Below are 55,680 nucleotides of genomic sequence, written 5' to 3'. Positions count from 1 at the left end.
CTGGAATGAATACGTAGGTGAGGTAATCAATCACCAGGTCGAGCACCGAACCGTCGAAGCTCGGCAAAACCGTGCTGACATTCACGCGTCGCGCCAGTGAACCGTCGACACCGTCCACCACCAACGCCAGGCCCAGCCACAACAGGCAGGCCTTGGGTGAGTTTTCCAGCAGCGCCAGGGTAGCCAGAAAGGCCAATACCACACCGGTGGCGGTAAAGCCGTGGGCGCCCCAGGCTTTGAGTCTGGCTACATGCAGGGTCGATATCACGGGCGGTTCTCCAAAAGGTGAAACGGGGCAGCCGACAACGTGACGCCGTCGAGTCTGGCCGGGGAATGCAGGTATCGACCGGGAAGGGGGTAAGAAGGTTCACCACCCCGGCGTATCACTTAGCGTAGCAAGCGTAGGACGTTTCGGCATCAGCCCTGGCGGAACACCAGCGCCTTTAAGCCACTTTGCACATCAATGTCAGGAAATTCCGGCGGGTTTTGTAGCCGTTCAACAAAACGCAGGCCCGGAGCCTCGCGGGTGACACCGTCGATCAGGAAGTCTTCACCAAAGGCCGGATCGTTCATGCAAGCCAATACAGTGCCTTGTGGTGTAAGCAGGTCCGGCAGGCGGCGCAGCACGCGCTGGTAGTCCTTGGTCAGCAGGAAACTGCCTTTCTGGAACGAGGGTGGGTCGATGATCACCAGGTCATAGGGGCCGCTATGGGTGACTTTGGCCCAGGACTTGAACAGGTCGTGGCCCAGGAAACTGACTCTGCTCAGGTCATGACCATTCAGGCGATGGTTGTCACGGCCACGGCTCAAGGCACCACGCGCCATGTCCAGGTTCACTACGTGGTCCGCGCCACCTTCGATGGCCGCCACGGAAAACCCGCAGGTATAGGCAAACAGGTTGAGCACGCGCTGGCCCCTGGCCTGCTCGCGCACCCAGTTGCGGCCGTAGCGCATGTCGAGGAACAGCCCGCTGTTCTGTTTTTTACCCAGGTCGATCAGGTAGCGCAGACCGCCTTCAGTAATGGTCAGCTCGTCGACAGGGTTGCCCGCCAGCCATTCGGTGGTGCTTTGCGGCAGGTAGCGGTGTTGCAGGGCGACGGTGTACGTACCGAACTCGGTTTGCAGCAGCTGTTTCAGGGCGTCCAGTTGTGCAGCGTCCGGCTCCTTGAACAACGCCACCAACAGCACGCCTTGCAACCAGTCCACCGTCAGTTGCTCCAGGCCCGGCCAGCAGCGGCCACGGCCGTGGAACAGGCGACGGGTTTCAGCCGGTGGGTGCGCCAGGGCGGTGAGCAGGTGAGTGTGCAGGGTGGCGAGTACGTCTGGGGTCATCTTTAAGCGTCGGTCGTTGAGCGGGCGGCATTTTAAACACAATTGCGGGCTTTCGTCCTGCTGGAGCATAACGTGCTGGTAAAACGAAGCCTGGCAGTGATTCATGCTCAAAATTCAACGGTGAACGCCTGATAACAGGCAAAAAATCCTCCAGCACCGACATAAACTGGAAAAAAACGCCGGAGGTGCCCATGAACGGTTTCACGAATGCGGTGATTGACCAGCAAGAGTTGGATGAGTGGCGCGACGCCCTGGCTTCCCTGGTCACCCACGCCGGCCCCGTGCGGGCGCGCCAGATCCTCGACGTGCTGGCTCAAGACGCCAGTGCTGCGCACATCGACTGGAAACCCCGCCACGGCACGCCCTATATCAATAGCATCAGCGTGGCGCAGCAACCGGCATTCCCCGGCGACCTTGCTACCGAAGAACGTTTGGCCTCGCTGGTACGCTGGAACGCCTTGGCCATGGTGGTGCGCGCCAACCAGGCCTATGGCGAACTGGGTGGCCATATCGCCAGCTACGCCAGTGCGGCGGACTTGTTCGAAGTGGGTTTCAACCACTTTTTCCGCGCGCGCAACGAAGGGTTTGGCGGCGACCTGGTGTTCTATCAGCCGCATTCCGCGCCGGGCATCTACGCGCGGGCGTTCCTTGAAGGGCGCTTGAGCGAGCACGACCTGGCCCACTATCGACAGGAAATAGGCGGGTCCGCGCATGGCGCACGCGGCCTGTCCAGCTACCCGCACCCGTGGTTGATGCCGGACTTCTGGCAGTTTCCCACCGGATCCATGGGCATCGGCCCCATCAGTTCGATCTTCCAGGCGCGTTTCATGCGCTACTTGCAGCATCGCAACTTGCAGGACACCCGCGACCGCCACGTTTGGGGCGTTTTCGGCGATGGCGAGATGGACGAGCCGGAAAGCATGTCGGCCCTGACCCTGGCCGCCCGCGAAGGCCTGGACAACTTGACCTGGGTGGTCAACTGCAACCTGCAACGCCTCGACGGCCCAGTGCGCGGCAATGGGCGAATCATCGATGAGCTGGAAGCCTTGTTCGCCGGCGCGGGCTGGAACGTGATCAAGCTGGTGTGGGGCTCGGACTGGGATGCGTTGCTGGCCAATGACGCTGACGGTTCGCTGGTCAACACCTTGTCCAACACCGTCGACGGTCAATTCCAGACCTTCGCCGCCAAGGACGGTGCCTACAACCGTGAACACTTCTTCGGCCAGAGCGAATCCCTGGCCCGGCTGGTCGAGGGCATGAGCGATGAGCAGATCGACCGTCTCAAGCGTGGCGGCCACGACATGGTCAAGATCCACGCGGCCTATCACGCCGCACGTCGGGTCAAAGGCAAACCCACGGTGATTCTGGCCCAGACCAAGAAAGGCTTCGGCATGGGCGAGGCCGGGCAGGGCAAGATGACCACTCACCAGCAGAAGAAGTTGGACCGTGATGCGTTGATCGCCTTCCGCAATCGCTTCCAGTTGCCGCTGACCGATGAACAGACCGAATCACTGAGCTTCTTCAAACCGGCCGAGGACAGCCTGGAGTTGCGCTATCTGCACCAGCGCCGCACTGCGTTGGGCGGCTACGTGCCCCGTCGCAGTCAGGGCGCCACCCCGGTCGGCGTGCCGGCGGTTTCGGCATACGCCGGCTTCGCGACGGCCGCCGACGGCAAGGAAATGTCCACCACCATGGCCTTCGTGCGCATGTTGACCAACCTGCTCAAGGATAAGGCCCTGGGCCCACGTATCGTGCCTATCGTGGCCGATGAAGCGCGGACATTCGGCATGGCCAACCTGTTCAAGCAGATCGGTATTTATTCAAGCGTCGGTCAACGCTACGAGCCTGAGGACATTGGCTCGATCCTCAGCTACCGCGAAGCCACCGACGGGCAGATCCTGGAGGAAGGTATCAGTGAGGCCAGCGCCATCAGTTCCTGGGTCGCGGCGGCGACCAGCTATTCGGTGCATGGCCTGCGCATGTTGCCGTTCTACATCTATTACTCGATGTTCGGCTTCCAGCGCGTTGGCGACCTGATCTGGGCGGCCGCCGACCAACGCGCCCGTGGCTTCCTGCTGGGTGCCACCGCCGGACGCACCACCCTGGGGGGCGAAGGCTTGCAGCACCAGGACGGCAGCAGCCACCTCACGGCTGCCACCGTGCCCAATTGCCGTGCCTACGACCCGGCGTTCGCCGGGGAATTCGCGGTGATCCTCGATCACGGCATGCGCCAGATGCTGGAGCAGGATGTGGACGAGTTCTACTACGTGACCCTGATGAACGAAAACTATCCGCAGCCGAGCCTGCCGGAAGGGGTTGAAGCGGCGATCATCAAGGGCATGTATCGCCTGCAAGGCGCGGCCGGTGCCCAGGTGCGCCTGCTCGGGGCGGGCACGCTGGTGCGCGAAGCCCAGGCAGCGGCACAGTTGCTGGCGGACGATTGGCAGGTGGCGAGCGAGGTGTTCAGCGTCACCAGTTTCAGCGAGCTGGCGCGGGATGCGCGGGAGGTGGAACGGTGGAACCGCTTGCATCCGCAGGCAGTGGCGCGGGTCAGCCATGTGAATGAATGCTTGCCCCACGGCGCGCCGGTGATTGCGGTGTCCGACTATGTGCGGGCAGTGCCGCAGATGATTGGCTCTTACTTGGGTTCCCGCTACACCGTACTGGGTACGGACGGCTTTGGACGCAGCGATACGCGGGCGGCGCTGCGGGATTTTTTTGAGGTGGATCGCCATCACCTGGTGCTGGCAGCGCTGACGGCGTTGGCGGAGCAGGGCAGCCTGGCGCCGCAAGTGTGTCAGCAGGCGATTGAGCGCTACGGCCTGCAGGCGGAACGCGACGTTTCCTGGAACGCCTGAACCCGTGAAAGCCCGGCTTGCTGGCGATGGCGTCCGTAAGGTCGCCATCGCCGGCAAGCCGGCTCCCACCGCGTTTTTCAGAGCGTGGCGATCAGGGCGGGGCCAAACGCTTCCTTCAGGAAACCTGGGGCGATGTACCGCTCGTAATGCGCCTCTGACAGCAGGAAAAACTCCCGGTCAATCGCATCCCGAAGATCCGCCAGGCTGCGTTCGCGAAACTCTGGCAGCAATGCCAGCCCATACGCATCCAGCTTGGAAATCACCCGCGCACCCCGTGCAATCAGCTGGTACGCCCAGCAATACGGTGACTGGTGCGGGACGAAACGGATCTTGCGGTTCTCCAGTTGCTGACGCAGCAGGTGCGCATCAAACACCTCCAGCTTGCTGGCCATCACCTGCACCAGCAATTGCTCCAGGCGCAGCCACACCGCCTGTTTCTCGTCGGCGTTGTAGCCGTTCCACTGGATCACTTCATGGTGATAACGCTTGCAGCCCCGGCAGACCAAGTCCCCGTAAACGGTGGAACACAAGCCGACGCAGGGCGTCTTGATGGTTTGATTGGGCATAAAAACTATTTAACGGGTATCAACACCAAACCTGTAGGAGCCGGCTTGCCGGCGATGGCGCCCGCATGATCGCCATCGCCGGCAAGCCAGCTCCTACACGTTAGTCCCAGCTCAGCGCGCCGCCGGTCTGGTACTCGATCACACGGGTTTCGAAGAAGTTTTTCTCTTTCTTCAAGTCCATGATCTCGCTCATCCACGGGAACGGGTTAGTGGTCCCTGGATACTCTTCTTTAAGACCGATCTGCGACAAGCGACGGTTCGCGATGAACTTGAGGTAATCCTCCATCATCGCCGCGTTCATGCCCAGTACACCGCGTGGCATGGTATCGCGCGCGTATTCAATCTCCAGCTGAGTCCCTTGCAGGATCATCTGGGTCGCTTCCTCTTTCATCTCGGCATCCCACAGGTGTGGGTTTTCGATTTTGATCTGGTTGATCACGTCGATACCGAAGTTCAAGTGCATCGACTCGTCGCGCAGGATGTACTGGAACTGCTCGGCCACGCCGGTCATTTTGTTGCGGCGGCCCATGGACAGGATCTGGGTGAAGCCGCAGTAGAAGAAGATGCCTTCCAGGACGCAGTAGTAGGCGACCAGGTTGCGCAGCAGTTCCTTGTCGGTCTCGACGGTGCCGGTTTCGAACTTCGGATCGGAGATCGAGCGGGTGTACTTGAGGCCCCAGGCGGCTTTTTTAGCCACCGATGGAATCTCGTGGTACATGTTGAAGATCTCGCCTTCATCCATGGCCAGCGATTCGATGCAGTACTGGTAGGCGTGGGTGTGGATCGCTTCTTCGAAGGCCTGGCGCAGGATGTACTGGCGGCACTCCGGGTTGGTGATCAGGCGGTACACGGCCAGGACCAGGTTGTTGGCGACCAGGGAGTCGGCGGTGGAGAAGAAGCCCAGGTTGCGCATGACGATGCGGCGTTCGTCGTCGGTCAGGCCTTCGGGGTTTTTCCACAGAGCGATGTCGGCGGTCATGTTGACCTCTTGCGGCATCCAGTGGTTGGCGCAGCCGTCGAGGTATTTCTGCCAGGCCCAGTCGTACTTGAACGGCACGAGTTGGTTGAGGTCGGCGCGGCAGTTGATCATGCGCTTTTCGTCAACGGCGACGCGGGCGGCGGAGCCTTCCAGCTCGGCGAGGCCTTCGGCGACGTCGAGTTTGTCCAGGGCGGCCTTGGCGCGGATGATCGCGGCGGAGTCGTTGGCGGTCACGTTACGGGCTTCCAGCGCGGCGGCGGCGCCGGCGCCGTCGAGACGGTCCATGTTGGCTTCGCTGGCGTGGCCGGCATTGGCGCCCTTGATCACCGCTGCACCGGTGTCTTCGTTGTCGACTTCATCCCAACTCAGCATTGAAATACTCCTTCCTGATCTGTTCTGACGGCGTGTGAACCCGTCCAAAAATATGCAATTTGCAGGCTACTAGGCATTGAAATACTGCGCATAATGTGGTCGGTAAATACCGATACTGCACACTATGTAGTGGTCTGTTCTGTTTGTGGGCACACTATATGGTGTGTGGTGACGATGGTCAACGACACAAGCGGGCATCGATCTTCACTGATCATCACCTGGGTCCTTGGACCATGCATGGACATTGCGGGCACCATCGCCGCCAAGCCGGGCTGTGACCGGTGTATCACCAGCCGCGCAGGCGTTCCCAGACCTGTAGGTCGCCATTCGCTAACACCGCGGTATAACTGCCGAATTGGGTTCCGGTGGCGCAGGCGTGGTTTGGCAGGATGCGCAGCCGAGTACCCAAGGGGAATTGGGCGACCACATCCACACCCTGGAAATGCGCCACGCCATGCTCCTGATTAGCGCTGCTCAACAGCAACCCCTCGATCGGCGTACCACGCTCATCACAGACCTGGCCGTAGCCAAAATCCTTTTTCTGCGATTGCGTGCCGCGATCCCGGCTCATGGCCATCCAGCCGGCATCCGTGATGATCCAGCCTTTTTCTGCCTGATGGCCGATCACTGTGGTCAGTACGCTCAAGGCCAGTTCATCGGTGCTGCATACGCCAATGTTGTGCATCACTAGGTCAAAGAACGCGTAGACCCCGGCGCGCAGTTCGGTCACACCCTCCAGGCTGACGGCCGAGAGTGCGGTCGGGGTAGAGCCGACGCTGACCTCGGCGCAGGGCAGGCCGGCGGCACGAATCCGCTCGGCCGCCTCGACGCAACGGGCGCGTTCCTGCTCTGCGATGGCTTGCAGGGCTTCAGGCGTATCCAGGCCGTAACTTTCGCCCGCGTGGGTCAGCACACCGGTGAGGGTGTCGCCGAGCAGTCGGGCGATGTCCAGCAGCAAAGGGTCGTGCGGCTTGACCCCGGAGCGGTGGCCGTCGCAATCGATCTCGATCATCACTGCAAAGGTTTCGTCGTGCTGGCGGCCAAAATCGATAATCGCCTGGGCACCGGCCAAGCTGTCGGTGATCAACGTCAAGCCGCAGCCCCGGCGACGCAGCGTCAGGGCCTGGGGCAGTTTGTGCGGGGCCATGGCCACCGCGTAGAGGATGTCATGGATACCCAGCGCGAAAAAATACTCGGCTTCTTTCAACGTCGACACCGTGATGCCGCTGGCGCCCGCTGCGATTTGTGCGGCCACCACTTCGGCGCACTTGTGGGTTTTGACATGGGGGCGCAACTGCACGCCCAGGGCGTCGGCGCGCTGCTGCATGCGCTGGATATTGCGCTGCATTTTCACGCTGTCGATCAAGGCGGCAGGGGTCTCCATGGTGCGGGCTCCACAATGAGGGGCAGGGTGTAAATTGACGCCCTGTCCAGGACTGGATATGTTGTCTTGCATGAAAAATACCTCTCCCAACGATACTCACCTGATCAGCCAGCTCGAACAGATCGCCGAAGGCTTGAGCAAGACCTTCAGCCCGTTCTGCGAAGTGGTGCTGCACGACTTGCGCGACCCGCAGCACTCGATTCTGGCGATCCATAACAACCTGTCCGGACGCGCGGCGGGCGACCCGACCACCGAGTTGGGCCTTGCGCGCATTGCCGACCCCGAGTACCCGCAAGTCATCGCCAATTACCAGAACCAGTTCAGCGACGGCCGCCAGGTCAAAAGCACGTCGATCGGCATCAAGGGCGCTGGCGGCGAGTACGTGGCGGCCTTATGCATGAACGTCGATCTCTCGTTGTTCCGTGGCTTGCAGGGCATGCTGGAGCAGTTTGGCTCGGTCAGCGGCGACAAACTCATCGAATCCTTGGACCCGTCCGGCGCCGATGTCATCCGTGCGCGTATCGACCAGTTCGCAGCGCGCCTGGCCACCACCCCGCGTGCGCTGAAGGCGGCGGACCGGCGTGTACTCATGCAGGAGTTGAAAGACTCCGGCTGCCTGGATATTCGCCGGGCCATGGAAACCGTGGCCTCGCACCTGGGCGTCTCGCGCGCGGCGGTCTACACCTACGCCAAGTAACGCGCTATCGCTTCAATCTCGACGAGATAGCCGTGATGCAATTCGGGCACCGGCACTACGGCGCGGGCAGGGCGGTGCTCACCCAGTGCGGCGGCGTAGACCCTGTCGAATGCGGGCCAGTGCTCAACGCCGGCGACATACACGGTGACCTTCACCAGATCCGCCGGCGTTCCACCGGCGGCGTTCAGGATTTCCAATAGATTGGTCAAGGCGATCCGCGCCTGCTCGGCAAATGTCGCCGACAGGTTATGCCGACCGTCCGGGCTGACCGGCAATTGCCCGGAGATGTACAACGTGTCGCCGTGGGCGATGGCCTGGGCGTAATGCCCGGCGGGCGGGGAAGCCGTCGAAGTGTGGATGCTGTTCATGAGGCCTCACTGAGCAGGGCCGCGTACTTTTCGATATCGACATTGCCGCCGGTGACGATAATGCCTACCCGTTGGCCCTTGAACCGGCCTGCTTCGTTGAGCAAGGCCGCCAGGCCCAGGCAGCCAGTAGGCTCGACCACCATTTTCATGCGCTGCATGAAGAACTTCATCGCCGCCACCAACTCGGCATCCGACACGGTGAGGATGTCGTTGACGTTGTCACGGATGATGGGGAAGGTGTAATTGCCCAGGTGCTGGGTCTGAGCGCCGTCGGCAATGGTCTTCGGCGTGTCGATATGCACGATGCTGCCGCTGCGAAACGAGCGCTGCCCGTCATTGCCGGCTTCCGGTTCCACGCCATACAGCAGGCAATCCGGCGACAAGGCACGAGTCGACAACGCTGTACCCGAGAGCATGCCACCGCCGCCGAGACCAACGAACAAGGCATCCAGCGGTCCGGTGGACTCCAGCAGTTCCTTGGCAGCCGTGCCTTGCCCGGCGAGGATGTGCGGATGGTCGTAGGGCGGGATCAGGGTCAGGCCCTGTTCAGTGGCCAGGTTGCGGCCGATCTGCTCGCGGTCTTCAGTGAAGCGGTCGTACAGTACTACGCTGGCGCCATATTCACGGGTGGCGGCAACCTTGGCGGCCGGTGCATCGGTGGGCATCACGATGGTCGCCGGGATGCCCAGCAACTGCGCCGCCAGCGCTATGCCCTGGGCGTGGTTGCCGGATGAAAATGCCACCACGCCGGCTTTGCGCTGCTGCGGGTTAAATTGCGACAGGGCGTTGAACGCGCCGCGAAACTTGAACGAGCCTGCACGTTGCAGGTGTTCACACTTGATGAACACCTGTGCACCGGTCAGCGCGTCGAGGGTGCGCGAGGTGAACACCGGCGTCGCGTGCGCAACGCCTTCCAGGCGTTGCGCGGCGTCGATGACGTCTTGGTAAGTGGGCGATGGCATGGGCGGACCTCGTTGTCTGATGCTGGATAAAATATCCACAAAAAGACAAATAGTAAAGAGTCGTATGTCCATGCTAGCGTTTCGAACTTCTCTGACCGTTAGAGGATTCGACGTTGATTCGACTCACCGACTACATCGCCCAGTTCTCCCGATCCGCCCTTGCGCCATGGGCTGACCTTACACCCTGGGCACTGGCAACCCAGGCGCCTGCGGTCGTTCGCCAGTTGTTGGCCAGACTCCCGGCCGACGAGTACATCATCCAGGATGAAATCGCCATCCACCGTACCGCCACCGTCGAGGCTGGCGCGTTGCTCAAGCCACCCCTGATCATCGGCGCCCACTGCTTTATCGCCAGTGGTTCACTGCTACGGGGCGGATGCTGGCTGGATGAGCATTGCATCATCGGTCCCGGTGCCGAGTTGAAGACCTCGTTCATGTTCAGCGGCAGCAAGCTGGCGCACTTCAATTTTGTCGGCGATTCGGTGTTGGGGCATGGGATCAACCTGGAGGCGGGGAGCATCGTTGCCAACTACCGCAACGAGCGCGATGACAAGGAAGTGCGGGTGCGGGTTGACGGGACCTTGCAGCGCACGGGGTGCGACAAGTTTGGCGCGTTGCTCGGCGACCAGTGTCGGATCGGCGCCAATGCAGTGTTGGCGCCGGGGGCGCTGCTAAAGGCTGGAAGTGTCGTGGGCCGGGGGCGGGTGTTTGATTGCGAGAGCAATGCAGACACATACACTTGAGGGCTGGAATTATCCTCCACGAGGGCCAGACGATTGACGGCGCTGGTGGTGGCTACATGAATCTAAGTCGGAGGCTGAATAGCTGCGGTTTTCTTGAATCTGTACCGACGATTACAGATTTTCCCATGTTGTAACAAGGAGGTTTTAATAAGTGAAGTATCCGCTCTCGCGATGGTTAACGGGCGAGAGATCGTTTAAAGCGGCAATGTTGAAAAGACCATGGTGTGTCGACGCGATATTAAATAGAATGAATCTCATTTGAGACTCACTCGCGCCGCGCAGGTCGCTCGCCATGAATGATGTTGTAGTTCCGACCCACGCCCCCGAACTGACCTTGTCGAGCCTGTACCGCGACCACCGCAGCTGGCTGGAAAGCTGGCTGCGCCGGCGTCTGGGCAATGCCTGGGATGCGGCCGACCTGAGCCAGGATACCTTCTTGCGTGTGCTGGCCAGCGCTCAGCCGATCGCGCAGATGCAGGAGCCGCGGGCCTATCTGGTGACGGTCGGCAAGCGCCTGCTGGTGAATTTCCATCAGCGGCGCAGTCTTGAACAGGCTTATCTGAATGCCTTGGCCAGCCTGCCGGAAGCCTGCGTGCCGTCGCCCGAACAGCGCTGGCTGCTGCTGGAAACCTTGCAAGCCCTGGATGAATTGCTCGATGGCTTGCCGGTGCTGGTCCGCCGTGCGTTCCTGTGGAGCCAACTGGAAGGCCTGGGCTATCGGGACATCGCCGAGCGCCTGGACGTGTCGGAGCGCACGGTAAAACGCTATATGGCCCAGGCTTACGAACATTGCCTGCTGGTGGACCTGTGAGCCGTGACGTTGCCCGCGCCGCGGCGCAGTGGTTGGCGCTGCTGGAATCCGGCGCCGCCACCGAGCGTGATCACGCCGCCTTGCAGCATTGGCGTGACAGCCATCCCCAGCACGAACAGACCTGGCAAAAAGCCCAGACCTTGCGCCAGCGTTTCAGCGACTTGCCCCAGGCCCTGGCGATGGCCAGCCTCGATCGCCCGCACCCTGGGCGCCGCGCCGTGCTCAAGCGCGCCCTGGGAATTGCAGCATTGGTGCCGACCGCCTGGCTGATCAGCCGTCAACTGCCCATCGAGGCTTGGCGTGCCGACCTGCACACCGCGACCGGCGAGCGCAAGCGCATCCCGTTGGCCGACGGCGGGAGCTTGCAGCTCAATACCGCGACGGCGGTGGACGTGGACCTGGCGCAGCGACGCATCACGTTGGTGGACGGAGAGTTGGCGTTGAACGTACCCGGCGCGGCGGCGGTGACCGTGCGGACGCGCTACGGCGAGTTGAGCGTCAGCCAGGCCGATGTGTGTGTAAGGCAGCAGGCCAGCGGTTGTCTGGTGTCGGTGCTCAAGGGCTCAGTCCAGGTGCGGGACCTGAACGGTCAAATGACGACACTGCAGGGCGGGCAGCAAGCGCCGCTGAAAGCCAGCGGCTTGGGGGCCTGGGTGCCGTTTGATGTAGTGCAGCTGGGTTGGCGCGACGGTGTGCTGACTGCGCAGAACCAGGCGCTGGGTGACTTCCTGCGGGAGCTCGAGCGTTATCGGCCAGGCGTGTTACGTTGGGAACCGAGCCTGGAAACGTTGCGGGTGACCGGCAGTTTTCGCCTGGACGACACCGACCGCATCCTCAACCTGCTGGCCTCGACGTTGGGGCTGGAGTTGCACGCACGCACGCGGTATTGGGTCACCCTCACACCGCGCAAATCCCTGGCCTGACACCCCCTTTCAATGGGGTGCGGCCAAGAAGGCGATATCAGATAACGTGGGCGCGTTGCAGCTCGGTCAAGGACAGTGCCTTGAATTGCGCCAGCATCGGGTCACGCCGGTCCCTGGGGTGCTGCAAGTCCACGGCGAGTTCCTGGCGAATGCTGCTCGGACGGTTATCCATCACCAGCACGCGGTCACTCAGGTACAGCGCCTCGTCCACATCATGGGTCACCAGCAGCAAGGCGATCGCGTGGTGTTTGGCCAGTTGCAACAGCAGGTCCTGCAGCTTCATGCGGGTGAAGGCATCCACCGCACTGAAGGGTTCGTCCAGCAGCAACACCTGCGGGCGTGAATACAGTCCGCGTGCAATCGCCACCCGTTGCGCCATGCCGCCGGACAATGCCTTGGGCAGCGCCTGGGCAAATCCCTTGAGGCCGACTTCCTCAATCAGTTGCATGACCCAGGCCTTGTCGTAGTGCTTGTCATCGCTGAAACCGATGTTCTGCTCCACCGTGAGCCAGGGCATCAGCCGAGGCTCCTGGAACACAAAGGCGACTTCGCCATCGGGGCTGCGCAGTTCGCCCTGAAAGTCTTTTTCCAGGCCGGCAACGATTCGCAGCAGGGTGCTTTTGCCACAGCCGCTGGGGCCCAGCAGGCTCACGGCCTCCCGAGGTTGCAGGGCCAGGCGCACGTCTTTCAGCACGGTGGTGTGGGCGAAGCTTTTACGCGCTACATGAATGTCCAACAGTGGCTGCACGCTCATTGTCCTGCTCCCTGGAACGTATCGCGCCAGGCCAGGCAGCGCTTTTCCAGCGTGGCGAGCAGGCCATCGCTGACTTTGCCCAGCGACGCCAACACGATGATTGCCGCCAACACGATATCCGGCCGCGAGGTCTCGCGCCCGTCGCTGAGCAAGTAACCCAGGCCTTTGGTGGCCGCGATCAGCTCGGCCGCCACCAGAAACATCCACGCCAGGCTCAAGCCACTGCGCAACCCGGTGAACAGGCCAGGCAGGGCGGCCGGCAACAGGATGCGACGCACCAGGCGCCACCGACTGAAGCCGTACATTTGCCCGACTTCCACCAGCTTGCGATCGATGTCGCGGATGGCGGCGACACCATTGAGGTACACCGGGAAGAACGCGCCGATGGCGATCAGCACGATCTTCGAGGTCTCGTCGATGCCCAGCCACAGCAGCAACAGCGGCACCCAGGCCAGGCTCGGAATCGAGCGCAGCCCGGCGAAAGTCGGTTCCAGGTAGGCTTCGGCCTCACGACTCAAGCCCACCCAGGCGGCAAACACCAGCGCCAGGCTGGCACCGATGGCAAAGCCCAGCAGCACCCGGCCCAGGCTGGCACTGATGTGTTTCCACAGTGAGCCTTCGGCGAGGTCCGTGAGGGTCACGGCGATCTCACTGGGCGCCGGCATCTGGTACGACGGCAACCAACCCACTCGAACCACCACCTCCAGCACCAGCAGGATCAGCACCGGCAACACCAGGCCCTTGAGCCGCCTCGGCCAGGCACTGCGATTGATCGCCACCGGCTCGACCAGGGGCAATGCTTGGGTTTTGCTGGTCATCACGCGCTCCTTAGTGGCCGAACGAGGTGTCGATCAACTGGTCGATCACCTGGTCCACGTTCACGCCTTTGCGCACCAGTTCTTCGGACACCAGGATCGGTGCGGCCGCCTTTGACGACACCACGTCCTTGCTGCTCAGGAAGGGTGTGCTCAGGTCGGTACGCGACAGTTGCAGCTTGGCCACTTCCAACGGCAGGCCGGATTCGTCGGCGAGCAGCTTGGCGAATTCATCCGGGTGCTTCACCGCCCAATCGCGGGCCTTTTCATACGCGCCGAGTACTTTGGTGATGGTCTGCGGATGCGCCTTGGCGAACTGCTCGGTGACGCTGACCACGCCGTAGCTGTTGAAGTCCTTGTTGCGGTACAGCAGGCGCGAACCGGCCTGGATTTCACTGGCGGCCATGTGCGGGTCGAGGCCGGCCCAGGCGTCCACGTCACCTTTTTCCAGGGCGGTACGACCGTCCGGATGTTGCAGGTGCACCAGTTCCACATCGTCCTTTTTCAGCCCGGCTTTTTGCAGGCTGCGCAGGGTGAACAGGTACGGGTCGGTGCCTTTGGTAGCGGCGATTTTCTTGCCTTTCAGGTCGGTGACGCTCTTGAGCGGCGAATCCTTGCGCACCACCAGAGCGGTCCATTCGGCGCGGCTATAGACGTACACCGACTTGATCGGGCTGCCATTGGCGCGACTGAGTACGGCAGACAGGCTGGCGGAAGAGGCGAAATCCACGCCGCCACTGTTGAGGTATTCCAGGGAACGGTTGCTGCCCTGGCTCAATACCCAGCCCACCTTGGAGTGCGGCAGGGCCTGTTCCAGCCAGCCGAAGTGCTTGAGCACCAGACTGACGGGCGAGTAATAGGCGTAGTCGAGATTGACTTCAGCGGGGTCGGTTTCAGCGGCATGGGCCAGTGGTTGCAGGCACAGGGCGAGGGCGCATGCGCCGAGTAAGCGTTGGGTGAAGGGTTTCATGGAACAGCTCCGGCAAGGCATTGAGAGAAGGCTTTCTTATATTCAGAAAAATTAAATGGCATGTTCCATCATGCTTTTCAGGAATATGCAGTCTCTGTGCCATCTAGCCTGTACGTGTGTTTCCGGGGCTTTAGGGAAATGTGGTTGTAGCGGGAGAAGGCAAACTGTTGATCCACTGTCGGTGGTGCAACAGTTCGCATATGTCCATAAAGAATAAATAAAGAGTTATATATTCCTTTTAATGTTCTGGTCGATGGCGCATTTTGAGGGCCTGGGCATTCGTGCGGATTGACCCAACAACCAAAAGGAAAGCCGACATGACCATTAAAGCGATCAACGTGCGCAACCAATTCAAGGGCGTGATCAAGGAAATTCTGCTGGGGGAAGTGGTGTCGGAAATCGACGTACAGACCGCGTCCGGCATTGTCACTTCGGTAATCACCACCCGCTCGGTGCGTGATCTGGAGTTGAAAGTAGGCAGTGAAGTGATTGCCTTCGTAAAATCGACAGAAGTGTCCATCGCCAAGTTGTGAGTACACCTTGATAGGTGCAAGCCTTGGACTTTTTCAGGCCTGAGTCCCCTGGTGGGTGAGGCTCGGGTGTGTGGCCGCCACCTCCAGGTTGAACATCGGCGTGCCTTGGAACCCCTGCTGTAGCCGGTTGCGGCGGCCGGCAAAAACAGTAACAGCAGGGGTGCGGCACTCGTTGCGAACAGTTGTGAGTCAGGCCTGACGGTTGCGCAGGGCGCGTTCCATGCGTTGCAGGCCTTCTTCCAGCATCGACCGTGGGCAGCCGAAGTTCAGGCGCACGAACTGCTGGCTGTCATCACCGAACTCGATACCGGCGCTCAACCCGACCTTGGCCTGTTCCAGGAAAAACTGCTGCGGATCGTCCAGCCCCAGGGCGCTGCAATCCAGCCAGGCCAGGTAAGTACCTTGCGGTGCGTGCATCACCACGCCAGGCAGGCGGGTTTGCACGGCGTCGAGCAGGTAGTCGCGGTTGGACTGCAAGTACTGCACCAGCGCGTCGAGCCAATCACTACACTGGCTGTAGGCCGCGCGGGTAGCTTCCAGGCCCAGAGGGCTGACGCTGTCGACCATGCCGCAACGGGCATTGTTGAAGCGTTCGCGGATCTCGGCGTTCTGGATCACCGCGAAGCACGTCTTGAGACCGGCGACGTTGTAGGCCTTGCTGGCCGACATCAGGGTGATGGTGCGCTGGGCGATCTCGGGACTGAGGCTGGCGGTGGGAATGTGGCGACGGCCGTCGAAGCACAGTTCGGCGTGGATTTCGTCGGAGATGATCAGCGCGCCGTTTTCCAGGCAGGCGTTGGCCACGGCCAGCAGTTCTTCACGGGGGAAGACTTTGCCCATGGGGTTGTGCGGGTTGCTCAGCAACAGCGCGCCGGCGCCGGTCAATGCCTGGCGCATCGCGGGCATCGGCGTGAGGTATTCGCCGTTGACCTGCTCGAAGGGCACTTCGATGCGCGGCAGGTTCCAGTGGCCTGGTGCCAGGCGGATCGGCCGGTAGTTGGGGGTTTGCAGCACCACCGGCTGGCCCGGCTGGACAAACGCGTGCAGCGCCATGTTGAAACCCGGCTCGACGCCAGGCAGGAACAGCAGTGCATCCGGCTGCACGCGCCAGGCGTACTTGGCCCACAGGTCGGCAATGATCGCTTCGCGTACATCCGGCCCGGCGACGCTGTAGCCGAGCACCTGCTGGTCGATGCGCGCGTGCAGGGCTTGCAGCACGGCGGGTGGGGCGGCGATGTCCATGTCGGCGATCCACATTGGCAGCACGTCTTGCGGGTAGCGGCTCCACTTGGTGCTGCCGGTGCCGAAGCGGGGGTGGATCGTGTCGAAATCAAAGCTCATGGGGGGCTCGTATCAAGGCGTCAGGTGCAGGAATGGCGCTGATTCTAGCGCCATTATTTTTATAGGCCAGAGCTGATTGCCACCGCAAGTTGCCGGTGTGCCTGTTCCAGGGCGCGATTGACGGCTTCTTCACCGCGCACCATGGCCGGCAAGTAGACGAAATCCACCGCGTGAATGCCCACTGTAGACAGGATGGTGCTCATGTACGGCGTCAGAAAATCCGGCTCATGACCCTTGCGGGCGTTACCCGAACTGACCAGCACAAAGGTGCGCCGGTCTTGCAGCAAGCCGACTTTGGCGAACTGTTCATTCACCGTAAAACTGCGCTGGATGCGCACCACATGGTCGATCCAGGTCTTGAGCGCCGCCGGCACGGTGAAATTATGCACGGGAGTGCACAGGATCAGCAGGTCGCAGGCCTCCAGTTCAACGATCAATTGTTCCGAGAGTGCCGTGGCGCTGCTGCCGAGTCCGCCGGGTGTGGTCAGCGCGTTGGCATATTCAAGGGTCAAGGGTGGCAGTGCTTGGCTGCCATAGTCGCGCTCGGTCACCTCGGCGTCGGGGACCAGGTCGCGCAACAGTGCACGGGCCAGTTTGAAGGTCTGCGCGGCCTTGCCGTGGGGGCTGAAACTGAGGAGCAGGGCCCGGGTCATTGGCTCAGGTCCTGGGAAAAGTGCATGCCCAGGGGCAGTAGGCCCTGGCGGAAATAGAAGCGCTGGGCCAGGGCCATATGCATGCCGGTGTCCAGTACCAGCCAGCGAAAGCCACGGGCGCGGGATTCCTCGCGCACCCGGTCCAGCAGTTGTTCACCCAGGCGCCGCCGTTGCAATGTGGCGTCTACCACCAGGTCATCCACGTAGATAAACCGGCCGTACAGGGTGTTTTCGGTCAACCGGTAGCCGGCCAGACCCATCACGTTGCCATTTTCGCGTGCGGCCAGCAGGCGGTAGCCGTTTTGCCGTTGGCGCTGGATTTGCTCGGCAAACGCCGTGGCGTCGGTGAGGTGAGGGCGCAGCTGTTGCATCACCGCGAAGCTGGCAATCAGATCGGCCTGGGTTTCCATCTGGGCAAATTCGACATGTTCATTCATGGTTTTTGGTTCTCCAGGTGTGCCTTGACCGCCGCCGGTACTTTGCGAAAGCTGATGGCGACGCGATTCAGGGCATTCATCAAGGCAATGGCCAGGGTCAGGTCGGCGATTTCCTTCTCACTGAACGCCGCCGCGACGTCTGCATAGTCCGCATCCGGCACCTGGGTTTGCGCCACCGGGGTGACCACCTCGGCCCAAGCCAGGGCGGCACGTTCACGTGGGGTGAACAGCGGCAGACCTTCGCGCCAGGCGGCCAACAGCATGATTTTTTCCAGGCTCACGCCGAGCTTGAGCAAGTCGCGGGAGTGACTGTCCAGGCAATAAGCGCAGCCATTGAGTTGCGAGACGCGCAGGTACACCAGGTCGATCAGTTCTTTTTCCAGCCCGCAGCCGTGGATGTAACTGTGCACCGAACCCAGGGCTTTGTAGCCGGCGGGCGCGGCCTGGGCGTAATCGAGTCGGTGGTTCATGGGCGATCCTTGTGACGGTGAAGGGATGCGCCATTTTCATGGTGGGTCGGCTGGGCGGACAGGGGCATGATTGGACAAGTGGGTTGGGACATGATCAGACTTCGTGCTGTCTTCCCGTCGAGCCAATCGAGATGTCGTCACTGCCCAAATACCAGGAAATCTACCGACGCTTTCGCCAGGCCATCGATCAGGGCCAGTTGCGCCCCGGCGAGCGCGTGCCCTCGGTGCGGGCGATGGCGCAGGAACTCAAGGTGGCGCGAGGCACGGTGGAGGCGGCGTATCAGTTGCTGGTCAGCGAGGGCTTTTTCGAGGCGCGCGGGCAGGCGGGGACGGTGATTGCCGAGGCGCTGCCGCAGGTGTCGGTGAAACCCATGCCGGCTGCGTTGCCAGTGACTTCGGGCCCTCTGCCGCTGCAAATGGGCCTGCCGGCCTTGGATGCTTTCCCTCGCAAGCTGTGGGCGCGGCTGGTGACCCAGCAAGTGCGCCGCACCGACGCGAACAGCCTGGCGATGGGCGATGAGCGCGGCACCCAGGCGCTGCGTGTGGCGATAGCCAGCTACCTGGCGTTGTACCGGGGCGTGGAGTGCACGCCGCAACAGGTGTTTGTGTGTGCCGGATACGCGGGGGGCCTGACGCTGGTGTGTGAAGCATTGGCGATGGCAGGGCAGCGGTGCTGGTTTGAAGACCCTGGGTATCTGCATGCGCGCCAGTTGTTGATTCATCAGGGTGTGGAGCTGGTGCCGGTACCGGTGGACCGTGATGGGCTGGATGTTGAGCAGGGTATTTCGCGCGGACGTGAGGCACGGTTGGCGGTTGTCACACCGGCGCACCAGAGCCCGCTGGGTGTTGCGCTGAGCCCGGCGCGGCGACGGGCGTTGCTGGCGTGGGCGCGGGAGCAGGGCAGTTGGGTGGTGGAAGATGACTACGACAGTGAGTTTCGCTATCGCGGGCAGCCATTGGCGGCACTCAAGCGTCAGGATGGTGATGATCGGGTGATCTATGCCGGGAGTTTCAGCAAGATGCTGTTTCCGGGGTTGCGGTTGGGGTATCTGGTGGTGCCCACGGCGCTGCTGGCTAGGTTTGAGCAGGGGGCTCGGGTGTTGCAACAGCGGAGTGCGCAGTTGTTGCAATTGACCGCAGCGGACTTTTTGGAGCAGGGGCATTTCACTCGGCATTTGAAGAAGATGCGGCAGTTGTATGCGCAGCGTCGGGGGTATCTGGTAGAGGCGTTGCGGCTGCATTGCGGAGCGTTCTTGCGGGTGGATGAGCAAGCGGGAGGGATTAATTTGCTGGCGCGGTTGGTGGTGGATGTGCCGGATTGGGCGGTGGCTGAGGCGGCTGAGCGGGCGGGGTTGGGGGTTAAGGCGTTGTCTGCCTGGACGTTGGAAGGTGGGCAGGGGCAGGGGGTGTTGATGGGGTTCACGAATGTGGCTTCTGCTTCGGACGCTGTGGTGGTTGCTCAGGTTTTGCGTGCGGTGATTGCTGAGTATCTATCCGTTCCTCTGGTAACAACGGCTACTGCAGGGGCGGGTTCGTCAGAAAGAATCGGTCGGCTCTAAGGCGGCCCCGCGCTGGCAGGTTGAGAGAACAGCGCTCCCATGCACGGTGGGAGCGCGCAACCGGTCAGTGCTTGACCGGTGTCGGCAGGGTCACGAGGTTGACGTAGCCATCCCAGAATTTCTTCTGGTCCACGCCGAACACTACCTTGGCCTTCTGCGTGCCGACGGGCGCGCCTTTCGGGTAGCCCAGTGCGCGACCGTAGTCCGCGCCAAACGTGGCGTCCACATCCACCCACAGCTCGCGGGATTCGGTGACGATCCCAGGGTTGACCAGGTACAGCGCCGGCAAGCTGTCCCAGGTGAAGCTGTGGTAGCTCGGGTCCTTGTCGAACAACGGCCCGAACTCATGCGTGTACAGGTCGGCAATCGCGCCTTTCTGTGCAATCACGCGCTGGTACACCGTTTTGTCGAAGGTGACTTTCTCGCACACATCATTGGGGAAAATCACGTGTTCGATCGGCGAGCGCAACACGATCTTCGCCGCCTCCGGGTCGAACCACCAGTTGAACTCCGCCGCCGGCGTGGTATTGCCCGGAATTTCCAGGGCGCCGCCCATGTACACGATGCGTTTGATCAGCGGCACGATATCCGGCGCCGAACGAATCGCCAGGGCGACGTTGGTCAGCGGGCCGACGGCGAGGATCGTCACCTGGTGCGGGTTGGCGCGCACGCTGTCGACAATGAACTGCGCGGCGGTCTCCTTGCGCAGTTTCGTGTGGGTGGCCAGGCCGTCCGGTGGTGCGACCAATTGTGAGGGTGATGTGGGGCGCGGGTTTTTGAACGCCCCCGGCCAGCCGGAGCCGAACAGCGCTTTTTCTGCCTCGTAGGTGGCGTAGTCGTGCAGCAGCGGGTAGGCGGCGCCGGAGTAGACGCCGACCTCTTTATCCACGCCCATGCGTTCCACGGCCTTCAGGGCGTCGACCTGCTCCTGATCGACCCAGGCGTTGCCGCTGACCAGGGTCATGCCCAGCAGCTCGATGCGTTTTTGCGCATGCAACTGGGCAAGCATGATGAAGGCCTGACCGTCATCGTTGAGCACGTTGAAATCGGTATCGAAGATGACCTTTTCCGCCGCCTGCGCGGTGCCGGCACACAGACCGACCGCAACAAGCAGCGCACAGCGTTTCAAGAAGCCTTGCATGGTGAGTCTTCCGAAAAAATTGTTGTTATCAACGGTTCACCAGTTTCGCCGGCAAGGCGATGACCAGGAAGCTGCTGAGGATCAGGCAGCCCGCGAAAAACCACAAGGCACCGGCGCTGCTGCCTGTGACGTCGATCGCAACGCCCATCAATGAGTTGCTGACCAGGCCGGCGATATTCGCCACCGAACAGGCCAGGGCAAAGCCGGTGGCCGCCGCGGTGCCTTTGAGAAAGGTCGCCGGCAGGCTGAAGAACACCGGCACGGCGCCGATGATCGCCGCCGAAGCAATCGCGAACAGCACCACCGTGGCCACCACGTTATGGGTGAAGAAGGTGCTCGTGGCCATGGCCGCCGCGCCGATGAAAAACGGCACGATGATGTGCCAGCGGCGTTCGCGGTGTTTGTCCGAGCTGGCGCCGATCAGCAGCATGCCGAGCAGGGCGGCGACGCTTGGCAAGGCGGTGAGCACGCCGATATGGAACGTGTCGGTGACCCCGGCGTTGCGGATGAAGGTCGGCATCCAGAAGCCCATGGCGTAGGCGCTGAGCAGGATCGAGAAGTCGATACCGCCGAGCATCCATACCTTGAGGTTGAAGAAGCCGTCGCGGAAGCTGTGCTTGCTGGCGGAGCCTTCGGCATCGTCCTTGCGCAGTTCGGTGTCCAGCAGGGCCTTTTCCTCATCCGACAGCCATTTGGCTTGCTGGTAGGTGTTGGGCAGGGCCCAGAAGGTCAGCACGCCAAGCAAGACGCTGGGCACCGCTTCGATCAGGAACAGCCACTGCCAGCCACGCAGGCCGCCCATGTGGTCGAAGTGGCCCATGATCCAGCCGGACAGTGGGCCACCGATCACGCTGGAGAGCGGCAGGCCGATCATGAACAGCGCAATGATGCGCCCGCGTCGGTGGGTGGGAAACCAAGTGGTCAGGTAATACAGGACACCCGGCAGAAAGCCCGCTTCGGCAGCGCCGAGCAGAAAACGCAGGATGTAGAACTGGGTGGTGGAGGTGACCAGCATGGTGCAGGCCGAGAGCAGGCCCCAGGTGATCATGATGCGCGCGATCCAGATCTTTGCGCCGACCCGTTCCAGCACCAGGTTGCTCGGTACTTCGAACAGGATATAACCGACAAAGAACAGCCCGGCACCGAGACCGAACGCGGTTTCGCTGAACTGTAATTGGTCAAGCATCTGCAGTTTGGCGAAGCCGATGTTGATGCGGTCCAGGTAGGCGGCCAGGTAGCAGAAGCACAGGAAGGGAATCAGCTTCCAGGTGATCTTGTGGTAAAGCGTGTTGACCGGGTCGGCGACGGTGGTCGCGGGCGCTGCATTCGCAATGGGCATTGGGTGTCTCCTGGCGGTGACTTATGGTTTTTATACAGCCGCTTTTGTTCCAGCACTTCGGAGTGCTGTAGAAGCGACTTCCAAAGGCAGTGTCAGAAGACTGAGGAGGGCCTGTTGGAGGCGATCCATAGGGAAACCGGGCTTAGGTGGGAGCTGGCTGGCCAGCGATGGCATCGGCGCGGTGTCACTGATACACCGCAGCGTCTGCATCGCGGGCCAGACCGGCTCCCACAGGGATCGGTTGCCACATTTGAATGCGTTCCAAGGCCGGGCCTCAGTTTTGTGCAAGACCGCGCTCTATGGCGCAGTTCTTAATAACGTCTTATTGCTCCCTGAACTTGCGCATCGCCTCCTGCTTGCTCACCACATCGCCATATTTGCTGTCGATATCGAACAGGTTGGCTTCATGGGGCGCGGGGTGTCGATCGCCGACGCATTCGCGCACGACGATGGTGCGAAACCCGTGTTGCACCGCATCCACCGCCGTGGCGCGGATGCAGCCGCTGGTGGAACAGCCTGCCAGCATCACGGTGTCGATGCCCTGTGCATGCAGCATCGGCGCCAGGCTGCTGCCGAAAAACGCACTGGCGTACTGTTTGGTAATGACGACTTCCTCGTCCAGTGGCAACACCTCGGCACAGAACGCGGCGAGTGGGTTGCCTTCGACCATGTCTTTCATCACCGGGGCTTTTTTCACCCAGATCCCGCCATCGACGAAATGGCCGGGATGGTAGCGGATATTGGTGTGCACCACTGCAATCCCGTGCAGGCGCGCGGTGGCCAGCAGTTCCACGCTTTCGGCCACGGCCGTGACTACACCCGGCGCGAACAGCGGCGCGCCTTCGGTGGTGTAGCCCTGCATGAAGTCGATCATCAGCAGCGCGGCTTTCTTGCCAAAGCCGATGCGGTTGCCCCACACGCCCTGGTAGTTGGCGTCGGCGGATTGTTCGCTCATTGTTTCACTCCCCTCAGTAGGCGCCGGAGAGCAGGGCGCCGGCACCGGGAACGATGGGTTCCAGGTCCAGGGCCTTGAGCATCGCGTAGGTGGTGGCAATGGCGGCGGTGAGTACCGGTTTGCCGGTTTGCGCCTCGACCTTGGCCACCACCGGCAGCGACTGCATCTGCACGCAGGCGGACAGCACAATCACATCGACGCCTTCCAGGTTCATCCCGGCGACGATGGCCGGCAGGTTGGCCGGGTCGTGGCGGGCCACTTCGAGGTTGTCGGGAATCTCCAGGGCGCGCCAATCCACCACCTCGAAGCCTTCTTCGCGGATGTAGTTCACCACCAACTCGGTCAGTGGTTTCATGTACGGCGCGACAATCGCGATACGCTTGGCGCCCATCACTTTCAGGCCTTCGATCAAGGCGCCGGCGCTGGTGATTACCGGGGCGTTGGCGTCGTTGTCGGCCGTGGCTTTGCGCAGGCGTTGTTCGGAGTTGCGGTGATAGCCCAGGCCCATGGCCATGATCGCTACCAGGCAGGCGTAGCCCAGCACATCGACCTTGGCGTCGGACAGCTCGACGGCACAGCGGTCGGACTCGCCGTCCATGGCCGCCAGTTCTTCCTTGCGTACTTGCTTCATGCGCATGCGGCTGGAGTGAAAGGTGAAGCGCTCGGGACGGATCGCCTGGCGCGCGGTGAGCATCGCCGGGATCTCGGTTTCCATGGTGGTGTTGGAACTCGGCACGATCTGGCCGATGCGGTAAGGCTTCTGCATGGTGCTCTCCATTGTTATTGTTCGAGGAAATCGCCGAGGGCGAGAAAGAAACCGTCGAGGTCATCCCACGGAATCATGTGTCCTGCGTTCGGCACGCGGGCGACCTGGATGCCGGGTTGCAGGTCCTGGATCTCGGCAATGTCTTCATCGAGGATCACGCCGCCGCGTCCGGCCACCATCAACAGGGCAGGGGCCTTGAGGTGGGGCAGGTCGTGGTGGAAGTCCACCGCGTGGAAGTCATTGAAGGCTCGCACGATGGCGGGTTCGTAGCAGGTGTGCAGCCATTCGGCGCGCAGTTGCAGTTGTGCCGGTGTCCACGTGGCGCAGAAGGCGCGCATCGCCTCCGCGTCCATGCCGACCAGGGATTGGCGGATGGAGTCGACGTACCACGGCAGCTTGCTCGGGTATTCGCGTCGGCCCGGACCGGAGACCGGAGGGTCAATCAACACCACACGCTTCACCCCTTCAGGGTGTTTCACGGCACTGCGCACGGCAAAGCGTGCCCCCATGGAGTGGCCCATCAGGTGGTAGCTGTCCAGGTTCAGCGCATCGGCGAAGGCACCAATGTCCTCGGCGCAGGTGTCCGCGCTGTAATCCAACTCGGGACCGGTCGAGGACAGGCCGCGACCGCGCACATCCAGCACGTAGGTGTCGAACTGCGCCCCCAGGCGCTCGGCGACAAAACCCCAGGTGATTGCCGGGCTGGTAATGCCGGGGATCAGGATCAGCGCCGGGCCCTTGCCGCCATAACGCAGGTAGTGCTGGCGAATACCGTTGGCCTGCACGTTGGCGCCGTAGAGAAAGGTACTCACGCGGCCACCCCCGATTTCAGTTCCTGGGCGTACAGGTCATAGCCATAGACCCAGGCCGGATCTTCCTGGGTGCGCAGCCAGGTATTGGCGTTGGACACGGCCTGCACGCGCGACGCGCGCTCCTTGCGGTTGGCCTCGTAGAGTTCAAAGGCTGTGCGGTAGTCGCTGATGCCGGTTTCCTGCAGGCAGCGGGTGAGCATGGCGGCGTCTTCAATGGCCATGCCGGCGCCCTGGGCCATGTGCGGCTTCATCGGGTGGCAGGCATCGCCGAGCAACACCAGGCGGCCACGGCTCCACAGTGGTAACGGATTGCGATTGCGCAACGGCCACTTGGTCACGCTTTCGGTGGATTCGATCAGGGCTTGGACGGTGGGGTGGTAGCCCTGGAAGGCGTCGAACATCTCTTCGCGGCTGCTGTCGACGAACGCGCCCTGAAAGTCCCATTCGGCATGGGGCACACCGGTCACGTAGTAGTACTCGTCGCGCTTGCCGGTGGTGTAGTAGACCATCATGTGGCGGTCTTCGGTCCACCACTTGATGCAGTCTTCGAACTTGAGGTCGTATTTGGCGAGCTGGTCGCCACGGATCAGCGCACGGTGCGCGACCCAGCCGCTGTACAGCGGCTTTTCCACGCCCAGCAGTACTTCGCGGATCTTGGAGTTGATGCCGTCGGCGCCGATCACGATGTCCGCGTAAGTCACCTGACCGTCGGCGAAGGTCAGGCGTACCTGGGTGTCGGTTTCCTCAAGGCTTTCCAAGCGTTTGTTGAAGTGCAGGGTGCCGGGCTTGAGGGTGGACATCTGCAGCGCATGCAGGTCGCCACGGTGCACGGTGATGTAGGACGCCCCGTAGCCGGTGAGGGGGATGCGTGACAGGTAGTCGCCGCTTTCTCCGCAGCGGCTGAACCAGTGCTCGGGGTGCGAGCCCATCAGGTCAAGCTGCTTTTCGATGCCCATGCGGCGGAAGATTTTCATGATGTTGGGGCCCATGTGGATCCCCGCGCCCAACCGGGAAAACTCCGGCGCTTGCTCATAGACATCAACGTCGAAGCCGGCTTGCTGTAGCAGGGTGGCAGCGGCGGCGCCGCCCAGGCCCGCGCCGACGATGGCGATTTTCTGAGTGCTTCCCATGGGGCGTGTTCCTCTCTCTTTTTGATTTTCGGCGGCGTCTGTCCGCAAGGTTTTTAAAGTGTATACGCTCATTTTTTAAAATGGGAAGCCCGCCTTCGCAAATTTATTTTTTGGCCATAAGTGTCCTGTGTAACGTTATTGTGTCTGTACATACTGGGTATGTTTCGATAGGTAACGTTTTTGCGCGCCGCTTGCAGTCTGACTGTAATTCGGGTCTTATCGTTATTAAATGGCGTATACGCTATAAAAAATGCACTAGAGTGAGGCGTGCTGCCTGAACTTGGTGCAGGCCCACAGGAGACAGGAAAATGCCGGTAAGCGATTGCGAACTGACCCAGATGTTTGAGCACGTGTTGAAGTTGTCCAAGGTCGACCCGACCCAGAGCGTCGCCGTGCTCAAGAGCCATTACTCAGACCCCCGCACCGTGCGAGCCGCGATGGACGCCGCGCAGCGCTTGGGAGCCAAGGTGTATGCGGTGGAGTTGCCGTCGTTCAACCACCCCAGGGCGATGGGCAACGACATGACCGCCTACTGCGGCGACACCGCGCTCACCGGCAATATCGCCGCCCAGCGTGCCCTGGAGGCCGCCGACTTGATCGTCGACACCATGATGCTGCTGCACTCGCCGGAGCAGGAACAGATTCTCAAGACCGGCACGCGCATTCTGCTGGCGGTGGAACCGCCGGAAGTACTCGCGCGCATGCTGCCCACCGAAGCGGACAAAGTGCGCGTGCTGGCGGCCGAGCAGTTGCTGAAAAAGGCGCGTTCGATTCACGTAAAGTCCCGCGCTGGCAGCGACTTCCGCGCCGCCTTGGGGCAATACCCGTCAGTGACGGAATATGGTTTTGCCGACGAGCCTGGACGCTGGGATCATTGGCCGAGTGGCTTCCTGTTCTCCTGGCCCAACGAAGAAACCGCCGAGGGCGTGCTGGTGCTGGACATCGGCGACATTTTGCTGCCGTTCAAGACCTACACCCGCGAGAAGATCACGCTGGAGATCGAGAAGGGCTTCATTACCAAGATCCACGGTGGTTTCGAGGCCGAATACCTGCGTGATTACATGAAGTACTTCAACGATCCCGAGGTGTACGGCATTTCCCATATCGGCTGGGGCCTGCAACCACGGGCACAGTGGACGGCCATGGGCTTGCATGACAAGAACGACGGCATGTGCATGGATGCGCGGGCGTTCTATGGCAATTTCCTGTTCTCCACCGGGCCGAACACCGAAGTGGGCGGGACGCGCAAGACGCCGTGCCATATGGATATTCCGCTGCGTCATTGCGATGTGTACCTGGATGATGAAGCGGTGGTGATTGCCGGGGATGTGGTTGCCCCCGTGGAATCCCTGGCTCGCTAAACATCCAGGTGGGAGCTGGCTTGCCTGCGAGGGCGCTCGCAGGCAAGCCAGCTCCCACATTTTGATAGGGTTTCTTCAGCGATTGCCTTGAGTCCGTTCAGCAAGCCCGCCATCATGCTTCCCCATCGCCAGCCACTCACCGAGCCCCGCCGTGCCTGATTCCTACGTCTTTTCTGAACAAGTTGGCCACCTGCTGCGCAAGGCCTACCAGCGCCACCTGGCGATCTTTCAGCAGAATGTCGGCGACTCGCAGCTCACCGCCGTGCAGTTCGTCACCTTGTGTGCACTGCGCGATCACGGTGCAAGCTCCCTGACGGAACTGGTCAAGGCCACTGCCGTGGATCAGGCGACCATTCGCGGTATCGTCGAGCGCCTCAAGGCCAAGGAATTGATTAGCCTGGAACCCGACCCGCAGGATAAACGCAAAGTGGTGGTCGACCTGTCCCCGGCAGGCGCCGAACTGGTCGCCCAGACCGCGCCGCGCGCCGCGCAGATCAGCGAATTGACCATGAGCAATCTCAACCCGGCCGAAAGGGTCGCGGTGCTGTTCCTGTTGCGCAAGATGATCGACGACCCGCAGGACTGACATGCCACACCCCCGCAGAAGGGGGTGAAACAGGAATATGGCACCGAATTTGCTCTGAGTTGATGTAGTAGCCACTTCATCAGTCAAGTGTGTCGTGAGACCTCAGGTCCGCGACGCTTTTTTTTGACTATTTCATGTAGTGCCTACTTCACCAACTGTTACGGGCGAAGCGAATGATCAGCCAGCACATCACGGTAACGCTTGAAGTCAACGGGCGAAAAAGCGACGTCAGCGCCATGGCGGACACACCGCTGTTGCTGGTGCTGCGCAATGACCTGGAACTCAATGGCCCCAAATACGGCTGCGGCCTGGGGGAGTGCGGTGCCTGCACCGTGATCATCGATGGGGTGGCGGCCCGTTCCTGCGTGTTTCCGCTGTCGGGGGCCGTAGGCCGCGAGATTGTCACCCTTGAAGGCCTGGGCACGCGCGACGCGCCGCACCCGGTACAACAAGCCTTTATCGACGAGCAGGCCGCGCAATGTGGCTACTGCCTCAACGGCATGATCATGACCACCAAGGCCTTGCTCGACCGCAACCCCAACCCCAGCGAAACGCAGGTGCGCAACGAGCTGTCGGGCAACCTCTGCCGTTGCGGCACCCATATCGAAATCCTGCGCGCGGTGTTGCGTGCGGCCCGCCTGATGACTGTGGATTGATGACCATGACCGACACTTCCCTTTCCCGTGACCAGTGGCTGGCCAAGACCGGCGTTTTGTTGATCATCGACGATGTCCTGCCGCCTTCGGGGCCGGTGGCCAAGGGCGGCACGCCTACGGTGAAGCCCAAGGAGCTGGGGCTGTTTATTGCGGTGAACGATGATGGTTTGGTGTACGCGTTCAATGGTCATGTGGACCTGGGCACCGGTATCCGCACTTCGCTGGCACAGATCGTCGCCGAAGAGCTGGACCTGACGATGGAGCAGGTAAAGATGGTGCTCGGCGATACCGAGCGCGTGCCCAACCAGGGGGCAACCATTGCCAGTGCGACCCTGCAGATATCAGCGGTGCCCTTGCGTAATGCGGCAGCCGAAGCGCGGCGTTTCCTGTTGGCGCGGGCGGCGGGGCGCCTGGGTGTCAGCACTGCCAGCCTCAAGGTCGACGCCGGCGTCATCCACGCTGCAGACGGGCGTACCACGACGTATGCTGAACTGGTCAGCGGCCAGCATGACCAATTGCGCATCAGCGGTGATGCGCCGCTGAAACCCATCGAGGACTATCGTCTGGTGGGCAAGGGCGCTGCTCGGGTGGATATCCCCGGCAAAGCCACTGGCGAGCTGACTTACGTGCACGATATGCGCGTGCCGGGCATGCTCCATGGCCGGGTCATTCGTCCACCGTACGCAGGGCTCGATTGCGGCGACTTTGTCGGCAACAGCCTGTTGAGTGTGGATGAATCGTCTATAGCCCATATCCCCGGCATCGTCGCGGTGGTGGTGATCCGGGATTTTGTCGGCGTGGTTGCACTGCGTGAAGAGCAGGCCGTCAAGGCCGCCAGTGAATTGCAGGTGCACTGGAAACCCTGGAACCACGGGTTACCGGACATGACGGATGTCGAACAGGCTATCCGCGACAATCCCCGCGTACGCCGCACCGTGCTGGATCAGGGCAATGTCGACGAAGCCCTGGCGGGCGCGAGCCAACGCATGCCGCGCAGTTATCTCTGGCCGTACCAGATGCACGGGTCGATCGGCCCCTCCTGCGGTGTGGCGGATTACTCGCCAGCCGGCAGCCGGGTGTGGTCGGGCAGCCAGAACCCGCACCTGTTACGGGCCGACTTGGCGTGGTTGTTGGCGTGTGATGAAGCGCTGATCGATGTGATTCGCATGGAGGCCGCCGGTTGTTACGGGCGCAATTGCGCCGACGATGTGTGTGCCGATGCCTTGCTGCTCTCCCGTGCCGTCGGCAAACCAGTGCGCGTGCAATTGACCCGCGAACAGGAACACCTGTGGGAGCCCAAGGGCACTGCACAATTGATGGATGTCGACGGTGGCCTCAACGCCGACGGCAGCATCGCCGCCTACGACTTTGAGACCAGCTATCCGTCCAATGGCGCACCGACTTTGGCATTGCTGCTGACGGGACGTGTGGAACCGGTGGCGGCGATGTTCGAAATGGGCGACCGCACCTCGATTCCGCCCTATGACATCGACACTATGCGCGTGACCATCAACGACATGGCGCCCATCGTGCGCGCCTCATGGATGCGTGGCGTATCGGCCTTGCCCAACACCTTTGCCCACGAGTCCTATATCGATGAACTGGCCTTCGCCGCTGGCGTCGATTCGGTGGAATACCGCCTGCGCTACCTCAAGGACGAGCGCGCCATAGACCTGGTGAAATCCACCGCCGAACGTGCCAACTGGACGCCGCGCACCGCACCGATGCAAACCGCCAGCGACGACCATCTGCTGCGTGGCCGTGGCTTTGCCTACGCGCGTTACATTCACAGCAAGTTCCCCGGTTTCGGCGCGGCCTGGGCGGCGTGGGTGGCGGATGTGGCGATCGACAAGCAGACCGGCGATGTGTCGGTGACCCGCGTCGTGATCGGGCATGACTCGGGAATGATGATCAACCCAGACGGGGTGCAGCATCAGATCCACGGCAATGTGATCCAGTCCACCAGCCGTGTGTTGAAGGAGCGGGTGACGTTTGAAGAGTCGACGGTGGCGAGTAAGGAGTGGGGCGGTTATCCGATCCTGACGTTCCCCGAAGTGCCAAAGATCGACGTGATGATGATGCCGCGCCAGGACCAGCCGCCCATGGGCGCCGGTGAGTCGGCCTCGGTACCCAGTGCGGCGGCGATTGCCAACGCGATCTATGACGCCACCGGCATCCGTTTTCGCGAGCTGCCGATCACCCCGGAACGCGTGCTGGCAGCATTGAATGCGGGCACCCTGGGCGAGCCAGCCAAGTCGCCTGAGAAACGCCGGAAGTGGTGGTTCGGCGCACTGTTTGCCACCTTGGGCGCGGTGCTGGCGACGGCCTGGCCGTTCCACGCTGAAATTCCACCGATAGCGCCACCCAGCGCCGGCACCTGGTCCAAGGCGACCCTGGAGCGCGGGCGGTTGCTGGCGGCGGTGGGCGATTGCGCGGTGTGCCATACGGCGCCTGGTGGCGCGACCAATGTCGGTGGGCTGGCGATGCAGACGCCGTTCGGCACGCTGTACAGCAGCAATATCACCCCGGATGTGAAGACCGGGATCGGCGCCTGGTCATACCCGGCGTTCGAGCGAGCGATGCGTGACGGCATTGGTCGAGACGGGCGCAACCTGTACCCGGCGTTTCCCTATACGGCGTTTCGCAATATCAATGAGGCGGACATGCAGGCGCTGTATGCCTACCTGATGTCCCAGGTGCCAGTGAGCCAGGCGCCGACGCCGAATGCCATGCGCTTTCCGTTCAATATCCGGCCGTTGATGGCAGGTTGGAATGCCCTGAACCTGCGGCGTGGCGAGATCTCGCCGCAGCCTGAGCGCAGCGAACAATGGAACCGCGGCAACTATCTGGTCAACGGCCTGGGCCACTGCGCCGCCTGCCATTCGCCGCGTAACCTGATGGGAGCGGAGAAGGGCGGCAAGTCGTTCCTCGCCGGTGGTACGGTTGATGGCTGGGAGGCTCCGGCCCTCAATGGCTTGTCCAAAGCGTCGACGCCGTGGACCGAGGACCAACTGTTTACCTATCTGAGCACCGGGTATTCCGATGCCCATGGCGTGGCAGCGGGCCCGATGGGGCCGGTGGTGAGTGAGTTGTCGAAACTGCCCAAGGCGGATATCCGTGCGATGGCGGTGTACCTGGCGTCGCTCAAGGGTGATGCGGCGGCCGAAGCCCCGTTGGTTGCGGCGGCCAATGTGCCGAATCCCGATGGCCGTCGGGTGTTCGAAGGTGCATGCAAGGCCTGCCATGCGGATGGCCTGGGACCGAAACTGTTTGGGGTGAGCCCGTCGTTGGCCACCAACACCAACGTGCACAGCGACCAGCCGGATAATTTGATCAAGGTGATTCTGCAAGGCATCAGCAAACCGGCGACCCAGGATCTGGGTTACATGCCGGGGTTCAAGGACAGTTTGTCCAATAGCCAGGTGGCGGATCTGGCGGCGTATCTGCGCGCGCAATTTGCGCCGAATGCGCCGCAGTGGAAGGGGCTGGAACAGAAGGTTGCCCACCTGCGCGCCAATCCCGGTACGCACTGATCGTTCAAGGCCTATGAGGAGCAGATGGGGGCGCTGGCTTGCTACAGCGGAATCGGTGTTACACCCCGCACCACCAAATCACTGATAAACCCCAGCCAATCCTGCTGCTGCGCCTTTTCCGCCAGGTCTTCGCCCAGGAACGAACTCAGCGTGTGGCGGTTGGAGTTATAGAAGTAGCACAGCGAGGCGATCATCAAATACACGTGCTTGAGGTCCACATCCCGGCGAAACACGCCTTGGGCCTGACCCGCCTCGATGATCGGCCGCAGCACGCCTACCGCTTCACCCGACAGCCGCCGCATCTCGCCGGACTGCCGGGCATGCTTGCCCTGGTGCAGGTTCTCGATACTGAGGATCGCCACGAATTCCGGGTGCTTGACGTAGTAATTCCAGATAAACGCCACCAGGTCACGCAACGCCTGCTCCGGTGCGTCGAGGTTCAGCTTGAGCTTGCTTTCAGCGTGGTTGAACTGCTCGTAGGTGTGCTCCAGCACACAGACGAACAGGTGTTCCTTGCTGCCGAAGTAGTAATAGAGCATGCGATCGTTGGACTCGGCTTCCTTGGAGATGCTGTCGACCCGCCCGCCGGAATAACCGTCGCGGGTGAACACCTTGACCGCCGCCTGGAGAATGCGCGCGCGGGTCTGGTCAGCCTGTTGGGCGCGGATACCGGTTTTCTTGATCGCCATATCAAAGCGCCTTGCACGACAGTCAGGGCGCGAAATATAGCATGGGGTTTTTCGCGTCCGTTCTATGACCGACAAGTTCTGTAATAAAAACGCCATTGCGCTGGGGATTAAATCCGCGGCGGGCTATTTTGGTGCGTCTCAATAACTAGAGTAGCCATGGATGAAATACCAACCCTTCAGCCGTACCTTGATTGCCACCGCTCTGGTGTTCACGGTCAGTGGTGTGCAAGCCGCGTCCCAGGCCCCGGTGGGCGGTGAAAATGGCATGGTGGTGACGGCCCAGCATTTGGCAACTCATGTGGGCGTGGATGTGCTCAAGGCCGGCGGCAACGCGGTCGATGCGGCGGTGGCCGTGGGCTACGCGCTGGCCGTGGTGTACCCGGCGGCGGGTAACCTGGGCGGCGGCGGCTTCATGACCGTGCAACTGGCGGACGGGCGCAAGACCTTCCTCGACTTCCGCGAAAAAGCCCCGCTGGCGGCCACCGCCAATATGTACCTGGACAAAGATGGCAATGTCATCGAAGGCCTCAGCGCCAAGGGCCATTTGGCCGTGGGCGTGCCCGGCACCGTCTCGGGCATGGAGCTGGCCCTGAGCAAATACGGCACTCTCAAGCGCGCCCAAGTCATCGCCCCGGCGATCAAACTGGCGGAAAACGGCTTCGAGCTGGAGCAGGGTGATATCGACCTGCTGCACACCGCTACCGGCGAGTTCGAGAAAGACCAGGACATGCGCGGGATCTTCCTGCACAACGGCCAGCCGATGCAGGTCGGCCAGAAACTGGTGCAGAAAGACCTGGCCAAGACCCTCAAGGAAATCTCGGCCAAGGGCAGCGACGGTTTCTATAAGGGGTGGGTCGCCAAGGCATTGGTGGATTCCAGCCAGGCCGGCAAGGGCATCATCACCCAGGCGGACCTCGACAAGTACAAGACCCGCGAACTGGCGCCTATCGAGTGCGACTACCGTGGTTACCATGTGGTCTCGGCGCCGCCTCCAAGCTCTGGCGGCGTGGTGATCTGTCAGATCATGAACATCCTCGAAGGCTACCCGATGGCTGACCTTGGCTATCACTCGGCCCAGGGCCTGCACTACCAGATCGAAGCCATGCGCCATGCCTACGTGGATCGCAACAGCTACCTTGGCGACCCGGATTTCGTGAAGAACCCGATCGAGCACCTGCTGGACAAAAACTACGCGGCGAAACTGCGCGACGCCATCGAACCGCAAAAAGCCGGTGACTCCCAGGCGATCAAGCCGGGCGTGTCGCCCCATGAAGGCAACAACACCACCCACTATTCCATCGTCGACAAGTGGGGCAACGCAGTGTCGGTCACCTATACCCTCAACGACTGGTTCGGTGCGGGCGTGATGGCGAGCAAGACCGGGGTGATCCTCAACGATGAAATGGACGACTTCACCGTCAAGGTCGGCGTGCCGAACATGTACGGCCTGGTCCAGGGTGAAGCCAACGCCATCGCTCCAGGCAAGGCGCCGCTGTCGTCGATGAGCCCGACCATCGTGACCAAGGACGGCAAGGCGGTGATGGTGGTCGGTACGCCTGGCGGTAGCCGCATCATTACCGCGACTTTGCTGACGATCCTGAATGTCATCGACTACAAGATGAACATCCAGGAAGCCGTGGACGCGCCGCGTTTCCACCAGCAATGGATGCCGGAAACCACCAACCTTGAAACCTTCGCGGTGAGCCCGGATACCCAGAAGATCCTCGAAAGCTGGGGCCACACGTTTGCCGGTCCGCAGGATGCCAACCACTTGGCGGCGATTTTGGTCGGTGCGCCGTCCCTGGGTGGCAAGCCGGTGGGTAACAACCGTTTCTACGGCGCAAATGACCCGCGTCGTAACACGGGCCTGTCGCTGGGCTACTAAACGCTGCTCATCGCTGTAGGGGCGTGCTCGCGAAACCTCACAAGCTCGCCCCTACAGCACTTTATCGACTGCGGCGAATGCCGCTTTCCGACGCGCTTCCCAGTCCCCTCGGATCACCACAACCGTCTCCTGATGCTGCTGCATCCACGCCAGGCTTTCCTGGAAAAATGCCTGGCGGTCCGCCAGTGCCGGCTGGCAGCGTTGGCCGTCGGCGGTCCATTCCACATCTTCCGGTGACAACAACAGGTGCAGGTCGTAGTGGCGGGCCAGCAGTTCGCTGTCGAGCCAGGCCGGGTAGGCGCCGAACAGGGTCTGGCTCCAGAGCTTGTTGGTCAGCAGGTGTGTATCGAGGATCAACAGTTCAGGCTGCTTGGCGCGGGCGTCGTCTTCCCAGGCCATCTGGCCACGGGCGATGGCCGGGATGTCCGCCAGGGTAGTGTCGCGTTGATGGTGATCGATGAAATAACGCACGTATTCACCCACCATCAACCCGCCGAAATGCGCCTGCAACTCCGCCGCCAACCAGCTTTTACCGCTGGATTCGGGACCCGCCAGTACCACCACTTTCATGCGTGCAACGCCGGGTCGGCGCGCCATTCGCGCCAGCCTTGCACGGCGATCACGGTGAACAGCGCGTAGAGCGCGGCGGTGAGGTACAGGCCTTTGTAGAGGAATAGCCCGACGAAGATGACATCCACGGCGATCCACAGTGGCCAGCACTGCACGCGTTTCTGCGCCATCCACATCTGCGCTACCAGGCTGAAGCCGGTAAGGGCGGCGTCGAGCCAGGGCTGGGCAGCATCCGTCCAGTGGGCCATGGCGGCACCGAGCAACAGGCTACCGACTGCGCCCACCGCCAGGCTGGCCATGATCGCCGGGACACCGAGGCTGGTGACCTGACGTCCTTGCTTGACCTCGCCGGCACGGGTCCACTGCCACCAGCCGTAGACTTGCAACGCGGCGTAAACCACTTGCAGCAGCATGTCGGAATAGAGTTTCACGTCGAAGAACACCCAGGTGTACAGCAACACCATCACCAGGCCGATGGGCCAGCACCAGGGATTTTGCTTGACGGTCAGCCACACAGCGATCACCCCGAGGGCGGCGGCGAACAGTTCAAGCCCGGACATGGTGGTTCCTTGGGAGAATGGGAGAGGGCGGTGATTGTAACGAAAGAAGATTGGCGTAGGAATTAACTGATGGGGTGAGCGGGGCTAGCCCGCTCACCCCCGGATCAGACCTTGAATTGACGCAGCAGGCCGTCGAGCTGTTCGCTCAGACCACGCAAATGCGCACTCGCCACACTCGACTGCTCCGCCGCCAATGCCGTGCTGTGGGACAAACCGGCCGCCTCGGTGACGTTCTGGTTGATGTCCTCCACCACATGCGCTTGTTGCAGGGTGGCGCTGGCAATCGAGGCGTTGAGGCCGTTGAGGTTGCGCAGTGACTCGCCGATGGCGGTCAGGCTGGCGCCGGCCTGGCCGGCTTGTTCGATGGTCAGCTGTGAGGCGCTGTGGCTGTCGCTGATCACCTTGACCGCCGCTTCCGAGTGGCCTTGCAAGCGCTCGATCATGCCCTGGATCTCGGCGGTGGATTTTTGCGTGCGCTGGGCCAGCAGTCGCACTTCATCGGCCACCACGGCGAAGCCACGCCCTTGCTCGCCAGCGCGTGCTGCTTCAATGGCCGCGTTAAGGGCCAGCAGGTTGGTCTGGTCGGCAATCGAGCGGATTACTTCGAGCACGCTGCCGATCTGGGTGCTTTCTGCCGATAGGGTGCGAATCACTTCCACCGCCTGACTGATGGTGCCGGAGAGCTGATCGATCTGCTGCAGGCTGCTGTCGATATTCACCTGCCCTTGTTGGGCCTGGGCCTGTGCGTCGCGCATTTCGCTGGCGGCGTGTTCGGCATTCTTGGCCACATCCTGCACGCCGTAGGTGACTTCGTTGATGGCGGTGGCCACCAGTTCCATCTGCTGGGACTGTTGCTGGCTACGGTCATGGGCCTGGGTCGCGTTGCTGCCCAGCTCCTGCGAGGATTGGCCCAAGGCGTTGGCGCACACCTGCAACTGGCCGACTACCTGGCGCAGCTTGGCGGTGAAACTGTTGAAGTGCCGGGACAGTTGGGTGACTTCGTCCTGCCCATGGGTGTCGAGGCTGCGGGTCAGGTCGCTTTCGCCGCTGGCGATGTTGCCCATGGCGTTCACTGCAGCTTGCAACGGCCGCACAATACTGCGGGCGATCAGTGAGACCAGCAGCGCCATCACCAGCGCGATAGCCAGGCCGATGAACGAGGCTTTCCAGACTTGGCTGCTGAACTCGGCCTGCACATCGTCTACGTACACGCCGGAGCCGATGATCCAGCCCCACGGTTCGAACAGTTGGATATACGAGGTCTTGGCCACCGGCGCTTCGGCGCCCGGTTTCGGCCAGCGATAGTTGACGATGCCGGCGCCCTTGGCCTTGGCCAGGATCACGAACTCGTTGAACACGGCAAACCCATCGGGGTCGCGGATGGCCGAGAGGTTCTGGCCGTCGAGCTTGGGGTTGGCGGGGTGCATGATCATCACGGGAGTGAGGTCATTGATCCAGAAATAGTCATCATGGTCGTAGCGCAAGCCACGCACCGCGCTCAACGCTTGCTTCTGGGCGGCTTCACGGGTCATCACGCCGGTGGTTTCGAGACCGTGATAAAACGTCAGGATCCCGCTGGCGGTCTGGACCACGTGTTGAGTCTGCTGGCGCTTGGCCTGGTACAGGTCGTCGTGGATCTGCTTGAGCATCAGCATACCCAGGGCCAACAGCATCAGCACGGCGACTATCAGGATCAGCCACAGGCGTCGGCTGATCGACATATTGCGCAAACTGTTCATGGTCCTGTCACTCCGTGCTTTTTATAATTGTGGGGCTGCATCGACTTTTCCGCCTTGTCTGATAGGCTTTCGGCCTGCATTCGGAAAACCTGAGTACTGTCTGATATTTCACAAGATTTTTGCAGCTCGGGGTTGAAACTCAACACCGCGTCTTGTCGTCAGTGAACCATTAAAAAGATCAACAAGGCTTGCCATAGAGCAAGACCTTTGGGGGAAGCATGGATTTTTGGACCGCCATACAGGCATTGATTCTTGGCGTTGTGGAGGGGCTTACCGAGTTCCTGCCGATTTCCAGCACCGGCCACCAGATCATCGTCGCCGACGTGCTCGACTTTACCGGCGACCGTTTCAATGCGTTCAACATCATCATCCAACTGGGCGCGATCCTGGCAGTGGTGTGGGAATTCCGTGGCAAGATTTTCGAAGTGGTCAGTGGCCTGCCGACCCAGCGCAAGGCCCAGCGGTTTACCGTCAACCTGCTGATCGCCTTCCTGCCGGCAGTGGTGCTGGGGGTGATTTTCGCCGACCTGATTCACCACTACCTGTTCAACCCGATCACCGTGGCGACGGCGCTGGTGGTGGGCGGCATCATCATGCTGTGGGCCGAGCGCCGCGAGCATGAAGTGCATGCCGAAACCGTGGATGACATCACCTGGAAAGACGCACTCAAGGTCGGTCTGGCCCAGTGCCTGGCGATGATCCCAGGGACTTCCCGCTCCGGCTCGACCATCATTGGCGGCTTGCTGTTTGGCCTGTCGCGCAAGACCGCTACCGAGTTTTCGTTCTTCCTGGCGATGCCGACCATGGTGGGTGCCGCTGTGTATTCGGGCTACAAGTACCGCGACCTGTTCCAGCCTGCGGACTTGCCGGTGTTTGCCATCGGCTTTGTGACCTCGTTCATCTTCGCGATGATTGCGGTGAAGGGCCTGCTCAAGTTCATCGCCAGCCACAGCTATGCCGTGTTTGCCTGGTACCGCATTGCATTCGGCCTACTGATCCTGGCGACCTGGCAGTTCGGCTGGATCGACTGGGCGGCCGCGAAGGCATGATGATCCAGCATCCACGCCTGAAGGCGGCGATCTTCCTGCTGCTGTGCGCAGCGCCGTTACTGGGTTCAATCTTGGTATGGCAGCGCGGCGAGACCGTGATCCCGCTGGCGGCCTATGGCGTGGTCAGCGTGATCGCGTTCTTCCTCTACTGGAGTGACAAGCGCAAGGCCCGTACCGACAGTTGGCGCACCCCGGAAAACATCCTGCACGCCGTGGAACTGGCGGGCGGCTGGCCGGGGGCGTTGATTGCCCAGCAAGTGTTCCGCCACAAGACGCGCAAGGTGTCTTACCAGGTGCTGTTCTGGGTGATCGTGCTGCTGCATCAAGTGTTCTGGCTGGACCAGATGTTTCTGGGGGGGACACTGGTTTCAGTGCTTTAGGCCCGGATATCCGCACTGGGCCAAGGATGGCTCAGTGCGGCGGCCCACGGATTCAAGCCGGAGTGAGGGCACGCCGAGCCTAGGCGAGGTGCCGAGTGGTAGGGCGAAGACCGTTTGCTTGCTTTTGGGTCTTTCCAAAAGTGAGCCGCCGTAAGGGCGGAACCCTAAGTAGCGGTTACCGCCGGAATGGATATGTACTCATTCCAACTCAAGCGCATGGTCGGCTTGGAGTCCGCAATCGCAGGCAAGCCAGCTCCCACCTATTGATCGATTTACATCGGATAGGTCTCGGGCGACTATCAGGCCGTCACGGGAGCAAGCTCTCTCGCCACAGGCCGGCGCAACACCGAAAATTGATGTAGATACCTAGGGTGCAACAGCACGTCAATCACCCAGCAACAGCCCGATCTGCGTGCGCTTGGGTAACTTGCTGACCACCAACTGGTGGGAGCGCTGGAGCAAGCCACGCAGTTCATCAGCGCCCAGCGGGTAGGGCGTGTTCATGATGATCCACTGCGCGCGCGCCAGGTAGGGCGCCGGGTGGATGCCTGGGCGGTCCACATGGCCGAGGAACAGTTCCTTATCGACCTTGAACGCCAGCGATTCACCGCGCAGGTTCTGCAGGGCAAACATCTTGTTGCCGGCAATCGAAAATACGCGTACACCGCCCCATTTATAGTCTTCCCGCGCGCCGGGCAGACTCAGGCAGAAGCTGGCGACTTGTTCTTCGGTCATTTTCATAGCAAGCGGTCTCCACAGCCTTTGAAGCCTTCTTCCAGGTAGTCGATCCAGGCCCGGATCGCCGGCAGCACACCGCGCCGATGCGGGTAAACCGCTTGCAGCCAGCCGCCAGGCAAGGACCACTCCGGCAGCAGTTGCACCAGCCGGCCGTTAGCCAATTCCTCTTCACAGTACATCATCGGCAGTACGGTGAAGCCCAGGCCCATGATGGCGCTGGTTTTGCGCACGATAAAATCGTCGATACCCAGGCGAGCCTCCATCGCCAGGTCGTGGGCGTTGCCCTGAGGGTCGAGAATGCGTTGATGCACCAGGCGATCCGCCTCCAGCGCGCCGAGGATCGGTAACTGTTTGAGATCCTCAAGGGTCGCCACGTGGCGACCGAGCATGAGCGCGGGGCTGGCCACCAGCACAGTCTGGGCCTGGCGCAGGCGCTTGGTGACCAGCAGCGGGTCTTCGTCGCCCAGTTCGCGTACGCGCAGGGCGACATCGATGCCCTCGGCGACCAGGTCGACACGGCGGTTGACCAGGGTCATCTCCAGCTGCACCTGGGGATGAGCCGCAAGAAATCCAGCCACCAGTTCCGGCAAGATGTGCTGGGCCATGCCCACCGGGCAACTGACGCGCAGCCGTCCACGGGGCTCGCTGGACATGCTGGCCACCGCCTCATCGGCCATTTCCGCCTCCAGCAGCATCGCCTGGCAATGGCGCAGGTAGCGCTCGCCGACAGCCGTGAGGGTGAGTTGGCGGGTAGTGCGTTGCAGCAGGCGCGCGCCGAGGCGTTCTTCCAGCTCGGCGATCCGCCGCGACAGCCGCGACTTGGGAATTCCCAGCAGCCGGCCGGCGGCAGCGAAGCCACCGGCTTCCACGACTTTGGCGAAATAGTAGAGGTCGTTGAGGTCTTGCATGGGTCAGCCTATTGTCCTGTCAGTGGGACAAACTATCGCATTTCAGGTGCCTTATCAGCTATTGGTTTCATGCGTAGCATCACCACCATCTGATCGCCCCTGACGATCCCAACCGGAGATCCCACATGAAACTGTTGCACATCGATTCCAGCATCCTCGGCGACAACTCGGCGTCCCGTCAGCTCAGTGCTGGTGTGGTCAAGGCATGGCAAGCGGCTGAGCCGGGCGTGGAAGTGACCTACCGTGACGTGGCGGCCGAAGGCCTCACCCACTTCTCCGGCGCGACCCTGGGCGCCCTGGGTACCCCGGCTGACCAGCGCAATGCCGCGCAACAGCACGAAGCAGAGCTCAGCGCCAAGACCCTGGCTGAATTCCTCGCTGCCGACGCGGTGGTGATCGCCGCGCCGATGTACAACTTCACCATCCCGACTCAATTGAAAGCCTGGATCGACCGCATCGCCGTCGCCGGCCAGACGTTCCGTTACACTGAAGCGGGTCCGGAAGGCCTGTGCGGCAACAAAAAAGTCATCGTTGTGTCGACGTCGGGCGGCCTGCATGTCGGCCAAGCGACCGGTGTGGCCCATGAAGATTATCTGAAAGTGCTGCTGGGCTTCCTTGGCATCACCGACATCGAGTTCGTCCGCGCCCACGGCCTGGCGTATGGCGACGAGTTCCGCAGCAAGTCCCTGAGCGACGCGAATGTGCTGATCAACGAACAATTGTTCGCGGCTGCGTAAAGCTTAGGTAAAACCGTGCTGATCCCCGTTTCATTATGAAACGGGACGTCTAAACTCTGTATTTGGGTCGCCTCAAAACGACCTGACTACGGAGTTTTTTTCGTTTACCCGCGGTCAATACGTTGGCCCAGGTTATGCACGCATGGGTTTATCATCCGGTCGAGCGCCTTGAACATGGACTTTTCAACCCGACATGCCGGTTTTTTTGCAGCAAAGGTGGACATCCTCATGATGCGTCTTTGTGCGGTTATGGTTCTTTCCTTGCTCGGTGGCCTGGTTTCAGTGCACGCCGCGCCAGCGCCGCACCCGCATTGGAGTGTGGGCTTTCATCGCATGACGTTCCTTGATCCGCTGGATTTGCAGCCGATGAAGGCCATTGCCTTTTATCCCTCCACCGGGCTTGAACACACCACGCCGCTGGGCGCCTATCACGTCGCCGCCACGGAAGACGCCAGGATTGCCATCGGCCGTTTTCCGATGCTGATGCTGTCCCATGGCAACACGGGTACGCCGCTGGCTCTGCATGACCTGGCGACGTCGCTGGCGCGCAAAGGCTTTGTGGTGGTGGCGGTGCTGCACCCGGGCGACAACTACAAGGACCATAGCCGCCTGGGCACGGTGAGTAACCTGTATGGCCGGCCGATCCAGATTTCCGAAGCGATCACCGCGACCTTGGGCGACCCGATGTTGTCGCCGTTCGTCAACGTCGACCAGGTGGGCGTGATCGGTTACTCGGCCGGCGGCGAAACTGCGTTGATCCTGGCCGGCGCCAAGCCGGATTTCGACCGCCTGCGCCGCTACTGCCAGGAGCGGCCGGAAGATCGCGACGCCTGCACCACTCAAGGTGAACTGGTGGTGGACCGCGACGACCTGCAACCGCAATCCGATCCGCGCATTCATGCGTTGATGTTGATGGCACCGTTGAGTTTGATGTTCGGCCGCCACACCCTGGCCGACGTGCATGTGCCGGTGCTGCTCTACAGCGGCGACGGCGACAAGTTGGTGGCCGTGGACAAGAACGCCGCAGCGCTTGCACGCAAGCTGCCGGAACCGCCGGACTTCAAGCTGTTGGCCGGGGCAGGGCACTTCGTGTTCATGGCGCCGTGTGACAGTGATCAGTTGGCGGCCATGCCGGCGATCTGCACCGATGCCGATGGCGTCGACCGCGAGGGCATCCACCGCGACCTGATTTCCGAAGCGGGGCGTTTTTTCAGTCACACCCTCGGCCAATCCACCCGCGCCGGAATGCAGACGGCTGATCAGTAAGCGCGCCGCTTGAGCAAAAGGGTCACGCCCAGCGCAGTCACCGATAACAACGCGGCGCAGAAGAAGATCCAGCCATAGCCGAGGTTCAGTGCCACGGCGCCCATCAACGGCCCGGCAATCGCCAAGGCCAAGTCGAAAAACACTGCATAAGCACTCAGCCCCGCGCCACGGCTGCTGTTGGGCACCTGTTTGATGGCCTCCACGCCAAGCGCCGGGTACACCAGCGACAAGCCGAAACCGGTCAGCCCGGCGCCAATCAACGCCACGCCAGTCGACGGTGCCAGCCATAGCAGCGTCAGGCCGAGGGTCTCGATAGTCATGCAGGCGATTGCGGCACGAAAGCCACCAAACCGACTGATCGCAGAGATAAACACTAACCGCGACAGGATAAAACACACGCCAAACACCGTCAGGCAGTACGCCGCACCGGCCCAGCCGCGATTAAGGTAATACAGGGTGATAAAAGTGGTGAGGGTGCCGTAGCCGATCGACGCCAGGCACAGGCTGGCGCCGAATGGCGCGATACGCCCGAACACCGCCCAGAACGGCAGGCGCTCACCGCGCACCACCGGCACCGAGGGTTTATTGCGGATCAGCACCAGGCCCAGCGCGGACAGTACCGCCAGCGCAATGCCGAGGCTGTTGTAGCCGTATTCGGCCACCATCACCACACCCAGCGGTGCACCAATGGCGATGGCGCCGTAGGACGCGATGCCGTTCCAGGAGATCGAGCGCGCCGTGTGTTCGGCGCCGACGGCGCCCATGCACCAACTGATGGTGCCCACGCCGATCAGACCCTGGGCCACGCCCAGCAACAGTCGACCGACAATCAAGATGCTCAGGCTCAAGGCAGGCATGCTCTGTAGACAGGTCGCAAAGAACGTCAGCACGCCACTGACCAGAATCCCTGCCAAGCCCAAGACAATGGCACGCTTGGTGCCCACGGTATCCGACATTCTCCCGGCCATGGGGCGGCTGAGCAGGGTCGCCAGGTATTGCGAACCGATCGTCACTCCGGCCACCACGGCACTGAAGCCCAGTTGCTCATGCACATAGCCTGGAATCACCGCAATCGGCAGGCCGATGCAGATGAACGCGATGAAGGTGTAAAAGACGATGGAAACGATCTGCAGGGTGATCGACAGGGAGCTGGGGGCGGCGGCAGACATGGGCACTCGTTCGCGGGCGGGCGGTGAGTGCATCATGGCAAGGGCCCAAGGGAAAAGAAAGCAGGCTATCTATTAATGAGGGTGCGGCATACCCATGCAAAAAGCCCCGTCACACAGGACGGGGCTCTATCTTGCCGCTTGCAGCTAAAAACGAATGGCTGTTGTTAAAACACCACACCCTGGCTACGCAGGTAATCATCATAGGTACCGCTGAAGTCGATCACGCCGGTGGCGCTCAACTCGATGATGCGGGTGGCCAGGGACGACACGAACTCACGGTCGTGGCTGACGAAGATCAGCGTGCCCGGATAGTTCTCCAACGCCAGGTTCAGCGCTTCGATGGATTCCATGTCCAAGTGGTTGGTCGGTTCGTCCATGATCAGCACGTTTGGCTTTTGCAGGATCAGCTTGCCGAACAGCATGCGGCCTTGCTCACCACCGGAAATCACCTTCACCGACTTCTGGATCTCGTCGTTGGAGAACAGCATGCGACCCAGGGTGCCACGGATCATTTGCTCGCCTTGGGTCCACTGGCCCATCCAGTCGAACAGCGTGACGTCGTCTTCGAAGTCATGTGCATGGTCCTGGGCGTAGTAGCCCAGCTCTGCGGCGTCGGTCCATTTGATGCTGCCGGCGTCCGGGGTCAGTTCGTTGACCAGGGTGCGCAGCAGGGTGGTCTTGCCGATACCGTTCGGGCCGATGATCGCTACGCGCTCGCCCGCTTCAACCTGGAAGCTGAAGTCCTTGAACAGAGGCTTGCCGTCGAAGCCTTTGGCCATGCGCTCGACGATGACCGCCTGGCGGTGCAGCTTTTTGTTCTGCTCGAAACGGATGAACGGGCTCACACGGCTCGATGGCTTGACTTCGGCCAACTGGATCTTGTCGATCGCCTTGGCACGGGAAGTGGCCTGTTTGGCTTTCGAGGCGTTGGCCGAGAAGCGGCTGACGAAGGATTGCAACTCGGAAATCTGTGCCTTCTTCTTGGCGTTGTCCGACAGCAGTTGCTCGCGGGACTGAGTCGCCACGGTCATGTACTCGTCGTAGTTGCCCGGGAACAGGCGCAGCTCGCCGTAGTCCAGGTCAGCCATGTGGGTGCACACGCTGTTCAGGAAGTGACGGTCGTGAGAGATGATGATCATCAGGCTGGAGCGCTGGGTCAGGATGTTTTCCAGCCAGCGGATGGTGTTGATGTCCAAGTGGTTGGTCGGTTCGTCGAGCAACAGCACTTCAGGATCGGAGAACAGCGCCTGGGCCAGCAATACGCGCAGTTTCCAGCCTGGTGACACTTCGCTCATTGGGCCGAAGTGTTGTTCCAACGGAATACCCAGGCCCAGCAGCAGTTCGCCGGCACGGGATTCGGCGGTGTAGCCGTCCATCTCGGCGAACTCGGTTTCCAGCTCGGCCACGGCCATGCCGTCTTCTTCGCTCATTTCCGGCAGCGAGTAGATACGGTCGCGCTCGGCCTTGACCTTCCACAGCTCTTCGTGGCCCATGATCACGGTGTCGAGCACGGTGAATTCTTCGTAGGCGAACTGGTCCTGGCGCAGTTTACCCAGGCGTACGTTCGGCTCCAGCATCACCTGGCCGCCGGACGGGTCGAGGTCGCCGCCGAGGATCTTCATGAAGGTCGACTTGCCGCAACCGTTGGCACCGATCAAACCATAACGGTTGCCGGCGCCGAACTTGACCGAGACATTCTCGAAGAGCGGCTTGGCGCCGAACTGCATGGTGATGTTAGCTGTGGAGATCAATTACTTTACCTATCAATGGGTTGCGAGCGTGTCGGCAGGCGCCTTCAGGCATGCGTCAACAGCGACATCAAGGCGCGAAACCCGGTCGCTGAGCAGAAAATTTTGGATGTGTGTTGGAATTTGGCGCGCATTGTCGCATATGTCAGGCGACAGTTGTATGTCTAGCGAAGGAAGGTTTCGCCAAGGTCTCCGGCATCGCCAGCCACAACAGCGCCAATGCCAGGGCCGCCACGCCGGCCAGGGTCAGGAACGCGGCGTTGTAGCCGGCCTGTTGCACCACGAAACCGGCCAGGCTGCTGCTCAGTGCCGCGCCCAGGCCGAATACGGTGGAGAGGGCGCCCAGGCTGACGTTGAAGCGCCCGGTGCCTTGGGTCAGGTCCTTGACGATGACCGGGAACAGCGCGCCGAAGATCCCCGCGCCGATGCCGTCAAGCATCTGCACGGCAACCAGCCAATAGGGATCACTGGACAGCGTATAGAGCAAACCGCGCAGCGGCAGGATGATGAACCCGGCCATCAGCAAGGGTTTGCGTCCCCAGATGTCGGCCTTGAGCCCAACCAGCCAAGCCATCGGCACCATCACCAATTGCGCGGCGACGATGCACGCCGACGTCAGCGGCGTGGCCATCTGCAGATTGATCTGTGAAAGTTTCTGGCTGACCAGCGGCAACATTGCGGCGTTGGCCAGGTGGAACAGGGCGCAGCAGATGGCGAACAGCAATAGCGGGCGGTTGGACAGCAACACGCTGATACCGGAGGGTTGTTCGTGGTCAGTGTGGTGCTCCGGGTCAAAACCTCGGGCGACGTCATGGTCGATGGCCTCAGCCGACACGCAACTGATCGCGATGACGCTGGCCACCGCCATAAAGGCCATCAGGTAGAACACCACCACTGGGCCGAACAGATACGCCAAGCCGCCGGCCAATAGCGCCGCGACGGCATTGCCGGCGTGGTTGAATGTTTCGTTGCGCCCCGTACGGCGGGTGAACGCGCGTGGCCCGGTGATGCCCAGAGAGATTGCGCTGATTGCCGGAGCGAACACGGACGCGGCGACGGCGCTGGCGGCCTGGGTCAACGCCACCAGGCTGAAGGAGCTGACAAAGGGCAGCAGCAGGCAACTGCCGGTCACCACGATGGCAGCCAATGCAACCACTGCGCGCTTGCTGCGGGTGCGGTCGATCAGCGCCCCCGCCGGTCCCTGGGTGAGCAAGGCGGCGATGCCGGCCAGGGTCATGACCACGCCGATGCTGGCCGGGTCCCATTTGTGCACGGCCAGCAAGTAAATGGCCAAGTAAGGGCCGAGGCCGTCGCGCACATCCGCGAGGAAGAAATTCAGGCTGTCCAGGGACAAGGCGTTGCGCAGGTCGGAGTGTTTGGCCACGGCGAGGTCTTCGGAGATGGCGTTCAAGGGCAGAACACGCATTGCGATAATGACCCGTGGGGCCTGCGTTAAGTTTCGCCCGCTTCGCGGGGTTTTAATCCGAGAGCACTTGGCTTATTTTCGCAGCCCCGCTGTATTGAATATCTGGAGACGCAATGGACATGCCCTCGGCTCAACAGGCGATTGCCAGCAACAAGGACGCCTGGGACCAATCCGCCAGCCTGCACAAAACCACCGACACCTGGAACGTGCTGCTCAACAGTGTCGGCGCCGCTGACTTTTCTTGCCTGGACCCCACGCTTACCGGCGTGCTGCAAGACGTTGGGGTAGTCGGTAAGGATGTGGTGCAACTGTGCTGTAACAATGGCCGGGAAAGCCTTTCGTTGTACGGCCTGGGCGCGCGTTCGGTCGTGGGCGTGGATCAATCCCAGGCGTTTGTGCAACAGGCCCGTGAACTGGCCGAAGTCTCACCGCACAACCCTGAGTTCATAGAAAGTGATATCCACCAGTTGCCGCACTCTTTGCAGGCGCGCTTCGATATCGCTCTGGTGACTATCGGCGTGCTGGGCTGGATGCCGGATGTGGAGCAGTTCATGCGTCATGTTGCCAGCACCTTGAAGCCCGGCGGCACGTTGGTGATGTATGAAACCCATCCGTTTCTGGAGGTATTTGATCCACGGGCGCCAAACCCTTTCCTGCCGGCCAGTTCCTACTTTCAGCGCGAGCCGTTTGTGCTGCAGGAGTCGATTGTCTACGAAGGGCAGGGCGAAGTGGCCGGGCCAACGTCCTATTGGTACGTGCACACCCTGGGCGACGTGGTCAGTGCCGCTATCCGCGCAGACCTGCAGATCACAAACCTCCAGGAGTATCCGCACTCCAACCGCGAAGAACTGTACGACCAGTACGAGCACCAGCCTGCGCAATTGCCGATGTGTTTTACGCTGACCGCCACCAAACGTCCCGGATAACGTCATGGGGTGCCACAGGCAAAAAAAGGCCCGCGAGGGGAGGCGGGCCAAGGGATTCACTGGAGTAGGTAAGTTTCACCCTATAGGTCCGAAAGTGAAGGCTTCGTGAAAATGCCGTCGCAAACTTGTAGGGCCTGCCCCTCAGGTGCGCCGCACGAACGTGCGCATGGTCTGCCCGGGACCGGTACTGAATGTGGTCGGCCTGGGCATGCCTTCATCCGCTGCAATGAAAACAAACTCATCCCTGTCGAGCCGATAACTGGCGGGCAAGTGCTTACCTGCATCCTCGCCGATGGAATCGATCCAGGTAATGGTTTTAGGGACGGTGCTGCTGTCGAGGGAGAATCGGCCCGCCAGCAACACTTCGCCCGAGGTGGTCCTCACTTCAAAGCGGTCGTCGCTAATCGTGGTCAGTGCCCCGGGGGCGCTGTGGGCGTCGACGGGGTTGAGCACGCCATTGTCTTCCAATGACGTCTGCTCCCAGGCGCCTTGGAGGGCTTGAACATCCGGGTCTATCAGGGAGGGCATACACATTCCTTTTAGGTGCTGGGGCTGCTTTTTACCACTGGATGGTTGCCTGCGCATAGCCAGGGCTGACACTTGTCGACCCTTGCGCCCAACACACTCACGCGACAGCTTTTCACAATTCTTAGTTAACTTTTGGTTACAACCTGTGGCTAAATAACTGCCAATGGCCATCAACCCGTTGTACCTAAACGGGTCGTGCCGACTGTGTGAATTGTGATTTCAGGTGCTGCTATCCAACCTCGGCCGTTGTGGGCACGCAGGAGCAGCCTGTTCTCTTCTGACGTGTGACGAAATCCCTTGAAACTCATCATTGTTGTTCTTTACGTTGCCTCGATTGCGTATGTACATCTGCGTGGCCGGGTGCGGCACAAGCTGGGTCGCCAGCTCAGTGATCATTCGACCTTCCTGGCACCGATCAACTGCTTTCTCTATCTCTTCTCCAAGCTGCCCAGCCGACCGTATCTGTCACCCAGTGATTTTCCCGACCTGAGTCCGCTCCAGGAACATTGGGAAGAAATTCGCCTGGAAGGCCAGAACCTGATGCGTGCCGGGGAGATCAAGCGCTCGGATCAGTACAACGACGTGGGTTTCAACTCGTTCTTCAAGTCGGGTTGGAAGCGTTTCTACCTGAAATGGTATGGCGACAGTCACCCTTCAGCGATGAAGCTGTGCCCGCGCACCACTGAGCTGGTGCAGAGCATCGGTTCGATCAAGGCTGCGATGTTCGCCGAGCTGCCGCCGGGCTCCAAGCTGGTGCGCCACCGTGACCCCTATGCCGGCTCGTACCGCTACCACTTGGGCCTGGACACCCCGAACGATCCTGGCTGCTACATCAATGTGGATGGCGAGAACTATTACTGGCGTGATGGCGAGCCGGTGATGTTCGACGAGACCTACATCCACTACGCCGAAAACACCACGCAGCAGAACCGCATCATCCTGTTCTGCGACATCGAGCGGCCGATGAAATACCGCTGGGCGGCTGCGTTCAACCGCTGGTTCAGCCGTAACGTGATGGCGGCTGCAGGTTCGCCCAACGATGCGGGTGACAAGACCGGCGGGCTCAATCGCGCCTTCACGCGTCTGTACAAGATCCGCCTGCGTGGCAAGGAACTGAAAAAGCGCAATCGTACGCGCTACTACCTGGAAAAATGGGCGATCTTCGCTGGATTGGCAGCTATTTTCCTGCTGATCTGAGGATCGCTTTGTGGGCGCCATTCATTCCGGTGGATGGGCGCCCAGTTTGTCCCACATCTTCTTGCTGATCTTCTGGCGATTGGCATACCCCGCCCAGGGGTCCGCTTTCAAAGCGTTCAAGCGCTGCAGCACATTGGCGACGGTCCATTGTTGCGCACCGCGTAACCCCTCCAACTCCTCGCGGCTGACCGGTACCGACACTGGCAAGCCAGGCCGTGCGCGCACGGAATACGCCGCTACGGTGCTGGCACCGCGGGCATTGCGCAGGTAATCGATAAAGATCTTGCCGACCCGGTTTTTGGGGCCCGATGTCGCGGTAAAACGTTCGGGCAACTGCTCGGTCATGAACTGGGCGATGCCCTTGGCGAACGCCTTGACGGTCTCCCAATTGTCTCGGCGCGCCAACGGCACGATCAGGTGCAGGCCCTTGCCTCCGCTGGTTTTGACGAAGGCTTGCAACCCCAGCTCATCCAAAACCGACAGGGTGAGTTGCGCGGCCTCCAGCATGGCTTTCCAGGGCAGTGCCGGGTCCGGGTCGAGATCGAGCACAAACAGGTCCGGGGTTTCGATCTTGTCCGAGGTGGCGCCCCAGGTGTGAAACTCCACGCTGCCCATTTGTACTGCGCCGATCAATGCGCCGACGTTGTCGATTTCCATCAGGCGTGCATGGCCAGGATCGAGAGACTGATCCAATTGCTTGATGTTGGGAATGGCCAGGCGCTCCGAGTGTTTCTGGAAGAATTGCTCGCCTTCGATACCCTCGGGCGCTCTCAGCAGTGAGACAGGACGATGGCGCAGGAAGGGCAGAATCCATTGGCTGATGGTGTCGTAGAATTGCGCGAGTTGCTGTTTTTGTGTGCCGCTGTGTTTATCGATCACACGGTCTGGGTGGGTGATGTTCACATCGCGACTGGTTTTTTTCACCGGCTTCCTTGAGTGGACCGTGCGTGGTTGCTCATGAACAACCTGCGCCACCGGCTTGTCGGTGCGCAGCCCGACAAACGCTGCCTGGCGGACCACGCCTTCGCGTGTCCACTCGGCAAACTGCACCTGCGCGACCAACGTCGGTTTGACCCAATGCACACCACGCGCTTGGGCGCTGGACAGTGGCTTCGCCAGGGGTGACGTCTCGCACTCCAACGGTGTGAGCTGCGCGTAAATGGCTTTCAGCGCCGCCTGATCGAAACCCGTTCCCACACGGCCCGCGTACACCAGGCCCGTGTCGTTATTCACCGCCAGCAACAGCGCGCCGAAGCCACTGCGTGAACCCTGTGGCCGGGTGTAACCGACGATCACGAATTCCTGGGACAGCCGGCATTTAAGTTTGATCCAGTCGGCACTTCGACGGGAAACGTACGGGCTGCCCAGGCGCTTACCGATCACGCCTTCGAGGGCCAAGTCGCAGGCGCTTTCAAAGATGTCTCGGTGGTGCGCGGTAAACGCTTCGGAATAGCGCAGCAATGTGCTGCGGCTACCGGCCAGAGCCTCCTTTAGGGCGGCGCGGCGTTCCTCGACCGGCGCCTGGCGTCGGTCCTCGCCATTGAGAAAGGGCGCGTCAAACAAGTAGTAGACAATGTCCAGGCTGCGGCCGATATCTAAGGCATTTTGCAGCGCCTGAAAGTCCGGCAGGCCGTCGCCATTGAGGCTGACCACCTCACCATCCAGCCAGCTGTCCTTGAGCTTCAGTGCCTGCAAGGCCTTGACCTGACGCGGCAGACGCTCGGTCCAGTCGTGCCCGTTGCGGGTGAACAGGCGCACTTCACCCGCTTGGATACGTGCGAGCATGCGGTAGCCGTCGAACTTGATTTCGTATTGCCAATCGCCCTCGGGTGCACGATCCACCAGGGTGGCCAATTGTGGGGTGAATTGCTCGGGGAGGGCGGTTTTCCTGGCCTTGGCCCGCGTCTTGGGTTTGCCCACTGAGGCATCGCTGAGCACGCTCTTGGGCTGGGCCTGGACGATATCGTAGTCGTCGGCCGAGCGCGCCTGTGGGTCCTTTTCCTTGATCAGCAGCCATTGTTCCTTGTCGCCGCTGCCCTTCAAGCGCGTGCGCACCAGCGCCCAGTCACCGGAGAGCTTCTCGCCGACCAGGGTGAATTTGAGCTTGCCGGCTGCGTAGGCATTGCGGGGCTCATCGTGGGGCTGCCAGATGCCGCGGTCCCACACGATGACATCGCCTGCACCGTACTGACCCGCTGGAATGCTGCCTTCAAAGCCGCCATAGCTCAGGGGATGATCTTCGACGTGGACGGCCAGGCGCTTGTGGCTGGGATCCAGGCTCGGGCCTTTGGGGACGGCCCAACTGAGCAGTACGCCGTCGAGCTCCAGGCGGAAGTCATAGTGCAGGTTGCGTGCGTCATGCTTTTGAATCACAAACGACAGCGCCGAGGCTTTGCGTTTGCCTGCTGGCGCACTGCCTGCCGGTTCGGCGGTTATCCCGAAATCACGTTTGCGGTTGTATTCGCTCAGGGGCTTGGACATGACTTAGGAGGCCTTGGTGGATTTCTTCGCGGCAGGCTTCTTCGTGGGTTTGCCGGCCAGGCTACGCTTGAGCAGTTCCGTCAGGTCGATCACATCGGCGGACTTGCGTTCTTCGCTGTCTTTGCTGGTTTCCACATCCTCGATCTTGCCGGCCTTGGCCTTTTTGGCCACCAGCGCCATGATTTTTTCCTGGAAACTGTCGCGGTAGTCGTCGGGCTGCCAGTCGGCGCTCATGTCGTCCACCAGGCGCTTGGCCATGTCCAGCTCGCCCTTGGCCAGGCTCGGCTTGGTCACGTCGCTGCCCAGCTCCAGTTCGTCCAGGCTGCGCACTTCGGCAGGCCAGCGCAGCATTACCAGCACAAGTGCCGAGTCCAACGGCATCAAGGCCGCCAGGTGCTGCTTGGTGTGCAGCACGACATTGGCCAGGGCCACTTTGCGGGTTTTCCTGAGGGTTTCCCTTAGCAATGCGTAGACCTTGCCGCCACGCTTATCCGGAGCAAGGAAGTAGGGGGTGTCGATGTTCTGCAATGGGATCTGGTCGCTGGCGACAAACGCGATGATCTCGATGGTCTGGGTCGATTTGGGGTGGGCCGAGCGGATTTCCTCTTCGCTGAGCACCACGTAGCGGCCTTTCTCGAACGCAACGCCTTTGACAATGTTGTCCTTTGTCACTTCCTTACCGGTGGTCTTGTTGATGCGTTTGTAACCCACCGGGTCCATGCTGCGTTTGTCCAGCCAATCAAAGTCGACGCCTTGAGAGGAGGTGGCCGAGACCAGTGAGACCGGGATGTGTACCAGGCCAAAGCTGATGGCGCCTTTCCAGATTGCCCGTGGCATAAGTGCGATTCCTTACGAAGAGGCTGTGTTCTGGTGACTCGAAAGCGGCGGGAAAAGTTTCTCCGGTCAGATGCGCGGACAGATCGTGTTACACCTGATGAGAAACTATTTAGTGTCGAAAGCCGAACCCAAGGCGTAGCGTGTTATCGAAAGCACGTACTCCTCGCCCCAGAGAGGCTTCGTCATGAACAGTTGCAGGCGTCACGTTGCAGCCCTGTTGTTGGGTCTGGCCCTTGTTCCTATGGTCCAGGCGCAAAACCTGCCCGGTAACAACAACGGCAACAACGGCCCGATCCACCGGGCCAATCCCAATAGCATGCAGGGTACCCAACAGAATGCTCCGGCGGTCCGCGGTATCCAGACCGGGCCGACTACGCGCACGCCGACCCTGGAAAACGGCGGTATCGGCAATAGCTATCCCAAACGCAATGCCGAGCCCAGCCGCCCAGCCACCGAAACCAAAGCCCCCACTTATGATGCCAACGGCAATCGCCGGTAAGGATTCCGCCTTATGTTTCTACGCAAAAGCCTGCTAGCCGCCCTTTGCGCCACCACGCTGCTGCCGTTGACGGCTGTTTACGCCGCCGACGCCCAGCAGTTCCCCAGTGAACAGGGCAGCATCAGCGCCACGCCGATCGCCAAAGGCCTGGACCACCCATGGGCGGTGGCCTTTCTGCCGGACAAGCAAGGCTTCCTGGTGACTGAACGCCCTGGCCACCTGCGCTTTGTCAGCCCCGACGGCAAGCTGTCCGCGCCACTGAAGGGGGTGCCTGAAGTCTGGGCCAAAGGGCAGGGCGGTTTGCTGGATGTGGTCTTGTCGCCGGACTTCAAGGAGGACCGCACGGTCTACCTGTCCTACGCCGAAGGTGGCGGCAAGGACGGTACCGCCGGCACCGCGGTGGGCCGAGGGCGCCTGGCGGCTGACCTCAGTGGCTTGACCGACTTCAAGGTGATCCTGCGCCAGGAGCCCAAGCTGTCGACCGGCAACCACTTCGGCTCGCGCCTGGCCTTCGACCGCGATGGTTACCTGTTCGTGACCCTGGGGGAAAACAACGATCGTCCGACCGCCCAGGACTTGGACAAGCTGCAGGGCAAGGTCGTACGCATCTACCCGGATGGCCGCGTACCGGATGACAACCCCTTCGTCGGTCAGCAAGGCGTACGTCCGGAGATCTGGTCCTACGGCCAGCGCAACCCCCAGGGACTGGCGCTTAACCCGTGGAGCGGCACGATCTGGGAAAACGAACATGGGCCTCGTGGGGGTGATGAGATCAACATCATCGAGCGGGGCAAGAATTATGGTTGGCCGTTGGCAACCCACGGCATCAACTACTCGCTGACACCGATTCCCGAAGCCAAAGGCAAAACGGTGGAGGGCACAGTACCGCCGCATCACGTGTGGGAAAAATCACCGGGTATCAGCGGCATGGCGTTTTACGATGCGGATCGCTTCAAACCCTGGCAGCACAACGTGTTTATTGGTGCGTTGGCCACCCAGGAGTTGATCCGCTTGCAGTTTGATGGCGACAAGGTGATCCATGAGGAACGCTTGCTCGGTGGGCTGAAGGCGCGCATCCGCGATGTACGACAGGGGCCGGATGGCTTTCTGTATGTACTGACGGATGAGGAGGATGGCGTGCTGTATCGGGTGGGGTTGAACCAGGACTAAGCGTTGGGGCCGGCAAACCGGCCCCAACTGTTTTACAGCCCTAGCTCGGACAACCCCGGATGATCATCCGGGCGCCGGCCCAGCGGCCAGTGGAACTTGCGCTCGCTTTCTTTGATCGGCAGGTCGTTGATGCAGGCAAAACGATTGGCCATCAGGCCATTCTCGTCGAATTCCCAGTTCTCGTTGCCGTAGGAGCGGAACCAGTTGCCCGAATCGTCGTGCCATTCATAGGCATAGCGCACCGCGATGCGGTTATCGGTAAACGCCCACAATTCCTTGATCAGCCGGTAGTCCAGTTCCTTTGCCCACTTGCGAGTAAGAAAACCTTTGGCTTCTTCGCGGTTATGCGCGAATTCGGCGCGGTTGCGCCACTGGGTGTCCAGCGTGTACGCCAGGGACACCCGCTGCGGGTCGCGGGAGTTCCAGCCGTCTTCGGCCAGGCGTACTTTTTCGATGGCCGACGCGCGAGTGAACGGCGGCAGTGGCGGACGTGTTTCTGCAGTCGATGACATTGGACGGTTCCTCAATGAATAAGGTTTATCGGAAGTTGCGCCTACCAGCGGGTTCAAAGTCCCAATAACGTTCGCGCCATGCATTGCGCATTATCGGCAGCTGTTGAATCGCCCATCACTAGGGCAACGGTAATGGCGCCATCGATCAGGATCAGCAGTTGCGCGGCCTGCCGCTCGGGGTCGGGGGTGCCATGTGCTTGACACAGTTCAAGTGCGTACTCGAACAGTTTCTGTTTATGGGCCTTGGCCAGCAGGCGCACCGGGTCGCGTGGGTCACCGGTTTCGCCACTGGTGTTGATGAAGGCACAGCCACGGAAGTCGGCGGTGCCGAACCAATCCTTGAGCGCGCTGAACAGCGCCAGCAGGCGTTCTCCCGTGCCTTCACGGCGTTCGACTTCATCGCGCAGCCACTGCATCCAGCGTTCATCGCGACGTTGCAGGGCGGCAATCACCAATTCGTCTTTATTGGCAAAGTAGCGGTAAATACTTTTTCTCGAGACACCGGCGGTCTTCACCAGAAAGTCCATGCCCGTGGCGGCGATGCCATGGCGATAGATCAACTTCTCAGTAACGTCGAGAATAATGTCGCGGGTTTCATTGCGGTTCATTTCGTTCATGTGGCTAACAGTAGAACGATCGTTCTTCATAGTCAATTAACATTTTTCCATGCGCCGCAGCGAGACCTGAGCACCCCCATGGTGTAAGCTCGGGGCCTCTTCGGATTCGACCCATTGCGAGCCTTATGCCGTCGTTCTTCAAACGCTCCCTGCTGCCCAAACTGCGCGGTTTCCCCCTCAGTCCCGACGCCCTTGAGGTACTGTCCAGCGCAGACGCTTATCGTCGCTGCCTGCTGGAGAAGA

Annotated in this window: 54 protein-coding genes (1 of these 54 only partly in view); 20 read left to right on the top strand and 34 right to left on the bottom strand. The window is 61.3% G+C overall.

Translation table 11 applies throughout. The features are described 5' to 3' along the window. On the bottom strand, positions 1 to 268 hold the beginning of the coding sequence (pcsA, locus tag AB4O08_RS00270) for a phosphatidylcholine synthase (protein ID WP_010210698.1). Its footprint begins 452 nt before the window's first position; 268 of the gene's 720 nt are visible here — the first part of the coding sequence; it begins with the start codon at positions 266 to 268; the stop codon falls past the left edge of the window. Between the two features lie 149 nt (positions 269 to 417). Beyond that, positions 418 to 1,332: a class I SAM-dependent methyltransferase gene (locus AB4O08_RS00265; RefSeq protein WP_044287072.1), complete on the bottom strand. Its 915-nt coding sequence runs from the start codon at positions 1,330 to 1,332 to the stop codon at positions 418 to 420. Positions 1,333 to 1,523: 191 nt separating this feature from the next. On the opposite strand from AB4O08_RS00265, the gene mdeB reads away from it, so the two are divergent. After that, positions 1,524 to 4,190, top strand: a complete 2,667-nt coding sequence (mdeB, locus tag AB4O08_RS00260) for an alpha-ketoglutarate dehydrogenase (RefSeq protein WP_460114619.1) — start codon at positions 1,524 to 1,526, stop codon at positions 4,188 to 4,190. A 77-nt stretch (positions 4,191 to 4,267) separates the two neighbouring features. Here the strand turns inward: mdeB and AB4O08_RS00255 are convergent, their stop codons facing one another. From AB4O08_RS00255 to AB4O08_RS00245, 3 genes are all read right to left on the bottom strand, one after another. After that, complete coding sequence (locus AB4O08_RS00255; RefSeq protein WP_044287074.1) at positions 4,268 to 4,756, bottom strand: DUF1289 domain-containing protein; 489 nt, start codon at positions 4,754 to 4,756, stop codon at positions 4,268 to 4,270. Between the two features lie 100 nt (positions 4,757 to 4,856). Continuing rightward, positions 4,857 to 6,107 (bottom strand): ribonucleotide-diphosphate reductase subunit beta, encoded by a 1,251-nt coding sequence (locus AB4O08_RS00250; RefSeq protein ID WP_005788524.1) that lies wholly within the window; start codon positions 6,105 to 6,107, stop codon positions 4,857 to 4,859. Between the two features lie 286 nt (positions 6,108 to 6,393). Beyond that, entirely contained in the window at positions 6,394 to 7,491 is a 1,098-nt protein-coding gene (locus AB4O08_RS00245) for a DSD1 family PLP-dependent enzyme (RefSeq protein WP_021491965.1), read from the bottom strand. A 70-nt stretch (positions 7,492 to 7,561) separates the two neighbouring features. On the opposite strand from AB4O08_RS00245, the gene AB4O08_RS00240 reads away from it, so the two are divergent. Continuing rightward, positions 7,562 to 8,188: a helix-turn-helix transcriptional regulator gene (locus AB4O08_RS00240; RefSeq protein ID WP_010210687.1), complete on the top strand. Its 627-nt coding sequence runs from the start codon at positions 7,562 to 7,564 to the stop codon at positions 8,186 to 8,188. Here the strand turns inward: AB4O08_RS00240 and AB4O08_RS00235 are convergent. Both AB4O08_RS00235 and AB4O08_RS00230 read right to left on the bottom strand, forming a co-directional pair. Next, a complete protein-coding gene (locus AB4O08_RS00235; protein ID WP_010210686.1) occupies positions 8,176 to 8,556 on the bottom strand; it encodes a RidA family protein in 381 nt (126 codons plus the stop codon). The genes AB4O08_RS00240 and AB4O08_RS00235 overlap by 13 nt on opposite strands. Continuing rightward, positions 8,553 to 9,518: a threo-3-hydroxy-L-aspartate ammonia-lyase gene (locus AB4O08_RS00230; RefSeq protein ID WP_010210685.1), complete on the bottom strand. Its 966-nt coding sequence runs from the start codon at positions 9,516 to 9,518 to the stop codon at positions 8,553 to 8,555. Before AB4O08_RS00230 ends, AB4O08_RS00235 begins: the two co-directional genes overlap by 4 nt. Positions 9,519 to 9,631: 113 nt before the next feature. On the opposite strand from AB4O08_RS00230, the gene AB4O08_RS00225 reads away from it, so the two are divergent. From AB4O08_RS00225 to AB4O08_RS00215, 3 genes are all read left to right on the top strand, one after another. After that, positions 9,632 to 10,261, top strand: a complete 630-nt coding sequence (locus tag AB4O08_RS00225; RefSeq protein ID WP_154974093.1) for an LbetaH domain-containing protein — start codon at positions 9,632 to 9,634, stop codon at positions 10,259 to 10,261. Between the two features lie 292 nt (positions 10,262 to 10,553). Then, entirely contained in the window at positions 10,554 to 11,072 is a 519-nt protein-coding gene (locus tag AB4O08_RS00220) for a sigma-70 family RNA polymerase sigma factor (protein ID WP_010210683.1), read from the top strand. Further along, positions 11,069 to 11,995: a FecR domain-containing protein gene (locus tag AB4O08_RS00215; RefSeq protein WP_010210682.1), complete on the top strand. Its 927-nt coding sequence runs from the start codon at positions 11,069 to 11,071 to the stop codon at positions 11,993 to 11,995. The genes AB4O08_RS00220 and AB4O08_RS00215 overlap by 4 nt, the downstream gene beginning before the upstream one ends. 37 nt (positions 11,996 to 12,032) lie before the next feature. On the opposite strand, the gene AB4O08_RS00210 is transcribed toward AB4O08_RS00215, so the two are convergent. The 3 genes from AB4O08_RS00210 to AB4O08_RS00200 are packed head-to-tail and all read right to left on the bottom strand — an operon-like array spanning position 12,033 to position 14,534. Further along, entirely contained in the window at positions 12,033 to 12,749 is a 717-nt protein-coding gene (locus AB4O08_RS00210) for an ABC transporter ATP-binding protein (protein ID WP_047543719.1), read from the bottom strand. Continuing rightward, a complete protein-coding gene (locus tag AB4O08_RS00205; protein WP_010210680.1) occupies positions 12,746 to 13,567 on the bottom strand; it encodes an ABC transporter permease in 822 nt (273 codons plus the stop codon). Before AB4O08_RS00205 ends, AB4O08_RS00210 begins: the two co-directional genes overlap by 4 nt. 10 nt (positions 13,568 to 13,577) lie before the next feature. Next, the gene (locus AB4O08_RS00200; protein ID WP_154846835.1) at positions 13,578 to 14,534 is read right to left on the bottom strand and encodes an aliphatic sulfonate ABC transporter substrate-binding protein; all 957 of its coding nucleotides are present in this window, start codon (positions 14,532 to 14,534) and stop codon (positions 13,578 to 13,580) included. A gap of 317 nt (positions 14,535 to 14,851) precedes the next feature. Here AB4O08_RS00200 and AB4O08_RS00195 point away from each other — a divergent pair, with 317 nt between their 5' ends. Continuing rightward, positions 14,852 to 15,067 carry a TOBE domain-containing protein gene (locus AB4O08_RS00195; protein ID WP_003173733.1) on the top strand — a complete coding sequence of 72 codons (216 nt, stop codon included), beginning with the start codon at positions 14,852 to 14,854 and terminating at the stop codon, positions 15,065 to 15,067. 189 nt (positions 15,068 to 15,256) lie between these two features. On the opposite strand, the gene AB4O08_RS00190 is transcribed toward AB4O08_RS00195, so the two are convergent. From AB4O08_RS00190 to AB4O08_RS00175, 4 genes are read right to left on the bottom strand one after another with little or no spacing between them, the layout of a single operon-like run. Further along, positions 15,257 to 16,408 (bottom strand): MalY/PatB family protein, encoded by a 1,152-nt coding sequence (locus AB4O08_RS00190; protein WP_460114618.1) that lies wholly within the window; start codon positions 16,406 to 16,408, stop codon positions 15,257 to 15,259. A 59-nt stretch (positions 16,409 to 16,467) separates the two neighbouring features. Further along, on the bottom strand, positions 16,468 to 17,061 hold the full coding sequence (locus tag AB4O08_RS00185; RefSeq protein WP_460114617.1) for an FMN-dependent NADH-azoreductase: 594 nt from the start codon (positions 17,059 to 17,061) through the stop codon (positions 16,468 to 16,470). Further along, positions 17,058 to 17,498 (bottom strand): GNAT family N-acetyltransferase, encoded by a 441-nt coding sequence (locus tag AB4O08_RS00180; protein WP_010210668.1) that lies wholly within the window; start codon positions 17,496 to 17,498, stop codon positions 17,058 to 17,060. Before AB4O08_RS00180 ends, AB4O08_RS00185 begins: the two co-directional genes overlap by 4 nt. After that, positions 17,495 to 17,968: a carboxymuconolactone decarboxylase family protein gene (locus AB4O08_RS00175; RefSeq protein WP_010210663.1), complete on the bottom strand. Its 474-nt coding sequence runs from the start codon at positions 17,966 to 17,968 to the stop codon at positions 17,495 to 17,497. Before AB4O08_RS00175 ends, AB4O08_RS00180 begins: the two co-directional genes overlap by 4 nt. A 131-nt stretch (positions 17,969 to 18,099) precedes the next feature. On the opposite strand from AB4O08_RS00175, the gene pdxR reads away from it, so the two are divergent. Further along, a complete protein-coding gene (gene pdxR, locus AB4O08_RS00170) occupies positions 18,100 to 19,527 on the top strand; it encodes a MocR-like pyridoxine biosynthesis transcription factor PdxR (RefSeq protein WP_256454674.1) in 1,428 nt (475 codons plus the stop codon). Positions 19,528 to 19,591: 64 nt separating this feature from the next. Here pdxR and AB4O08_RS00165 read toward each other — a convergent pair whose 3' ends face one another. From AB4O08_RS00165 to AB4O08_RS00140, 6 genes are all read right to left on the bottom strand, one after another. After that, entirely contained in the window at positions 19,592 to 20,668 is a 1,077-nt protein-coding gene (locus tag AB4O08_RS00165) for a nucleoside hydrolase (RefSeq protein ID WP_047543728.1), read from the bottom strand. Between the two features lie 28 nt (positions 20,669 to 20,696). Beyond that, positions 20,697 to 22,007 (bottom strand): MFS transporter, encoded by a 1,311-nt coding sequence (locus AB4O08_RS00160; protein ID WP_010210658.1) that lies wholly within the window; start codon positions 22,005 to 22,007, stop codon positions 20,697 to 20,699. Between the two features lie 322 nt (positions 22,008 to 22,329). Further along, positions 22,330 to 22,962 (bottom strand): N-carbamoylsarcosine amidohydrolase, encoded by a 633-nt coding sequence (locus AB4O08_RS00155; protein ID WP_460114616.1) that lies wholly within the window; start codon positions 22,960 to 22,962, stop codon positions 22,330 to 22,332. 13 nt (positions 22,963 to 22,975) lie between these two features. Next, positions 22,976 to 23,728, bottom strand: a complete 753-nt coding sequence (locus AB4O08_RS00150) for a maleate cis-trans isomerase family protein (protein WP_010210656.1) — start codon at positions 23,726 to 23,728, stop codon at positions 22,976 to 22,978. Between the two features lie 14 nt (positions 23,729 to 23,742). Further along, entirely contained in the window at positions 23,743 to 24,540 is a 798-nt protein-coding gene (locus tag AB4O08_RS00145; RefSeq protein ID WP_010210654.1) for an alpha/beta fold hydrolase, read from the bottom strand. After that, complete coding sequence (locus AB4O08_RS00140) at positions 24,537 to 25,670, bottom strand: FAD-dependent monooxygenase (RefSeq protein WP_010210651.1); 1,134 nt, start codon at positions 25,668 to 25,670, stop codon at positions 24,537 to 24,539. The genes AB4O08_RS00145 and AB4O08_RS00140 overlap by 4 nt, the downstream gene beginning before the upstream one ends. A gap of 308 nt (positions 25,671 to 25,978) precedes the next feature. Between AB4O08_RS00140 and AB4O08_RS00135 the strand changes: the two genes are divergently transcribed. From AB4O08_RS00135 to AB4O08_RS00120, 4 genes are all read left to right on the top strand, one after another. Continuing rightward, positions 25,979 to 27,031 (top strand): 2,5-dihydroxypyridine 5,6-dioxygenase, encoded by a 1,053-nt coding sequence (locus tag AB4O08_RS00135; protein ID WP_042571190.1) that lies wholly within the window; start codon positions 25,979 to 25,981, stop codon positions 27,029 to 27,031. A gap of 151 nt (positions 27,032 to 27,182) precedes the next feature. Further along, entirely contained in the window at positions 27,183 to 27,617 is a 435-nt protein-coding gene (locus tag AB4O08_RS00130) for a MarR family winged helix-turn-helix transcriptional regulator (RefSeq protein WP_010210647.1), read from the top strand. 173 nt (positions 27,618 to 27,790) lie between these two features. Continuing rightward, on the top strand, positions 27,791 to 28,273 hold the full coding sequence (locus AB4O08_RS00125; RefSeq protein WP_047543731.1) for a (2Fe-2S)-binding protein: 483 nt from the start codon (positions 27,791 to 27,793) through the stop codon (positions 28,271 to 28,273). Between the two features lie 5 nt (positions 28,274 to 28,278). Continuing rightward, the gene (locus tag AB4O08_RS00120; protein ID WP_460114615.1) at positions 28,279 to 31,806 is read left to right on the top strand and encodes a molybdopterin cofactor-binding domain-containing protein; all 3,528 of its coding nucleotides are present in this window, start codon (positions 28,279 to 28,281) and stop codon (positions 31,804 to 31,806) included. Between the two features lie 41 nt (positions 31,807 to 31,847). Here the strand turns inward: AB4O08_RS00120 and AB4O08_RS00115 are convergent, their stop codons facing one another. Continuing rightward, the gene (locus tag AB4O08_RS00115) at positions 31,848 to 32,495 is read right to left on the bottom strand and encodes a TetR/AcrR family transcriptional regulator (RefSeq protein WP_010210644.1); all 648 of its coding nucleotides are present in this window, start codon (positions 32,493 to 32,495) and stop codon (positions 31,848 to 31,850) included. A gap of 160 nt (positions 32,496 to 32,655) precedes the next feature. Here AB4O08_RS00115 and ggt point away from each other — a divergent pair, with 160 nt between their 5' ends. Continuing rightward, positions 32,656 to 34,380: a gamma-glutamyltransferase gene (gene ggt, locus AB4O08_RS00110; protein ID WP_460114614.1), complete on the top strand. Its 1,725-nt coding sequence runs from the start codon at positions 32,656 to 32,658 to the stop codon at positions 34,378 to 34,380. 51 nt (positions 34,381 to 34,431) lie between these two features. On the opposite strand, the gene AB4O08_RS00105 is transcribed toward ggt, so the two are convergent. From AB4O08_RS00105 to AB4O08_RS00095, 3 genes are all read right to left on the bottom strand, one after another. Next, entirely contained in the window at positions 34,432 to 34,950 is a 519-nt protein-coding gene (locus AB4O08_RS00105) for an AAA family ATPase (RefSeq protein ID WP_021491977.1), read from the bottom strand. After that, positions 34,947 to 35,510, bottom strand: a complete 564-nt coding sequence (gene pnuC / locus AB4O08_RS00100) for a nicotinamide riboside transporter PnuC (RefSeq protein WP_010210641.1) — start codon at positions 35,508 to 35,510, stop codon at positions 34,947 to 34,949. Before pnuC ends, AB4O08_RS00105 begins: the two co-directional genes overlap by 4 nt. 104 nt (positions 35,511 to 35,614) lie before the next feature. After that, the gene (locus AB4O08_RS00095; protein ID WP_021491978.1) at positions 35,615 to 37,249 is read right to left on the bottom strand and encodes a methyl-accepting chemotaxis protein; all 1,635 of its coding nucleotides are present in this window, start codon (positions 37,247 to 37,249) and stop codon (positions 35,615 to 35,617) included. Between the two features lie 218 nt (positions 37,250 to 37,467). On the opposite strand from AB4O08_RS00095, the gene AB4O08_RS00090 reads away from it, so the two are divergent. Together AB4O08_RS00090 and AB4O08_RS00085 are read left to right on the top strand one after the other, a co-directional pair. Continuing rightward, positions 37,468 to 38,298 carry an undecaprenyl-diphosphate phosphatase gene (locus AB4O08_RS00090; RefSeq protein ID WP_010210636.1) on the top strand — a complete coding sequence of 277 codons (831 nt, stop codon included), beginning with the start codon at positions 37,468 to 37,470 and terminating at the stop codon, positions 38,296 to 38,298. Further along, positions 38,295 to 38,678, top strand: coding sequence for a DUF1294 domain-containing protein (locus AB4O08_RS00085; RefSeq protein ID WP_010210632.1), 384 nt, complete (start codon positions 38,295 to 38,297; stop codon positions 38,676 to 38,678). The genes AB4O08_RS00090 and AB4O08_RS00085 overlap by 4 nt, the downstream gene beginning before the upstream one ends. Before the next feature lie 384 nt (positions 38,679 to 39,062). On the opposite strand, the gene AB4O08_RS00080 is transcribed toward AB4O08_RS00085, so the two are convergent. Then, positions 39,063 to 39,419, bottom strand: a complete 357-nt coding sequence (locus tag AB4O08_RS00080; RefSeq protein WP_021491979.1) for an MmcQ/YjbR family DNA-binding protein — start codon at positions 39,417 to 39,419, stop codon at positions 39,063 to 39,065. After that, positions 39,416 to 40,324: a LysR substrate-binding domain-containing protein gene (locus AB4O08_RS00075; protein WP_010210630.1), complete on the bottom strand. Its 909-nt coding sequence runs from the start codon at positions 40,322 to 40,324 to the stop codon at positions 39,416 to 39,418. The genes AB4O08_RS00080 and AB4O08_RS00075 overlap by 4 nt, the downstream gene beginning before the upstream one ends. Positions 40,325 to 40,449: 125 nt before the next feature. Between AB4O08_RS00075 and AB4O08_RS00070 the strand changes: the two genes are divergently transcribed. Then, complete coding sequence (locus tag AB4O08_RS00070; protein ID WP_460114613.1) at positions 40,450 to 41,061, top strand: FMN-dependent NADH-azoreductase; 612 nt, start codon at positions 40,450 to 40,452, stop codon at positions 41,059 to 41,061. Between the two features lie 228 nt (positions 41,062 to 41,289). Then, on the top strand, positions 41,290 to 42,327 hold the full coding sequence (locus AB4O08_RS00065) for an alpha/beta hydrolase family protein (protein ID WP_021491980.1): 1,038 nt from the start codon (positions 41,290 to 41,292) through the stop codon (positions 42,325 to 42,327). Here the strand turns inward: AB4O08_RS00065 and AB4O08_RS00060 are convergent. The 3 genes from AB4O08_RS00060 to AB4O08_RS00050 form a co-directional block, all read right to left on the bottom strand. Next, the gene (locus AB4O08_RS00060) at positions 42,321 to 43,496 is read right to left on the bottom strand and encodes an MFS transporter (protein WP_010210626.1); all 1,176 of its coding nucleotides are present in this window, start codon (positions 43,494 to 43,496) and stop codon (positions 42,321 to 42,323) included. The two genes, AB4O08_RS00065 and AB4O08_RS00060, sit on opposite strands and share 7 nt — an antisense overlap. Before the next feature lie 164 nt (positions 43,497 to 43,660). Further along, complete coding sequence (locus AB4O08_RS00055) at positions 43,661 to 45,247, bottom strand: ABC-F family ATPase (RefSeq protein WP_010210624.1); 1,587 nt, start codon at positions 45,245 to 45,247, stop codon at positions 43,661 to 43,663. Between the two features lie 142 nt (positions 45,248 to 45,389). Then, the gene (locus AB4O08_RS00050; RefSeq protein ID WP_460114881.1) at positions 45,390 to 46,628 is read right to left on the bottom strand and encodes an MFS transporter; all 1,239 of its coding nucleotides are present in this window, start codon (positions 46,626 to 46,628) and stop codon (positions 45,390 to 45,392) included. A 155-nt stretch (positions 46,629 to 46,783) separates the two neighbouring features. On the opposite strand from AB4O08_RS00050, the gene AB4O08_RS00045 reads away from it, so the two are divergent. After that, on the top strand, positions 46,784 to 47,596 hold the full coding sequence (locus AB4O08_RS00045; RefSeq protein ID WP_045792200.1) for a class I SAM-dependent methyltransferase: 813 nt from the start codon (positions 46,784 to 46,786) through the stop codon (positions 47,594 to 47,596). Positions 47,597 to 47,737: 141 nt separating this feature from the next. Here AB4O08_RS00045 and AB4O08_RS00040 read toward each other — a convergent pair whose 3' ends face one another. Further along, positions 47,738 to 48,124: a TIGR03067 domain-containing protein gene (locus AB4O08_RS00040; RefSeq protein WP_460114612.1), complete on the bottom strand. Its 387-nt coding sequence runs from the start codon at positions 48,122 to 48,124 to the stop codon at positions 47,738 to 47,740. A 297-nt stretch (positions 48,125 to 48,421) separates the two neighbouring features. On the opposite strand from AB4O08_RS00040, the gene lpxO reads away from it, so the two are divergent. Further along, positions 48,422 to 49,321 (top strand): lipid A hydroxylase LpxO, encoded by a 900-nt coding sequence (gene lpxO, locus AB4O08_RS00035; RefSeq protein WP_010210619.1) that lies wholly within the window; start codon positions 48,422 to 48,424, stop codon positions 49,319 to 49,321. Positions 49,322 to 49,342: 21 nt separating this feature from the next. On the opposite strand, the gene ligD is transcribed toward lpxO, so the two are convergent. Beyond that, entirely contained in the window at positions 49,343 to 51,802 is a 2,460-nt protein-coding gene (gene ligD / locus AB4O08_RS00030; protein WP_460114611.1) for a DNA ligase D, read from the bottom strand. A 3-nt stretch (positions 51,803 to 51,805) separates the two neighbouring features. After that, positions 51,806 to 52,639 carry a non-homologous end joining protein Ku gene (gene ku, locus AB4O08_RS00025; protein ID WP_010210615.1) on the bottom strand — a complete coding sequence of 278 codons (834 nt, stop codon included), beginning with the start codon at positions 52,637 to 52,639 and terminating at the stop codon, positions 51,806 to 51,808. A 184-nt stretch (positions 52,640 to 52,823) separates the two neighbouring features. On the opposite strand from ku, the gene AB4O08_RS00020 reads away from it, so the two are divergent. Together AB4O08_RS00020 and AB4O08_RS00015 are read left to right on the top strand one after the other, a co-directional pair. Next, the gene (locus tag AB4O08_RS00020; protein ID WP_137206556.1) at positions 52,824 to 53,138 is read left to right on the top strand and encodes a hypothetical protein; all 315 of its coding nucleotides are present in this window, start codon (positions 52,824 to 52,826) and stop codon (positions 53,136 to 53,138) included. Between the two features lie 12 nt (positions 53,139 to 53,150). Beyond that, positions 53,151 to 54,308: a PQQ-dependent sugar dehydrogenase gene (locus AB4O08_RS00015; RefSeq protein ID WP_460114610.1), complete on the top strand. Its 1,158-nt coding sequence runs from the start codon at positions 53,151 to 53,153 to the stop codon at positions 54,306 to 54,308. A 32-nt stretch (positions 54,309 to 54,340) separates the two neighbouring features. On the opposite strand, the gene AB4O08_RS00010 is transcribed toward AB4O08_RS00015, so the two are convergent. Next, positions 54,341 to 54,820 carry a nuclear transport factor 2 family protein gene (locus AB4O08_RS00010; protein ID WP_021491986.1) on the bottom strand — a complete coding sequence of 160 codons (480 nt, stop codon included), beginning with the start codon at positions 54,818 to 54,820 and terminating at the stop codon, positions 54,341 to 54,343. 53 nt (positions 54,821 to 54,873) lie between these two features. Next, positions 54,874 to 55,437 carry a TetR/AcrR family transcriptional regulator gene (locus AB4O08_RS00005; protein WP_021491987.1) on the bottom strand — a complete coding sequence of 188 codons (564 nt, stop codon included), beginning with the start codon at positions 55,435 to 55,437 and terminating at the stop codon, positions 54,874 to 54,876. Between the last annotated feature and the right edge of the window lie 243 nt (positions 55,438 to 55,680).

The organism is Pseudomonas sp. H3_E07 (assembly GCF_054668895.1).
Note: the sequence above shows the minus strand (reverse complement) of the source record. Positions and strands in the feature narration are given on the sequence as shown.

Excerpts from the sequence above, each read along its gene's own strand:
- AB4O08_RS00020 (WP_137206556.1), top strand. The coding sequence starts at position 52,824 with ATGAACAGTTGCAGGCGTCACGTTGCAGCCCTGTTGTTGGGTCTGGCC.
- AB4O08_RS00065 (WP_021491980.1), top strand. The coding sequence starts at position 41,290 with ATGATGCGTCTTTGTGCGGTTATGGTTCTTTCCTTGCTCGGTGGCCTG.
- AB4O08_RS00255 (WP_044287074.1), bottom strand. The coding sequence starts at position 4,756 with ATGCCCAATCAAACCATCAAGACGCCCTGCGTCGGCTTGTGTTCCACC.
- mdeB (WP_460114619.1), top strand. The coding sequence starts at position 1,524 with ATGAACGGTTTCACGAATGCGGTGATTGACCAGCAAGAGTTGGATGAG.
- AB4O08_RS00140 (WP_010210651.1), bottom strand. The coding sequence starts at position 25,670 with ATGGGAAGCACTCAGAAAATCGCCATCGTCGGCGCGGGCCTGGGCGGC.
- pdxR (WP_256454674.1), top strand. The coding sequence starts at position 18,100 with ATGTCGTCACTGCCCAAATACCAGGAAATCTACCGACGCTTTCGCCAG.
- AB4O08_RS00090 (WP_010210636.1), top strand. The coding sequence starts at position 37,468 with ATGGATTTTTGGACCGCCATACAGGCATTGATTCTTGGCGTTGTGGAG.
- AB4O08_RS00240 (WP_010210687.1), top strand. The coding sequence starts at position 7,562 with ATGAAAAATACCTCTCCCAACGATACTCACCTGATCAGCCAGCTCGAA.
- AB4O08_RS00010 (WP_021491986.1), bottom strand. The coding sequence starts at position 54,820 with ATGTCATCGACTGCAGAAACACGTCCGCCACTGCCGCCGTTCACTCGC.
- AB4O08_RS00045 (WP_045792200.1), top strand. The coding sequence starts at position 46,784 with ATGGACATGCCCTCGGCTCAACAGGCGATTGCCAGCAACAAGGACGCC.
- AB4O08_RS00095 (WP_021491978.1), bottom strand. The coding sequence starts at position 37,249 with ATGAACAGTTTGCGCAATATGTCGATCAGCCGACGCCTGTGGCTGATC.
- ggt (WP_460114614.1), top strand. The coding sequence starts at position 32,656 with ATGAAATACCAACCCTTCAGCCGTACCTTGATTGCCACCGCTCTGGTG.
- AB4O08_RS00190 (WP_460114618.1), bottom strand. The coding sequence starts at position 16,408 with ATGAGCTTTGATTTCGACACGATCCACCCCCGCTTCGGCACCGGCAGC.
- AB4O08_RS00015 (WP_460114610.1), top strand. The coding sequence starts at position 53,151 with ATGTTTCTACGCAAAAGCCTGCTAGCCGCCCTTTGCGCCACCACGCTG.
- AB4O08_RS00005 (WP_021491987.1), bottom strand. The coding sequence starts at position 55,437 with ATGAACGAAATGAACCGCAATGAAACCCGCGACATTATTCTCGACGTT.
- AB4O08_RS00120 (WP_460114615.1), top strand. The coding sequence starts at position 28,279 with ATGACCGACACTTCCCTTTCCCGTGACCAGTGGCTGGCCAAGACCGGC.
- AB4O08_RS00115 (WP_010210644.1), bottom strand. The coding sequence starts at position 32,495 with ATGGCGATCAAGAAAACCGGTATCCGCGCCCAACAGGCTGACCAGACC.
- ligD (WP_460114611.1), bottom strand. The coding sequence starts at position 51,802 with ATGTCCAAGCCCCTGAGCGAATACAACCGCAAACGTGATTTCGGGATA.
- ku (WP_010210615.1), bottom strand. The coding sequence starts at position 52,639 with ATGCCACGGGCAATCTGGAAAGGCGCCATCAGCTTTGGCCTGGTACAC.
- AB4O08_RS00060 (WP_010210626.1), bottom strand. The coding sequence starts at position 43,496 with ATGTCTGCCGCCGCCCCCAGCTCCCTGTCGATCACCCTGCAGATCGTT.
- AB4O08_RS00245 (WP_021491965.1), bottom strand. The coding sequence starts at position 7,491 with ATGGAGACCCCTGCCGCCTTGATCGACAGCGTGAAAATGCAGCGCAAT.
- AB4O08_RS00040 (WP_460114612.1), bottom strand. The coding sequence starts at position 48,124 with ATGCCCTCCCTGATAGACCCGGATGTTCAAGCCCTCCAAGGCGCCTGG.
- AB4O08_RS00185 (WP_460114617.1), bottom strand. The coding sequence starts at position 17,061 with ATGACCCGGGCCCTGCTCCTCAGTTTCAGCCCCCACGGCAAGGCCGCG.
- AB4O08_RS00105 (WP_021491977.1), bottom strand. The coding sequence starts at position 34,950 with ATGAAAGTGGTGGTACTGGCGGGTCCCGAATCCAGCGGTAAAAGCTGG.
- AB4O08_RS00125 (WP_047543731.1), top strand. The coding sequence starts at position 27,791 with ATGATCAGCCAGCACATCACGGTAACGCTTGAAGTCAACGGGCGAAAA.
- AB4O08_RS00210 (WP_047543719.1), bottom strand. The coding sequence starts at position 12,749 with ATGAGCGTGCAGCCACTGTTGGACATTCATGTAGCGCGTAAAAGCTTC.
- AB4O08_RS00135 (WP_042571190.1), top strand. The coding sequence starts at position 25,979 with ATGCCGGTAAGCGATTGCGAACTGACCCAGATGTTTGAGCACGTGTTG.
- AB4O08_RS00180 (WP_010210668.1), bottom strand. The coding sequence starts at position 17,498 with ATGAATGAACATGTCGAATTTGCCCAGATGGAAACCCAGGCCGATCTG.
- AB4O08_RS00150 (WP_010210656.1), bottom strand. The coding sequence starts at position 23,728 with ATGCAGAAGCCTTACCGCATCGGCCAGATCGTGCCGAGTTCCAACACC.
- AB4O08_RS00160 (WP_010210658.1), bottom strand. The coding sequence starts at position 22,007 with ATGCCCATTGCGAATGCAGCGCCCGCGACCACCGTCGCCGACCCGGTC.
- AB4O08_RS00155 (WP_460114616.1), bottom strand. The coding sequence starts at position 22,962 with ATGAGCGAACAATCCGCCGACGCCAACTACCAGGGCGTGTGGGGCAAC.
- AB4O08_RS00265 (WP_044287072.1), bottom strand. The coding sequence starts at position 1,332 with ATGACCCCAGACGTACTCGCCACCCTGCACACTCACCTGCTCACCGCC.
- AB4O08_RS00205 (WP_010210680.1), bottom strand. The coding sequence starts at position 13,567 with ATGACCAGCAAAACCCAAGCATTGCCCCTGGTCGAGCCGGTGGCGATC.
- AB4O08_RS00200 (WP_154846835.1), bottom strand. The coding sequence starts at position 14,534 with ATGAAACCCTTCACCCAACGCTTACTCGGCGCATGCGCCCTCGCCCTG.
- pnuC (WP_010210641.1), bottom strand. The coding sequence starts at position 35,510 with ATGTCCGGGCTTGAACTGTTCGCCGCCGCCCTCGGGGTGATCGCTGTG.
- AB4O08_RS00235 (WP_010210686.1), bottom strand. The coding sequence starts at position 8,556 with ATGAACAGCATCCACACTTCGACGGCTTCCCCGCCCGCCGGGCATTAC.
- AB4O08_RS00080 (WP_021491979.1), bottom strand. The coding sequence starts at position 39,419 with ATGAAAATGACCGAAGAACAAGTCGCCAGCTTCTGCCTGAGTCTGCCC.
- AB4O08_RS00230 (WP_010210685.1), bottom strand. The coding sequence starts at position 9,518 with ATGCCATCGCCCACTTACCAAGACGTCATCGACGCCGCGCAACGCCTG.
- AB4O08_RS00070 (WP_460114613.1), top strand. The coding sequence starts at position 40,450 with ATGAAACTGTTGCACATCGATTCCAGCATCCTCGGCGACAACTCGGCG.
- AB4O08_RS00165 (WP_047543728.1), bottom strand. The coding sequence starts at position 20,668 with ATGCAAGGCTTCTTGAAACGCTGTGCGCTGCTTGTTGCGGTCGGTCTG.
- AB4O08_RS00195 (WP_003173733.1), top strand. The coding sequence starts at position 14,852 with ATGACCATTAAAGCGATCAACGTGCGCAACCAATTCAAGGGCGTGATC.
- AB4O08_RS00075 (WP_010210630.1), bottom strand. The coding sequence starts at position 40,324 with ATGCAAGACCTCAACGACCTCTACTATTTCGCCAAAGTCGTGGAAGCC.
- AB4O08_RS00220 (WP_010210683.1), top strand. The coding sequence starts at position 10,554 with ATGAATGATGTTGTAGTTCCGACCCACGCCCCCGAACTGACCTTGTCG.
- AB4O08_RS00085 (WP_010210632.1), top strand. The coding sequence starts at position 38,295 with ATGATGATCCAGCATCCACGCCTGAAGGCGGCGATCTTCCTGCTGCTG.
- AB4O08_RS00175 (WP_010210663.1), bottom strand. The coding sequence starts at position 17,968 with ATGAACCACCGACTCGATTACGCCCAGGCCGCGCCCGCCGGCTACAAA.
- AB4O08_RS00250 (WP_005788524.1), bottom strand. The coding sequence starts at position 6,107 with ATGCTGAGTTGGGATGAAGTCGACAACGAAGACACCGGTGCAGCGGTG.